We start from the raw sequence: 57,066 nt of genomic DNA, 5'->3' as shown, positions 1-57,066 counted from the left end.
GGTGAGGGCGCGCGGCTTTCCGGTGTTGCGGCACTCCGCGTCCGCGATCTCCTCCGCCCGGGCCTCGACCGCGTCCGCGATCCGCAGCAGCAGCTTCTGCCGGGTGGACGGGGTGGCCTCGCGCCAGATGGGGAAGGCCGCCGCGGCGGCGGCCATCGCGGCGTCGACGTCGGCGGCGCCCGACAGGGGCGAGGACGCGTACACCTCGCCCGTGACGGGGTCGGTGACCTCCAGGCGGCGGCCGTCGGCCGCGTCGGTGTAGGCGCCGTCGATGTGGTTGCGCAGGACGAGAAGCTCGCTCATCGTTCCGTCTCCATGCTCGTGCCGGGTGCTGCGGAGAGATGTTCGTGCACGGCCAGCCAGTGGCCGTGGGTCTGACGGCGGAAGACGATGGTCTCGCGCTCGTGGGTGGTCTCCTCACCGGCCGTGGTCCTCACCGTCGTCTTCACCAGGTGGGTGAAGACCGCTGTGTCACCGAGGAGTTGGACCAGCCGGTCGGTGGAGGCGCAGGCCAGGACGCGGAAGCCGTCCTCCGCGACCCAGCGGTCCCACAGCGCCCGGTACTCCGCGGTGGAGTTGAGCCGTTCGGAGGTCGTGTGGAAGACGAACGTGGCGTCGGGCGCGAACGCCGCGAAGTAGTCGTCGAGGCGGCCTTCGCCGAACGCCGCCACCACGGCGTCGGCGGCCTGCAGAACCTCGTCGTTCATGGGGTGGTGCTCCTTGCGTGGATGGTTCAGCCGACGCGGGCCACGGCCCGCACGGGGGCGCCGTCGGCCGCGGGGAGCCGCAGCGGCAGCAGGGAGACCTCGATGGGCTCTCCCGCCGTCTGCGCGTCGAGCAGGGGGTCGAGGCCGGTGAGGTTCTCGGCGATGACGGCGTGGGCGCCGCACAGGATCCGGTGGGCGGGGAAGTCGTCGGCGGGGGTGGGATCGACGCTCAGCGCGTCGATGCCGACGGTGCGGATCCCGGCGGCCACCAGGAGTTCGGCGGCCTCCGGGGTCAGATACGGATGGGCGAGGTAGTCCTCGCCGCCCCAGTGCCGCGACCAGCCGGTGGCCACGAGCAGGATGTCTCCGGCCCGCGGGCGGCTCTCGGACCAGGACGCCTCGAACAGGGACGGCCCGAGCGGGGCCCGGGGCTCCGCGCCACGGACGTCCACCACCACGGCCCGGCCCCAGAAGCGCTCCAGCGGCAGCTGGTCCAGGGTGGGCAGCGCGTCGTCGATGTGGAACGGGGCGTCGACATGGGTGCCGGACTGCGACCCCATGTCCAGGTGCAGGACGTTGACCCCGTCGGCGGCGACGCTGAGCGCCGGGGCGATGGCCACCCGCGGATCGCCGGGGTAGACCGGCATTCCGGTGGCTACGGGTACGGACAGATCGATCAGGCGCACGGCTGCCTCACACCCCTTCCGCCACCGCGGCCACCGGCGCGCCGCCCTCCGTGGTGATCGGCGGCACGGGCGCGTCCGAGGCGCGGACCAGCCGCGGCCCCTGGGGCCCGTACACCTCGCGCGGCTCGGGGAAGATCCACAGCATGGTCAGGTAGAGCAGCGCGGCGGTGGCGAGGCCGACCGGCAGCGAGATGTCCGCGCCGTCGGCCAGATCGCCGAGCGGGCCGACGTACTGCCCGGGGACGTTGACGAACATCAGGGCGAGCACCGCCGCGGTCAGCCAGGCGCCCATGCCACGCCAGTTCCAGCCGTGGTGGAACCAGTAACGGCCGCCGCGCTGGCGCCGGTTGAACACCTGGAGCGAATCGGGGTCGTACCAGCCGCGCCGGGTCACATAGCCGAGCACCATGATGATCATCCACGGGGCGGTGCAGGTGATGATCAGCGTCGCGAAGGTGGAGATGGACTGGGACAGATTGGCGGCGAACCGGCCGAGGAAGATGAACCCGATCGAGAGCACCCCGACGAACAGCGTGGCCTGCACCCGGCTGAACCGGGTGAACACGCTGGAGAAGTCCAGGCCGGTGCCGTAGAGCGAGGTGGTGCCGGTGGACAGGCCGCCGATGAGCGCGAGCAGGCACACCGGCAGGAAGTACCAGCCGGGCGAGATGGCCAGCAGTCCGCCGACGTAGTTCGGTGCGCTCGCGTCCATGTACGGCGCGGCCTTCTTGGCGATGATCGAGGCGGTGGCCAGGCCGAAGAAGAACGGCAGGAGGGTGGCGATCTGCGAGGCGAACGCCGCCGTGACGACCTTCCGGCGGGGGGTGTCGGCGGGGATGTAGCGCGCCCAGTCGCCGAGGAAGGCCCCGAAGGACACCGGGTTGGACAGCACGATCAGCGCCGAGCCGATGAAGGCGGGCCAGAATCCGGCCGTGGACGCCGAGGGGAACGAGCCCTGGTAGCCGGGGTCGAAGTCCCCCACGAAGGCGAAGAAGCCGAGGACGAACAGCGTCGAGGCCGCCACCACCGCGATCTTGTTGACGAAGAGCATGAACCGGAAGCCGTACACGCACACCGTCAGCACCAGCAGCCCGAAGACGCCGTACGCGAGGGCGAACACGCCGTCGTTCTGTTCCACGCCCATCAGCCGGTGGGCGCCGCCGACCAGCGCGTCGCCGGAGGACCACACCGAGATGGAGAAGAACGCGATGGCGGTGAGCAGCGACAGGAAGGAGCCGACGATCCGCCCGTGCACCCCCAGGTGTGCCGAGGAGGAGACCGCGTTGTTGGTGCCGTTGCACGGGCCGAACACGGCGAGCGGGGCGAGGATCAGGGAGCCGCCCACCACGCCGAGCACGGTGGCCGCCAGGCCCTGCCAGAAGGAGAGCCCGAAGAGAATCGGAAAGGCGCCGAGCACACAGGTGGCGAAGGTGTTGGCGCCACCGAACGCCACGCGGAACAGGTCGAAGGGGGTCGCGCTGCGGTCCGCGTCGGGGATGCGCTCGACCCCGTAGCTCTCGACCTCGGTCAGTGCCGGGGAATCACTCATCCGCTGTCTCCCGCTTCCCCTGCAACGCGAGCAGGCTGATCAGGTCGTAGGCCACGTGGGAGGCCGCGACCGAGGTGATCTCGGCGTGGTCGTAGGCGGGCGCCACCTCCACCACATCGGCGCCCACCAGTCGGCATCCGGCCAGTCCGCGCAGGATCTCCAGGAGCTCGCGCGAGGTCAGGCCGCCCGCCTCCGGGGTGCCGGTGCCGGGGGCGTGGGCCGGGTCGAGGCAGTCGATGTCGATGGAGATGTACAGCGGCCGGTCGCCGATGCGCTGGCGCAGCTGGTCGGCCACCTCGTCGGCGCCGCGCCGGTAGACATCGGCGGAGGTGACGATGCCGAAGCCCAGCTTCTCGTCCTCGGTGAGGTCCTGCTTGCCGTACAGCGGGCCGCGGGTGCCGACGTGCGAGAGGGCGGAGGTGTCGACGACGCCCTCCTCCACGGCCCGGCGGAACGGGGTGCCGTGGGTGTGCTCGGCGCCGAAGTAGGTGTCCCAGGTGTCCAGGTGGGCGTCGAAGTGGAGCACCGCCACCGGGCCGTGCCGCCGTGCGGCGGCGCGCAGCAGCGGGAGCGCGATGGTGTGGTCGCCGCCGATGGTGACCAGGCGGGTGCCGTCGGCCTGCAGGCCGTTCGCGGCGTCCTGGATGGTCTCGATGGCCTCGCCGATGTCGAAGGGGTTGACGGCGATGTCACCGGCGTCGGCCACCTGCTGGGTGGCGAACGGCGACACGTCGAGGCCCGGGTGGTAGGGGCGCAGCAGCCGGCTGGCCTCGCGCACCGCGGCGGGCCCGAAGCGGGCGCCGGGGCGGTAGGAGACACCGCCGTCGAACGGGACACCCACCACGGCCACATCGGCGCCGGACACCTCGTCGAGGCGGGGCAGCCTGGCGAAGGTGGCCGGGCCGGCGAAGCGCGGGACCCGGGAGGAGTCGACGGGTCCTCGGGGTTCGGTCATGGTTCTCGCAGTCCCTTCTTCATGTGCGCCGGTGGGGTCCGGTCGGGCGAGTCTGCACAGCGGAGGAACCGCGCGACAATCGTTGCTGAGACAAAGAGTTAGGCTCAATTTGTGGTGAACGACAAAGAGCAGGGTGTGACGGTCGACGATCTGCTGTCGTATCCGGCCCTCCAGCTACGTCTGATCGCGGGTGGCGCCGGGCTGCACCGCTCGGTGTCCTGGGCCCATGTGAGCGAGCTGGACGACCCCACGCCCTGGCTGCTCGGCTCCGAAATGATCATGACGACGGGGATAGCGATGCCCCGCTCGGCGGCCGGACAGCGCGGCTATCTGGAGCGGCTGGACGACGCCGGGGTGGCCGCCCTGGCCGTCTCCGCCCAGCTGCGGATGCCCCCGCTGCGCCGGGCGTTCTTCGACGCCGCCGAGGAGCGGGGGATGCCGGTCCTGGAGATCCCGCTGGCCGTGCCGTTCATGGCGGTGGCGCAGGAAGTGGCCGCCGCCGTCCAGGAGGACGCCCGCCACCGGCTGGGCGCCCAGCTCCAGGTGTTCGGCGCGCTGCGCTGGCTGACCTCGGAGAATCTGGACACCGCGACGCTCTTCGGCCGGCTGGAGAAGCTGTCCGGCTACGACATCTACCTGTGCACCCCGCAGGGCCGGCCGCTGCTGCCCGGTGTGCCCGCGCCCGACACCTCGGTGATCCCCGGCTCGGCGGACGCCCCGCCCACCATCCCCGGCGGCTTCGCCCTCCCGGTCCCCTCCCCCGGTGGCCCGGCGGGTTTCCTCATCGCCTTCGAACGGGAGGGCGCCCGCCCGGCGGGGCTCGCCGTGGTGCAGCACATCGCCACGGTGGCCGCCCTCCAGGTGGCCATGGTCCGCACCGAACGGGAGACGCTGCGCCGCGAGGGGGCGGAGATCCTCGCCGAGCTGCTGCAGGGCGCGCTCGAACCCGCGGTGGCGCGGCGCCATCTGCTGCGCCACTCCATCGAGGGCGAGACCGTGCTGGCGGTGGTCCGGGGGGTCACCGAGGACGCCGTGCTGCGCGCGCTGGAGGATCAGCCGTGTCTGCTGCTCAAGCGCGGCGAGGACCGCTATCTGCTCGGCTCGCCCGGCCTGGGTGAGGCGGTCGAGTCGCTGTCCGGCGTGGCCGCCGGGATGAGCCGCCCGTTCAGCCCGGGCACCCCGCTGCGGATCGCCCAGCGCGAGGCGCTGTGGGCGGCCTCCCACGCCGTCGCGTCCGGCCGGGCGCTCGTACGGTACGGCGACGATGTCACCGGTCGCTGGCTGCCCGACGATCCGGCAGCCCTCACCGACCTGGTCGAGCATGTGCTGGGCGAGGCGCAGCGCTACGACGCGGGGCATGGCTCACGGCTGCTGCCGTCGGTGCGCACCTGGATGGAGCGTGACCGCCGTACGGACGAGGCGGCCGCGGCGCTCCATGTGCACCCCAATACCCTCGCCTACCGGCTGCGCCGCTTCAGCGAGCTGACCGGCCGGGATCTGTCCAGCACCGGTGCGTTCGCCGAGGTCTGGCTGGCGATCCGGGCCGCGGGCCAGCTCGGTCTGCTCGACTGAGCCTCGGCTGAGGACCCCGGCGCTGCCATCCGTGCAGTGGGGGTGAGCACCCCGGCCCCGCCGCCCGCTCAGTGCGGGCGCCGGCCCCAGCAGGTGATGAGCGGGGCGGTGGTGACGTCCATCCCCTCGCCGCGCAGATGGTCCAGGTGGCGCTCGATCTCCTCCTCGGTGGCCAGATCGCCCGCCACCAGCCGCCCGCGCAGCTGACGCACGGTGGCCGCCTCCAGCTCCCGGCACGCCGGGGAGGTCAGCGGGAAGCAGCCCTCGGCGCGTACGTCGTGCAGCCCGGCGCCGCGCAGCAGGGCGGGCAGGGTGCGGCCGAAGGCGAGGTCCACACCGCGCTCGGCGAGCAGCGCGCGGAATCCGCGGCGGATCCGGTTGGCCAGCTCCTCGGCCGGGCCGCGCTCATCGGGGCAGGCGAGCGGCTGGAGCGCCGGGTCGGCGTCCTCCACCACCAGCCATCCGCCCGGCCGGACCGCCTCGGCCATCCGCCGCAGCGCCTCGGCCCGGTCGGGCAGATGCACCAGCACCAGCCGGGCGTGGACGAGGTCGAAGCCGTCGCCCGGTGGCTCATCGCTCGCCACGTCGTGGCGGCGCACCTCGATCGGGGCGGCGGCCGGGCCGGACAGCTCCGTCAGCCAGGAGGTGTCGATGTCGGTCACCAGCACCTGTCCGGTGGGCCCGGTCCGCTCCGCGAGGGCGGTGGGCACCGAGGGGCCGCCCGCGCCCACCTCCCAGCAGCGCCAGCCGGGGGCCAGACCGAGCCGGTCGAGGTGGTCGAGGGTCCACGGGTCGAAGAGCTCGGCCAGCGCGTCGAAGCGCCGCCCGGCCTCGCGCTGCCGGTTGTCCAGCAGATAGCCGGTCTCGGATGTCATGCGTCCCATCCTCCCGCGCCGGCCGCCGTCAGCGTGTCCAGGGCGGTGACGGCGACGTGGAGCTGGGTGCGCTGCACACCGGACTCCAGATCGCGGCCGAGGAGCCGTTCGATGGTGTGCAGCCGCTGGTAGAACGCCTGGCGGGAGAGGCCGATCTGTTTGGCGGCGATGGACTTGTTGCCCGCGGCGAGGTAGTGGCGCAGCGTGCTCAGCAGATCGCCCGCATGCCGCTCGTCGTACTCGATCAGCCTGCCCAGCTGGTGCTCGACGTACTTCTGCACACGGATGTCGTCGCGGAGCGCGTACAGCAGCTCGGGCAGTCCGACGTCGGAGGGCACATGGAACGGCCGGTGCGGGGTGCCGGGGCCGATGGCGTCGACGACCTCCTCGGCCTCCCGGAACGCCCGTGCCACCTGGTCTATCTCCGTCACTCCCGGACCGACCGCCACCACCCCCGGCTCGCCGAGTGTCTCCTCGGTGAGCCGGCTGACCCGCTCCACCACCGGCTGCCATGCGCTGGCCCGGGCCAGGGCGAGCAGCACCCCGGTACGGTCCGGGGAGAGCCGCCCCACCAGGGCCCGGATGCCGGAGTCCCGCAGCGTGTCGGCGAGCCGGTCGTCCAGGCCCGTCTCGTCGGCGGTGGCGCCGTGGTGGCCGATGGCGAGGGCGATGAGGCGGTGGCCGACGACGGGTATGCCCAGGGCCTCGATGCGGATACGCGCCTCGGTGCGGCCGCGGTAGCTCCAGCGCAGCAGTTCCAGCAGCGCGCACGTGTGGGCCTGGCGGTCCCACTGGGTGTGGCCGGTCAGCCGGGCCAGGGTGAGGGCGGTGGCGGCGCGCCTGAGGATCATGGTGTGTTCCGGGTCGGCCGTGGGGGCGGACGCGTCCGGCACTGCCACCAGCCGCCCCCAGCGCCTGCCGTTGTGTTCGACGGGGGCCACCAGCCAGTCCTCGGGTCCGCTGGCCCCCGCGGTGTCGGGGGTCGGCGTGGCACGGGAGCGGCGCGGCCACGCCTCCAGGACTTTGCCGGCCGTGCCACCGGCCGTACAGGAGACGACCGCGTGGTGCAGCAGGTTCTCCAGGACCACCGGGCGGCCCATCAGCTCGGCGGCGGCGCGGACCAGCTCCTTCGGCTCCGCGTTGCGCAGCGTCAGCGCGGTGAAGATCTCGTGGACCTGCTGGGAGCGGCGCAGCAGCTCGCCCTGCGCGTCCAGGATCAGCGCGTGGACGGTCTGGGTCACCTCGATGAAGCGGATGCCGCGGGACAGGACGATCAGCGGCAGGTCCCGGGCGCGGCAGGCGGCCACCAGGTCCGGTGGCACCTGCTGGTAGCGGCGGCCGAGCTCCACCACGAGCCCCGCGGCGCCGATGTCGGCCAGCTGGTCCACATAGCCGCGCAGCCGGCTGGGGTCGTTGGGCTGGGGCATGCCGGTGGTCAGTACGAGCTCTCCGCCCTCGAGGAACGAGGCGGGGTCGAGCAGCTCGGTGACATGCACCCAGCGGACCGCACGGGCCAGCTGCCCCTCGCCGGCCATGACACGGGGAAGTCCCCCGACGATGACGGGAAGACGCAGGACGTCGGCAACCGTGAGCAACGGCATCTGGACGGACTCCCTCCGGATACCGCTCATCATCGCAGAGCCGGGCCACCGCGCCCAGGGCCGTCGAACGGGCCCGGACGCGGCGGCGTGCGGTCTCACGGACGGCGTGCGATGAGGTCGGCGATGGTGGCGATGGGTGAGGTACGGACACGTCCGCCCGCCTCATGGCGGTCGGCGAGGCGGTAGGCGACATACAGGCCGCGCACCCCCAGCCAGCGGAACGGCTCGGGCTCCCAGGTGCCCGGGGCGTGGCCGGTCCACGGCAGCCGGGTGAGCCGGGTGTCGCGCTCCAGGACCAGATCGGTGAGGGTGCGGGCGGCCAGGTTGGTGGAGGTGACGCCGTGGCCGACGTATCCGCCGGCCCAGCCGAGCCCGGTGGCCCGGTCCAGGCCGACCGTGGCGGACCAGTCGCGGGGCACGGCCAGCACCCCGCACCAGGCGTGGTCCACCCGGGCCCCGGCCGTCTGCGGCAGCATCCGCTCCAGGGTCCGGACGAGCTCGCCGATCGTGCGCTCGCCGACCCGCCCCTGGTGGTCGGTGCGCGAGCCGAAGCGGTACGGCACCCCGCGGCCGCCGATCGCGATCCGGTCGTCCGCGGTGCGCTGGGCGTACATATGGCCGTGGGCGGTGTCCCCGAGGGTCTCCCGGCCCTCCCAGCCGATCTCCCGCCAGATCCGGACGGGCAGCGGCTCGGTGACGATCATGGAGCTGTTCATGGGCAGCCAGGCCCGCCGCAGCCCCTTGAGGGACGCGGTGAACCCCTCGGTGGCCCGGAGGACGACGGGGGCCCGGACGGTGCCGTGCGCGGTGATCGCACGGCCCGGTTCGATGGCGGTGACCGGGGACTTCTCATGGATGGTGACCCCGAGCCGTTCGACGGTGTCGGCGAGGCCGCGGACCAGGGCGGCGGGCTGCAGCCGGGCGCAGTGCGGGGTGAAGGCGGCGGCGGTGACCCCGTCGACGCGGATGCGCCCCGCGGATTCGGCGGGGGTGAGCAGCACCGAGTCGGCCACCCCCCACTCATGGTCCTGTTCGACCTTGTGGCGCAGCCGGGTGGCCTGGGCGGGGGTGCGGGCGACGCGCAGGGTGCCGCCCTTGACGATGCCGGCGTCGATGCCCTCGCGGGCGGCAACGTCGATCACCTCGTCCACCGCCTCGTTCATGGCCCGCTGCCAGTCCAGGACCGCGGGCCTGCCGTAGGCCCTGGCCATCCGGTCGCGGGCGCCGGGGATCAGCCCGGAGGCCCAGCCGCCGTTGCGGCCGGAGGCGCCGAATCCGGCGAACTCGGCCTCCAGGACGGTGATCCGGAGCCCGGGGTCGGCGTGTTTGAGGTAGTACGCGGTCCACAGCCCGGTCAGTCCGGCGCCGACGACGCACACATCCGCGTCGCGGTCGCCGGGCAACGCCGGGCGCGGGGTGGGGAGTTCGGCGAACCAGTGGGCGACGCGGCCGTTGACCGGCGCCGGGCGGCCGGCCGTGGTGGCGGTCATGGATTCCCTTCGCGGGGTGGGCGGTGGCGGAAGTGGCCGGGGCGAGGGTCAGACCCCGAGCAGTCCGGGCAGCTCGGACAGGTCCTTGATCTCCTCGTACGGCTGGAAGGCGGGCGAGCCGGGGAAGCCGTAGCGGTTCACCCAGATCCGCCGCATGCCCGGGTAGCGCTTGGTCGGCATGATGTCGTATTCCCACCCCTGGGCGGTGTGGATGATGTCCCCGGGGCCGCGGCCGGTGGCCTTCATGAGGTACTCGAACGCCTGCGGGAGTGGCTTGTAGGCACCGGCCTGCTCGGCGGTGAGCACATGGTCGAAGTCCACGCCGAGCGCCTCGACGGCGTAGGCGATCAGGTCGTCCTCGCTGTTGGAGAGGATGGCGATGTCGTATTCGCCCTTGAGGCGGCGCAGCGCGTCGGGGACCTCGCGGAAGGGGGTGAACTTCTTGATGGCCTCGATCAGCGCCTCGCCGTCCTCGTCCCGGTACTCCAGGCCGTGCAGCGTCATGACGTTGCGCAGGGTGCGGCGGACGATCTCCCGGTAGGGCAGGTATTCGTCCAGGACGCCCTGGAAGCGCATCACATACGCGTCGTGGTGGAACTGCTCGGGGTCGACGCCGAGCTCGGCGAGCCGGTCCTTGACGATCTCGTGGGTGGCGGTGCGGGTGTCGAAGTTGATGAGTGTGCGGTAGCAGTCGAAGGAGACCAGCTTGCGCATGGGCGCGTCCTTTCCAGGGGGGCGATGTCAGATTTTTGACGGTGCGTCAGGCCGCGGTGTGCTGGTGTGTCAGGCGCGGCTGCTGGCTTCGGCCAGGCCGAGGTTCTTGGTCTCGGGGGCGAGGAGGACGGAGACCACCAGGCCGATGAGGGTGATCGCCACCCCGATGGCGAGGGTGCCGCGCACTCCGAAGTCGGCGGTGGCCATCGGGAGCAGGAAGGTGCTGGAGGCGGAGCCCACCCGGCTCATGGCGGTGGCGACCCCGACGCCGGTGGCCCGCAGATCGGTGGGGAACAGCTCGCTGGGATAGACGAACTGCAGTCCGCTGCCCGCGGCCTCGAAGAACTGGAAGGCGGCGAAGAGCGCCACCACCAGGGCCGCGTAGTGCAGGGGCAGCACGGTGAGCGCGATCAGGGAGATGTTGATGCACAGGAAGCTGCCGATGAGCAGCGGACGCCGGCCGATGCGGTTGACCACCAGCAGTCCGAGGCCCGTTCCGGCGACCGCGATCGTGGTGATCAGCGCGCTGGCGCCGAAGGTGCCGGTCACCCCGAAGGACTCCAGCATCTGCGGCTGGAAGGACCGCACCGCGAAGGCCGGCGCCACCTGGCAGATCCAGAACAGCGAGCAGAACAGCGCGGGGATCCCGTAGCCGCGGCGGAACATCTCCGCGAGATTGCCCAGGCCGGAGCCGCCGCGCCGGTCCGGACGCGATTCGACGAGCAGTTCCTCGGCGCTGACCTCCTGGCCGAGGTGGCGGCGTACGACCTCCCTGGCCTCCTCCACCCGCCCCCGCGAGGCCAGCCAGCGCGGCGACTCGGGGACGCCCGCCCGCAGCAGGAGGAAGAGCACGGCGGGGACCGCGCCGGAGGCGAGCATCCAGCGCCATGCGTCGTCGCCGGTGCCCAGCAGCAGCCATCCGGCCCAGTAGCTGACCCCGTAGCCGACCCACCAGGCCAGGACCAGCCCGGACAGGGCGGGGCCACGCATCCGGCGCGGCACCAGCTCGGTGGTGAGGGCCGAGGCGATGGGGTAGTCGGCGCCGATCGCGATGCCGATGAACAGCCGCAGCACCAGCAGCTGCCACGCCTCGGTGACGAAGAACTGCAGCGCGGAGCCGATCACGAACGCGGCCAGGTTGAGCACATACATCAGATGGCGGCCCGCCCGGTCGGTGATCGGGCCGAACACCGCGCCACCGAGGAAGACGCCCACGAGGACGGACGCCGCCACGAGCCCGGTCCACAGCGTGTCCAGGTCCAGGGCCGGGGTGATCAGGCTGAGCGCCACCCCCATGATGCCGAGCAGATAGCCGTCGCAGAACGGACCGCCCATGGCGACGAGGACCATCCTGCGGTGGAAGGCGGTGACGGGGGCGTTGTCCAGGGTGGGCGAGGAGTTCTGGAGGGGCTCTCGGGAGGTTCTGGGCAGGGACATGCTTGCTTCTCCTGGGGACGAGGAGGGGCGCTGCGGCGCGGGCCGATGCCGGGGTGCCGGGGCGGTGGCGGGCATCGTCTGTCAAGCATTCGGTGGGCACGCACGGTGGTGTGCGCGGTCGGGACGCATGCGGTGGGGGAACCGCGCGGTGGGCGGGTGTGGCCCGGGGACGGGGATGGGCTCCGGAGCGGCCGGTGACGCGTTCCGGCTGGCCATCACCCTGGTTCAGCCGACGGCCACCGTCAACGTCCACCGTGTTCCGTCCCTCGTCATCGGGTGGACACTCTGTCCGTTGTCCAGCGGCGTGGCAGCGGTCACGCTTGAGGCGTCCGCCCGTACCCGTCACGCCCGTGGGAGACCCGTCATGACCGATGCCACCGCCGCGGTCGCCACCGCGGTCGCCGCTGTCGGAGCCGGACGTGGCTGACCGGCTGGTCGTTCTGTACCGGGACCATCTGCCGCCCAACCGGGCGCGGATCGAGTCCCTCGCCGAGACGGTGTACGCCACCGAGGAGGAGCTGCCGCTGTTCCTCCCCGGGGCGGACGCCCTGCTCGCGTGGTGGCCGCTGTCCGCCGCGGTGGCCGCCGCCTGGCCCGGCGATCCGGCGAAGGCGCCGCGCTGGGTGCATGTGGCGGCGGCGGGGGTGGACCCGTTTCTCTTCCCCGCGCTGACCGGCAATCCCGAGGTGGTGCTCACCAACGCGCGGGGCGTCTACGACCGGCCCATCGCCGAGTACGTCCTGGGGCTGATCCTCTCCCTGGCCAAGGACTTCCCCGGCACCTGGGAGCATCAGCGCCGCCGGGAGTGGCGGCCCTCGGACAGCGAGCGCATCGGCGACCGTACGGTCCTGATCTGGGGCACCGGCTCCATCGGGCGTGCCACAGCCCGTCTGCTGCGCGCGGTGGGCATGCGGGTCAGCGGCGCCGGCCGCACACCGCGGACCGGCGACCCGGACTTCGGGGTGGTGCACGGCCCGGCGGCCCTGCGCGAGGCGCTGGGCGAGGCGGACTATGTGGTCCTGGCCGCCCCGCTCACCCCCGCCACCCGTGGCATGGTCGACGCACCCGTACTGGCGGCGATGAAGCGGGGTGCGCGGCTGGTCAACGTCGGGCGTGGCCCGCTGGTCGACGAGCAGGCCCTCGTCGACGCCCTGGCCCAGGGCAGGCTGGCGGGGGCGGCGCTGGATGTCTTCACCCACGAGCCACTGCCGGTGGAATCGCCCCTGTGGGAGATGCCGGGCGTCATCGTCTCCCCGCACACCGCGGGCGAGGTGACGGACTGGCGCGGTGACCTGGGCGAGCTGTTCCTCGACAATCTGATCCGGCGGAGCGAGGGCCGTCCGCTGCGCAATGTGGTCGACAAGGCCCTCGGCTATGTGGTGGACGATCCGGCCCGGCCACGGTAGGAGGCCCGCCGTGGCGGGGCTCCCGACCGCGGCCGGGTGTCCGCCCGGCGCCGGGCGAAAGTGTGCACCGACGGCCGGCGCGCCCCCCGCGCGCGCCGGTCGCCGGCTCACCGCTCGGCGCGGACCACCGGGAGGTCCAGCACCGAGGCTCCGTGCACGGTGATGCGCACGGGCGTGAGGGTGGCCGCGTCGAGCGCCGGCTCGCCGCTTCCGGTGTTGCGGGCGGAACGGGGGTGGGCGCCGCCGCTGATCTGCAGGCGGACCCGGTGGCCGGGCAGGAAGCGGTGGGCGGTGGAACTCATCGGCACGGTGAGCTGCACGGGCTGCTCCGGCCCGGTCGGCAGTCGTACCAGCCCGTCGCACACATTGACCGAACGGCCCTTTTCGTCGACGTCGCACAGGCGGGCGAAGACATCGGCGTACCCGGTGTCGGTGGAGATCCGCAGCCGCGCCCTGACCGGGCCGAGGACGTCCATGGGCTCGTCCATCGGCTCGCCGGTGAACGTCAGCACATCCGGGCGCTTCTCGAGATCGCCGTTGTCACGGTTTCCGGCGGTGGGCGAGAGCAGCGGCCCGCCGATGGAGGGGGTGGGGTCGGCCGGGTCGTAGCGGAAGGAGGCCAGTGAGGCGGACGCCTCGGGCGACCGCCGGGTGAGCCGCCCGCCCTCCGCGGGGTACCACGGGGCGGTGTCCGGGGACGGCGGCCAGTCGTCCAGCTCCCGCCAGCGCTCCTGGCCGCCGATGTGCACCCGCACCCGGGCCGGGCGCAGCCCCGAGGGGTCGTCGCACAGATGCGCACGCAGCCAGGCGAGACTTTCGGCGAAGACCTCCGGCCAGCCCCGCTGCAGCGCGGAGGTGTGCGTCCACGGTCCGATGAGCAGGGAGGTGCCGCAGCCGGACCGCCGCAGCCTGCCGTACTGCTCGAAGGTCTGGTCCACCAGCGCGTCCTGCCAGCCGCCGATCAGACAGGTGGGGACGTTCAGGCCGTCGGCGGCGCCACCGGTGGACGCGCCGTCCCAGAACGGGTCGTCGGCGTCCGGATGGGACATCGCGGCGTCCAGCCAGGGCAGTTCACCTCCGAGGCCACGCACATACGATCCGCGCAGCGGCAGCGCCCGCGTGATGTGCCGCAGATGGCGCTTGAGGCGCAGCGTGGCCCGTACGAAGGGGCCGAACCCCCGGTGCTGGAAGGTCATGCCGGAGCCGACGAGCAGGGCGTTCTCCAGCTGGAGCGCGCCGCCGCGGTGGAACAGGGCATGGGGGTCGTGCAGCCCGACCTGCACCACCATCGCCCGCAGCTCCGGCGGCGGGTCCAGGGCGAGCGCCCACTGCACATAGCCGAGGTAGCTGGGGCCGATGGTGCCCAGCGCGCCGTTGAACCAGGGCCGGTCCCGCAGCCACGCCACGGCGGCCCGGCCATCGGCCGCCTCATTGCGCCACAGGTCGAATGCGCCGCCCGAGCCACCGGTGCCGCGGCAGCTCTGCAGGACGACGTGGAAGCCCTGCTCGGCGAAGAGCATCCCGAACATGGGCGACCAGGGCACTCCCCTGCCGTAGGGCGAGCGCACCAGCAGGGTGGGGAAGTCGCCCTCGGCGCGGGGGAAGTAGTGGTCCGCGCGGAGGGTGCTGCCGTCGGCGGCCGGCACCTCGAGGTCCGGCTCCCATCCGGCCTCGTACCGCCTGGCCGGCAGGCCGCGCCAGGTCGCCCGCATCATCCGCGCCGCCGGCGGCGGCTTGCCCGAGGGCGCGACCCAGGTGGCCGCGGCCACTCCGTCGGTGACCCCGGACCCGGCGTCCCGTGTAGGTGACGTCATTCCGCATTCCCCTCCCTGCATTTCCGTACCACGTACGAGAATAGTAGATGCTTGGATGGATTCCGCAAGTCGCCATGGCGGGAAGGAGCGATCAGGTCGTGGTTCGCGGTGATGGATCCGGCGCCGGAGGCGTCGATCCCCAGCAGCTGTGGCAGAGTCCCCAGCAGCCCCGCAAGGGGCGTAAACCCGCCTTCAGCCGTGAGGCGATCACCGCCGCGGCCGTCACCCTGGCGGACGCCGAGGGCATCGACGCGGTCACCATGCGGCGGGTGGCGTCGCAGGTCGGCGCCGGGGTCATGTCGCTCTACAGCTACGCTCCCGACAAGGAGACGCTGCTGCTGCTGATGGTCGACCACGTCAACGGCGAGCTGTCACCGCCGGCCCCGCTGACCGGCGACTGGCGCGCCGATCTGAAGGCCATCGCCCATGCCCAGCGGGCACTGATGCTGCGCCACCCCTGGCTTCCCGCCGCGCTGTTCAACCGCCGCTGGTCCTTCGGGCCGCACACCCTGGACTTCGTGGAATACGCGCTCGCCGCCCTGCGGCCCACCGCGCTGGACGGCGGTGCGAAGCTGGAGGTGTTCAGCCTGATCACGGGTTTCGTCGCCGGACTCGTCGCCGATGAGATCGCTCAGGCCGCGCTCGCCGACTCACCCGACCGGGCCGCCGCCGATGCCCGGTACCTCGCCGCGGTGGCCGCCGACGGACACCACCCCGAGCTCGCCGAGGCGCTCTCCGCCCCCACCCGCCCGCTCACCCCCGACGCCACGTTCACCCGGCTGCTCGACCGCATGGTCGACGGCCTGGACGCGGGGTCGTAGGACGGCGGCCGCGAGCCCGGCCTGTCCACCCGACAGACCCTAGGGATTGGTCCATGCCTCGGGGTCCTCGGCGAGGCCCAGGACGTCGCCGGGCAGCCGGGCCGCGGCCACCTCCGCGAGGGTCACCTCGCCGAGGATCTTGCGCACATTGGCCCGCACCGCGATCCACAGCGGCAGCAGCGACTCCGCAGGTCCGCAGTACGACAGCTCGGGCGGGCGCACTCCGCGCACCGACACCAGAGGCCCGTCGACCACCCGGATCACCTCGGCGATGCTGATGGTGTCCGCCGGGCGGGCCAGCCGGTAGCCGCCATTGCCCCCGCGCTGGCTGGCCACCAGCCCGCCCCGGCGCAGGTCGCCCAGGATCCCTTCGAGGAACTTGTGCGGAATGCCCTGCGCACCGGCGATCGCCTCGGCCTTGACGGAGGTGTCCTCTTCCGCCGCGGCCAGTTCCAACGCCGCCCGCACCGCATAGTCCGCCTTCGCCGAGATCCGCATACCGTGATTATCCGCCACCGGCGCGGCGGGCCGTCAGAAGGGCAGGATGAACGGGGGGTGCTCGCCGTTGAGGAAGTAGTCCCCGACCTCGTGGAGCCGGTGGGCGACGGGGTCGTAGAGCGTATGGGTGCGCGCGTTGCGCCAGAAGCGGTCGAAGCCGTAGGCGGAGGAGGCGGAGCGCGCCCCGACGACGTCCAGGGCGCGGGCGGTGGCGTCGTGGGCGGCCCGGGAGGCGGCGGCCTCGGCCGCGGCGGCGAGCACGGTGATCTCGGCGCATTCGTCGTCGGTCAGGTCCTCGCCCCGCGCCAACCCGCCGTCCAGGGCCTCCAGCGCCTGATCGGCGAGGGCGGCGGCGGAGAACGTGGCGACGGTGAGCTCCCCGTAGGTGGTCAGCGCGTACGGATCGCGCGGGGAGGTGTGCGGCCAGGGCGCGTGCACGGCCCTGGTGTACTCGCGGGCCTCGGCGAGCACCCCCTGCGCGATCCCGAGACAGATCTGCGCCGAGACCAGACGTCCGGTCGGCGCGGCCAGACCGCTGAAGGGCGACGGGGTGTCCTCGTCCCAGGAGAGCGGGCCGAGCACCGCGTCGTCCCCGACCGGCACCGCGTCGAACTCCACGCTTCCGCCGGCCGCCAGCCGCTGCCCGAAGGTGTCCCCGTCGTCGCTGCCGCACACCACACCGGGATCGGCGGTGTCGACGAGCACGGCGACTGGCTCGCCGGTGTCGGCGTGGGTGGCGCGGACGGCCAGCCGGTCGGCGACCAGGACGCCGGTGGCGTACCCCTGGCGTCCGTTCACCACCAGGCCGTCTCTCCCGGTGGTGAGCGTCAGCCGTGGCTCGCCGGTGGTCAGCCCGCCGCCCCAGCACCACTGCCCCGCCGCCGACTCGCGCTCCAGCCGGGCGGCCGGCTCGGCCCCGCCGAAGAAGCGGGCGCTGAAGGACAGCAGGTAGTGGCAGCCGAGCACCTGGCCGATCGCGCCATCGGCCGAAGCGATCTTCCGGACGACGGCGCAGGCCGTGGACCAGTCCGCTCCCCCGCCCCCGTGCTCGGCGGGGATCAGCAGCGCCAGCAGCCCCGCCTCGCGCAACCGGGCGACCTCGTCGTACGGCGTCTTGCCGGCCTGGTCGCGGATGACCGCGTCCGTGGCGAGGTCGTCCGCCGCCTCGCCGGCGATCTGCAGCCACCACGCGCGGTCGGGCGCTTCGGCCACCGCATCCATCACCGTCACGCCCGCTCCCCTCCATCCGGCCGGACTTCATCATTCCCTATTTTTCCAGTAGGGAAAATAGGGAACTCGGCCATGAACGCCCGGTGAGTGATGTCGGGCATATGCCAGTGCTACGTTTGTCCGAGAATGCTCTATTCCATGAGGTGAGGTCCGGGGATGGAGGAGCGGCGCGGAACAGACGCGGTGGGGCGCTCCCGCTCATGGGGCGACGAACGGCTTTCCCTGCTCTCGACGGTGGGCGTTGCGCTGGGCGACCGTGAGGCGCTGCAGCACGCCCTGGACCAGGCGGTCTCCGAGCTGGGCGGACTCGCGGGGCTGATGCACTGGTCCTGCGGCCCGGCCGGCAGCCGTACGCTGCGCCTGGTCCTGGCCAGCGGGCTGCCGCTGCCCGCCCTCGTGGGCTGGGAGGAGATCCGCCAGGACGAGGCCCCGCTCGCCCCCGCCCGGGCCGTGCGGGACGGCCACTTCGTCTGGCTGCCGGCGGCCGCCGACGAGACCCCCGGGCCCGGCGAGACCCCCGGGCCCGAGGAGACTCTCGGAACCGGGGAGACTCTCGGAACCGGGGAGACCGGCCGTCCCTCCTCCGGGGCCCTGCCGGCGGAAACCACGGTGGCATCGGTTCCGCTGACCGGGCCGGACGGGCCGGTGGGCGCGCTGTCCGTCCTCACCGGCCCGCGGGAGCCGACCCCGGAACAGGCCGCCTTCCTCGAAGCGGTGGGCCGCTGGGCCGAGCGGCGCCTCTCGCGCTCGGCGGGCGGCATCGGCGACTGCGACGAACACCCGTGGTGGCATCAGCGGCCGGGTGGCTCGGTGCTGCAGCAGCCCCTGGAAGTGGTCAACGTCGGCTCCTGGGAATGGGGCATCCGCACCGGTGAGATGTGGTGGGACCGGGCGGGCCAGACGCTCCTGGGCATCCCCCGCGGCTACGAGCGGCGGATCAAGAGCTGGATCGACCTGATCCACCCCGAGGACATGCCACGGGTGATGGCCGCCACCGAGAAGTCGCTCCGTGAGCGCAGCGGGTACGAGGCCGAGTACCGGGTCCGCCGCCCCGACGGGACCAGCGGGTGGGTGCAGAGCCGCGCCCATCTCGAACTCGACGAGGACGGCGAGCCCGTCCGCATGATCGGGAAGGTCTGGGACACCACCGAGAGCCGGATGGCCCGGGAGTCGGTGGGGCAGGCGCTGCGGTACATGAGCGACGCGTTCTTCGCGGTGGACCGGGACTGGCGGATCACCTTCCTCAATGTCGAGGCCGAGCGCCTGGTCGGCCCGGCCGCGGAGGTGCTCGGCAGGCCCCTCTGGGAGGGTCCCGCGGGCACGGTCCCCGAGCTGGAGGAGCGCTGCCGGCACGCCGCCGACGACGGCAGGCCGACCGGGTTCGACATCCGGTGGCCCACCGATGACCGCTGGTACCACATCCGGCTGGTCTCCGTACCCGATGGACTGACGGCCTATCTCACCGATGCGACCGAGCGCCGCACCCAGGCCGCGCGGCGCGCGGCGGCCGAGCGTGCCGGGGCCGAACAGGCCGCCAGGATCAGCGCGTTGGCCAGCGCGCTCGCCGACGCGGTGACCACCCAGGACGTCATCCAGGTCGTCGCCGCGCAGGTACTGCCGCCGTTCGGCGCCTCGGGTCTGCTGGTGCTGTCCCTGGAGGGCGGCCGGCTGAACGTGGTGGGCTCCGTGGGCTATCCCCGCGCCTTCCTCCGCAGGGTCGACGGGGTCCCGGCCTTCGGGGGCTACCGGCTGCTCAACGAAGTGCTCAGCTCACGGCGGCCGCTCTTCATCTCCTCGACCGAGGAGTACCAGCGGCTCTTCCCCGATCTGTCCGGCAGTCCCGCCCTGGCCCGGAAGAACGCCTGGGCCGTGCTGCCCCTGATCGCCTCGGGCAACGCCATCGGCACCTGCAGCGTCTCCTTCGACGAGCCCCGCCTCCTCACCGCCGATGAGCGCAGCCTGCTCACCGCCCTCAGCGGAATGGTCGCCCAGGCGCTGGCCCGGGCCCGTCTCTATGACACCGAGCACGCCCGCGCCCAGGCGCTCCAGCGCGGGCTGCTGCCCCGGATCCTGCCCTCGCCGGCCGCCCTCACCCCCGCCGTCCGCTATCTGCCCGCCAGCAGCGGTACGGACATCGGCGGCGACTGGTACGACGTCATTCCGCTGTCCGCGGAGCGGGTGGCCGTCGTCATCGGCGATGTGATGGGCCACGGTCTGGCCGAGGCCGCCACCATGGGGCGGCTGCGCACCGCCGTGCACACGCTCGCCAACCTGGAACTGCCTCCCGAGGAGGTCCTGGCCCATCTGAACGAGGTCGTCAGCGATCTGGGCGACGACTCCTTCGCCACCTGTCTGTACGCGGTGTACGACCCCGTCTCGGGCGGCTGCTCCCTCGCCCGCGCCGGTCACCCCCCGCCCCTGATCGTGCACCCCGACGGAGGCGTGGAGTGCCTGGACCCGACGCCCGATCCGCCGCTGGGGGCCGCCGAGCCCCCGTTCTCCACCGTGGATCTCCAGGTGCCCGACGGCACTTTGCTGGTGCTGTTCACCGACGGTCTGGTGGAGTCCGCGGCGCGCGACATCGACACCGGCATCGCCGAGTGCACCCAGGTGCTCACCAGTGAGTACGGCCGGCTCCTCACCTGTCCTCCGCGCCGTCCGCGCACCAACGGCCGGGGGGCGGGCGGCGAGCACGGCGAGGACCACGACCGGCTCGACCGGCTCTGTGACCTCCTGGTCGGGACCATGCTGCCCGCCCAGCGGCTGACCGCCGACGACACCGCGCTGCTGATCGCCCGGCTCCACGGACTGCCCTCCGGGAACACCGCCGGGTGGCCGCTGCCGGAGGACCCGGTGGCCGCCGGTCTCGCCCGCACTCATGTCCGCGAACAGCTGGAGGCATGGGATCTCGGCGATCTCGTCATGACCACCGAACTGCTGGTGAGCGAGCTCGTGGCCAATGTCGTACGGCACGCCAAGGGGCCGACCCGGCTCCGGCTGATCCGTGGCAGCTCGCTGATCTGCGAGGTCTCGGACGCCAGCTCCACCACTCCCCGGATCCGCCGGGCCGCCGAGACGGACGAGGGCGGGCGGGGGCTGCAGCTGGTCTCCGCGCTCTCGCAGCGCTGGGGGACCCGCTACACCGCCGAGGGCAAGTGCATCTGGACGGAACAGCCCCTCGCGTACAGCGGCGCGATCTAGGAACGCGGCGGTGCGCGTCAGCCGATGGCGAGTTCGCCGCCCCGGGCCTCGAGGATGGCGCCGGTGATGTAGCTCGCGCGCGAGGAGACCAGGAACAGCACGGCTTCGGCGATCTCCTCGGGCGCCGCGGGCCGGTCCAGGACCGTGGCCCGCGCCACGGTCCGTAGCGCCTCCTCTCCCATCTCGGAGGTGCCCGGCGTACGGACCGGGCCCGAACGGACGGCGTTGACCCGGACTCCCCGGCCGCCGAACTCATCGGCCCACACCCGGGTCAGCAGCTCCAGCGCGGCCTTCGAGGCGCCGTACGCCCCGGCGTTGCGGGCGGGGGCACCGGCGGCGATGGTGCTGAGATTGACGATGGCCCCGTGGCCCCGAGCGGCCATGCCCGGTGCGAGCCGCCCGACCAGCAGCAGCGGTGCGCGGGCGTTGATGGCCATATGGACGTCGAACATCTCGGGCGAGGTCCCGGCGGTGTCCGCGAACCGGTAGACGCCGGCGTTGTTGACCAGGACGTCCACCTCCCCCGCCTCGTCGGCCAGCCGCCGCACATCGTCGGCCTCGGCGAGATCCGCCGCCACGAACCTGGCCGTGGCCCCCGCCGCGGACACCTCCTCGACCACCTCCGCACCCCGCCGCGCGTCCCGGCCGTGGACGACCACCTCGGCCCCCAGGGCCGCCAGACGCAGCGCCACGGCGCGGCCGATCCCCGCCGTGGCGCCCGTGACCAGGGCCGTGGCTCCGGACAGCTCACCACTCATGCGGACACTCCTCACCGTGTGCCGGACACCGATCCACACCGCATGCACCGGATGCTTACCGCACCCGCCCACCCCGGGCCGGACGGCTCGCCGCCCCTGAGGCTGAACGGGCGCTGCCGCCCGGTGACGGGACGCCATATCCGCCGATCCGCCCGGAACCGGACGACGACGGCCCCGGCTCCGCGGCTGACACGATCTTCCGCGTGACGCTGGTCTTTGCTGTACTGCGGGGGTGCGGGAAACATCGTCAACCAGCCATGTCGCCCTGGTGACGGGGGCGAACCAGGGAATCGGCGCCGCGACGGCACGAGCGCTGGCGGCCCGCGGGGTCGCGGTGCTCTGCACCTATCTGCGTCCGCCCGCCCCCGGCGAGGGGGACGCCGCGGATCCGTACCACGCCGCGCGATCCATCGACGGCGAGGAGGTCGCGGCGCGGATCCGCCGGGCCGGCGGGCGGGCCGAGGCGTTCGAGGCGGACCTCGGCGACCCCGCGGTTCCGGGGCGGCTCTTCGACCTCGCGGAGGACCGCCTGGGCCCGGTCGACATCCTGGTCAACAACGCCTCGGGATGGATCCAGGACACCTTCACCCCCGATCCGGCCGACCGGTTCGACCGGCCGCTGCGGCCCGTCACCGCCCAGACCTGGTCCCGGCAGTTCGCGGTGGACGCGATGGCGCCGGCGCTGCTGATCGGTGAGCTGGCCCGCCGCCACCGGGCACGCGGTGCCGACTGGGGGCGGATCGTGGGCCTGACCTCGGGAGGGGAACTCGGTTTCCCCGGAGAGGTGTCCTACGGCGCGGCGAAGGCGGCGCAGACCGACTACACCCTGTCGGCGGCCGCGGAGCTGGCCTCCCTCGGCATCACGGCCAATGTGGTGCAGCCGCCCGTGACCGACACCGGGTGGGTCACGGACGAGGTCCGGCGGTTCGTCGCCTCGAGCGCCACCCATTTCCATGTCGCCGATCCGGACGAGGTCGCGAAGACCATCGTCTTCCTCGCCTCGGACGAGGCCGCACTCATCACCGGAAACGTCATCACCCTTCGCTGAGAAGGCTCTTCGCCCAGACTCCAGCACCGTTCGCCAGAGGGAGTGCAGAAGTGACTGACACGGGAACACACGGCCGGCGGCGCAGCGCGGCCTGGTTCGGCGCGGAGGGCCGGTCCGGCATGGTCTACCGGTCCTGGATGCGCAACCAGGGCTATTCAGGGGAGGTGTTCGACGGCCGTCCGGTGATCGGCATCGCCACGACCTGGTCGGAGCTGGCGCCCTGCAACAGCCATCTGCAGCGGGTGGCGGAGTCGGTGAAACGCGGGGTCTGGCAGGCCGGTGGCTTTCCGCTGGAGTTCCCGGCGATGGCACTGGGCGAGACGTTGATGCGGCCCACCGCGATGCTGTACCGCAATCTGCTGGCCATGGAGGCCGAGGAGCTGATACGGGCCAATCCGCTGGACGGTGTGGTGCTGCTGTCCGGCTGTGACAAGACCACCCCCGGTCTGCTGATGGCCGCCTCCAGCGTCGATCTGCCGGCCATCATGGTCACCGGTGGCCCGATGCTCAACGGCAAGTACCGGGGCGGGGATGTGGGCTCGGGCACGCAGGTGTGGCGGTTCGAGGCCGAGCTCGCGGCCGGGCGGATGACCGAGGAGGAGTGCTTCTTCGCCGAGGGCTGCATGGCGCGGTCCAACGGGCACTGCATGACCATGGGGACCGCGTCCACCATGGCGTCGATGGCCGAGGCGCTCGGTATGCAACTGCCCTATTCGGCGAGCTGGCCGGCGGTGGACTCGCGGCGGTACGAGACGGCGCAGCGCGCCGGACAGCGGATCGTGGCCATGGTGGAGGAGGATCTGCGGCCGTCGCAGATCATGACCCGGGCGGCGTTCGAGAACGCGATACGGGTCAACGCGGCCATCGGCGGCTCCACCAACGCGGTGATCCATCTGCTGGCCATCGCGGGGCGGTTGGGGGTGCCGCTGACGCTCGACGACTTCGACGCGCTGGCCCGGGAGGTGCCCACACTGGTCGATCTGCAGCCCTCCGGACGGTTCCTGATGGAGGACTTCTGCTATGCCGGGGGCCTTCCGGTGGTGATGCGCGAGCTGGGCGCGCTGCTGCACACGGATGCGGCCACGGTGAACGGGCGCACGGTGGCGGAGAACGTCGGCGACGCCGAGTGCTGGAACCGCGAGGTGATCCGGACCCTGGACGACCCGTTCCAGGAGGCGGGCACCGGCACCGCGGTGCTGCGCGGCAATCTCGCACCCAACGGCGCGGTGATCAAACAGTCCGCCGCATCGCGCCATCTGCTCCAACACCGGGGCCGGGCCCTGGTGTTCGACACACCGGAGGACTACATCGCCGTTCACGCCGACGAGGACCTGCCGGTGGACGAGGACACCGTGCTGGTGATCCGGGGCAGCGGCCCCCGTGGCTACCCGGGCATGCCGGAGGTCTCCAATGTGGTGCTGCCGCCCAAGTTGCTGCGCCAGGGCGTCGAGGACATGGTGCGGATCTGCGACGGCCGGATGTCCGGCACCGGCTTCGGCACCGTCGTGCTCCATGTGGCCCCCGAATCCGCCGTCGGCGGCCCGCTGGCGCTGGTGCGCGACGGCGACTGGATCACCCTGGACGTCCCGGCGCGTGCGCTGACGCTGGAGGTGGCCGAGGAGGAGCTGGAGCGCCGGCGGGCCGCCTGGGAGCCCCCGCCACCGGTCGCCGCCCGGGGCTGGAGCAGGCTCTACACCGAGCATGTGCTCCAGGCGGACCAGGGGCTGGACCTGGACTTCCTGGTCGGTTCCAGCGGACACGAGGTGCCCCGCGAGTCCCACTGACCCTCTGCTACGACCACCGCCGACGGGCGGTCAGTTCGCTCCCGCGGCGGACGTGAGCGGGCCGTGCGTACGGCCCGCGCACCGCCGCCGTCAGTGGGCCAGGAGCCTGCGCAGCCACCGCCGCCGCGCCTCCCGTGCGTCCCGCGAGACGGCGGCCTCCGGTGCCATGCCGCTGAAGCCGTGGAAGGCACCGGACCAGACGTGCAGTTCGGCCGTTCCCCCGGCTCGCCAGATGCGGCGGGCGTAGTCCACGTCCTCGTCGCGGAAGGTCTCCGCCGAGCCGACGTCGATGAACGCGGGCGGCAGTCCGGACAGATCCGTGGCACGGGCGGGTGCGGCGTACGGCGAGACGTCGTCGCCCCCGCGTGCGTCGCCGAGCAGCGCGGTCCATCCGGCCTCGTTGGCGGCGCGGTCCCACACCCCGATCCCGGTCATCTGCAGGGCGGACGGCGTGTCGTTGCGGTCGTCGAGCATGGGACACATCAGCAGCTGCCCGAACAGGGCCGGGCCGCCGCGGTCCCGGGCCTGCAGCGCGACGGCCGCGCCGAGGCCGCCACCGGCGCTGCCGCCCACGACCACGATGCGCGCCGGGTCGATGCCCAGCTCTTCGGCGTGTTCGGCGGTCCAGCGCAGCCCGGCGTAACAGTCCTCGACCGGTCCCGGATGCCGGGTCCCCGGCGCGAGGCGGTATTCGACGGACACCACGGAGAGCCGCAGTTCCTGCGCGAGGTCGAGCAACTCGGGCATGCCCAGGCGGTTGTGGCCGACCGTCATGCCACCGCCGTGGATGTGATACAGCGCCGGTACGGGAGTGGCCGCGTCGGCCAACCGGCAGATCAGCAGCGAGACCTCCGGCGCGTCCGCCGGGCCGGGGACGGACCGCTCCTCGACCAGGAAAGCCCCGTCGCGCTCCAGATCCTCGTTCGTCAGCGTCTCCATACCGGGCACGCCCTGACCGTCCCCCGCCTCCGGATCCGCCCCGGATCCACCGGGCCGCAGTATCCCGTTGATGGCCGCGAGTGGCGCGATGAGCTCCGGGTCGAACGGCGGCGGCCCGAGCGGCGCCGTGGCCGCCGGGTCGGGGGTGGTGTTCGCCATGGTCGGCTCCCAGGGTCGTGGTGACGGACATCCCCCGTCGCCGACCACCCACTGCCCGAATTGGCGGCCGCCGCGCGGACGATCTTACCGGCCGGGTGGCGGGACGACGGCCGGGTGGCGGGACGACGGCCGGTTCGTACCCGGGCACCGGGCGGTCAGCCGTTCCAGCTCTCGTCGTACGGATCGCGCGGGGCCGGGACCGGCCGGGAGCCGCTGACCTCGAGGTACGGGATGGCGCCACCGCCCACGGGGTCCTTGGTCCGTTTGCGGGTGTAGGTGCCGATGACCCGGAGCCAGGTGTCGGGTTGCAGCACCGGGGGGATCCGCCCGGTCAGCCCGATCTTGACGGGCTGGGCATCGGCGGCACAGCAGTTGAGGGCCATGCGGACGAGGTAGGGGGCGCCGTGGCCGTCGAGGGCGACGAAACCGGTGACCTCGATCCTGCGGTGCTCCAGCGAGCGCCCGTGGTCGTACACCGCACGGCCCGCGTAGTCGGCCACGTTGAGCCGGAGCGGGTCACCGGCGGGGAGCGCGGGGAAGCCCCAGGGGCGTTGCAGCGCCGTGCCGGTGTGCATGGCGGTGTACGAGCCCAGCGCGGGCGGCGCCACCAGGATGAGGGCGAACAGCGGGAGCACGAGGAGCCAGGAGACCCGTGGTTCCCGGTGGGCATGGCCGCCGTCGCCCTCCTCCGGGTGCGGGTCGCCGTCGGCCGTGCGCGGCCGCTCGTACCAGAGGGTGGCGACGGCGGCCGCGATCAGGACGACACCGGCCGCGAGGAGCAACGGGCGCAGCCCCGCCTTCACATAGCGCAGGTACAGGCCGGTGAAACCGGCCCGCAGCACCGCCCCGCCGATGAGGAACAGCACGATCGCCTGGGCCTTCCGGTTCACAGCAGCACCGCCCCGACCAGGACCGACATCAGCACGGCGAGGACGAAGGTGGCGGGCGCGAACCGCAGCGCGAACCCGCGGCCGAAGGTACCCGTCTGCATGGCGAACAGCTTCAGGTCGATCATCGGCCCGACGACCAGGAACGCCAGCCGGGCGGTGAGCGAGAACTGAGACAGGGACGCGGCCACGAAGGCGTCGGCCTCCGAGCAGATCGACAGCAGCACCGCGAGGACCGCCAGGGCGAGGATCGACACGACCGGGTCATCCGCCGCGCCACGCAGCCAGCTCGCCGGCACCACGGCCTTGAGGGTGGCCGCGGCCATCGCGCCGACGACGAGGAAACCACCGGCGTGCATCACATCGTGGCGTACGGACGCCCAGAACGCGGCGCCCCTGCCCTGGCCGTGGAAGGAGGGACGGGCCGGTGGGCGCAGCCAGTCGGCCCGCCCCAGCCGCTGCCACAGCCAGCCCATCGCACACGCCACGAGCAGACTGGCCACGAACCGGGCGAGCACCATCTCCGGGTCGCGGGGGAACGCGACGGCGGTGGCGGTCAGCACGATCGGGTTGATCGCCGGCGCGGACAGCAGAAACGCCAGCGCCGCCGCGGGGGTGACACCCCGGCGCACCAGCGCCCCGGCCACCGGCACCGAGGCGCATTCACAGCCGGGCAGCACCGCCCCGGCCACCCCCGCCACCGGCACCGCGAGGGCGGGCCGCCGCGGCAGCGCGCGGGCGAAGAACGACGGCGGGACGAACACCGCGATGAGCGCCGACAGCACCACCCCGAGCACCAGGAAGGGCAGGGCCTGGAGGACCACCGCGACGAACACGGTCAGCCAGCTCTGCGTCACCGGAGCCGACAGCGCCCGGCGGATCGGCCCCTGCGCCGTGATCACCAGGACCAGCAGCATGATCAGGCCGAGCGACGAATCGAACCGCCCGCCCCGCGGCTCGCCCGCGGCGCGGCGGCCGGCCCCGGGCGGGGCCGCTTTGGTCGTGGTGCTCACGGGTGAGGTACCTCCGGCGTCGAGGGTGCGTGCGCGGTTTCCCGCCCCCTCCAGTACGCCGGTTCAGGCCCGAGTGCTCACCGCGGCCACCCGCGATCCGGACGTTCTGTGCCCACCACGGTCCGGACGTGCCCGAGCCGCGCCGCTCAGCCGGGACTCACCCAGGTGCCCCGCTCGGCGGAGCGGGCCATGGCGTCCAGCACGGTGGCGCTGTGCACGGCGTCGTCCAACGTGGCGCCGTGGGCGGTGCCCTCGGCGATGGAGCGCACGAACTGGTACGCCTCGATCACCTTCAGATCGTCATAGCCCATGCTGTTGGCCGCGCCGGGCTGGAAGGCGGCGTACTCGCCGTGCCCGGGGCCGATGTACACGGTGGAGACCGGCTGGTCCTGGTAGGCGGTGCCGTGGCTGACGCCGAGTTCGCCCATGCGCCGGAAGTCCCAGAAGACCGCGCCCTTGGTGCCGTGGATCTCGAAGCCATAGGTGTTCTGCTCGCCGACCGAGACCCGGCACGCCTCCAGCACCCCCCGGGCGCCGGAGGCGAAGCGCAGCAGACAGGAGACGTAGTCCTCGTTCTCCACCGGTCCCAGCTCGCCGCCGGTGGCCCGGGTGTGGCCGGCGGTGGCGCCGGTGGGGCGGGCCCGCTCGGGCACGAACACGGCGGTGTCGGCGGTCAGGGCGTCGATCTCGCCGAGCAGGAAACGGGCCAGGTCCACCCCGTGTGAGGCGAGGTCGCCCAGCACTCCGCTGCCGCCACGCGCACGTTCGTACCGCCAGGTCAGGGCACCCTCGGGGTGGGCGGCGTAGTCGCTGAAGAGGCGGACGCGGGCATGGGTGACGGTGCCGATCTCCCCGGCGGCGATCATGGCGCGTGCGGTCTGGACGGCGGGCGCGTTGCGGTAGTTGAAGCCGACCGCGCCCTGGACCCCGGCCTCGGCCACGGCGGCGGCGACCGCGCGGGCGTCGTCGGCCGTGAGTCCGACCGGCTTCTCGATCCAGATGTGCTTGCCCGCCCGGGCCATGGCGATGCCGATCTCGCGGTGCAGAAAGTTCGGCGCGGCGATGCTCACGGCCTGGATCCGGGGGTCGGCGGCGACCTCCTGCCAGTCGCGGACGGCGGTGGTGAAGCCGTACCGTCCGGCGGCCTCCTCGGCCCGTCCGGGCACCTCGTCGGCGACGGCGACCAGTTCGGGCCGTACGGACAGCTGCGGGAAGTGGTGCGGCAGCCGGACGTACGCCTGGGTGTGCACCCGTCCCATCCAGCCGAATCCCACGACGGCGACCCCGAGCGTACTCACCATGACTGCCCTTCTTTGGACCGTTCCAGAAATCTCCCGGCCCACACTGGAAGCCGTGTCCGCAGGGTGTCAACCCCTTTGACAACCACGTCCACCCTGTGGAACGGTCCAGACCATGAGACCACCGACGATCCGCGATGTCGCCGAACGGGCCGGAGTGTCGAAGTCGCTGGTCTCCCTGGTGCTGCGCGGCTCCGAGCAGGTGCGCCCCGAGAAGCGGCAGGCCGTCCTGGCCGCCGTCGAGGAGCTCGGCTACCGGCCCAACGCCGCCGCGCGCAGCCTCAGCGAGCGGCGCACCCGGACCGTCGGGGTGCTCCTCAACGACCTGCGCAACCCCTGGTTCGTGGAGCTGCTCGACGGCCTCAACTCCCAGCTGTACGCGAGCGGTCTGCGGACGCTGCTGGCCGACGGCCGGCTCAACCGGCGGCTCGGCGACGACCTCACCCACACCTTCACCGAGCTGCGGGTCGACGGCCTGATCGCGGTCGGCACGCTCCCGGATCCGGCGGCGGTGCGCACGGCGGCCGCGCGGGTGCCCACGGTGGTCGCGGGCAGCCGCGAGCCCGTGCTGCCCCACGTGGACATCGTCGCGGGCGACGACGAGCTGGGCGCCCGCCTCGCCACCGAGCACCTCATCGGCCTGGGCCACCGGCGCATCGCCCATATCACCGGCCAGGGAGTGGTGGGCGAACTGCGCCGCCGCGGCTTCGAGGCGGTCATGCGCGAGCACGGCCTGTCCGGGTCGGCGGCCGTGGAGCAGGGCGATCTGACCGAGGAGGGCGGCTACCGGGCCACGGTCCGGCTGCTGGGCGCGCCGCACCGGCCCACCGCCGTCTTCGCGTTCAACGACATGGCGGGGGTCGGCGCCCTGTCGGCCGCCGAGGAGCTCGGCCTGCGGGTGCCGGACGACCTCTCCCTCGTCGGCTACGACAACACCTATCTCGCGCGGCTGCGCCATCTGTGGCTCACCACCGTGGACAACGCGAACCACGACATCGGCCGTCGCGCCGCACGCCGCCTGCTCGACCGGATCGCCGACCCCACCCGCCCCGGCGAGGTCGCCCTCACCGCTCCGGCCCTGGAGGTCCGCGGTACGACCGCGCCGCCGCGATCGACCGACTGACCGTCACACACCGCCCATTGACGCCCCGCCGGTCCCTTGCCTATCGTCCGTCCGAAGTACTGAGCAATGTCCGATATCTCGAACATTCTGCGGTACAGGAGTCGCCATGCGATCAATGGGACGCATCAGACCGGGCCTCGGCCTCACCCTGAGCGCTCTGCTCACCACCTCGCTCGCCGCCGCGTCGCTCACCGGTCCCCCGGCCGCCGGGGCCTCCTCCGCGGCCGTGACCGACTACTCGATCACCGTCGATCCGGACCGCGCGGGCCCGGAGATCGACGACGCGATGTACGGCATCTTCTACGAGGACATCAACCGCGCCGCGGACGGCGGGCTCTACGCCGAGCTGGTCCAGAACCGGTCCTTCGAGTACGACACCGCCGACCACGCCTCGTACACACCGCTCACCTCGTGGACCGAAACCACGACCGGCGGCGCCACCGGCACGGCCCGGGTGGTGAACGACGAGGCGCGGCTGGGCGAGAAGAACCGCAACTACCTGCGGCTGGATCTGCGCGGGGACGGCGGTGGCGCCGGTGCGGGATACGGCGTCACCAACGCCGGATACAACACCGGCATCGCGGTCCGGGCCGGAAAGACGTACGACTTCTCGGTGTGGGCCCGCACCGAGAATCCCTCGGGTACCCCGCTGACGATCGGTCTGCACACCGCCTCGGGCGCCGCCCCGCTCGCCACGGCGCTGCGCGCCACCGTGCGCGGGGACCGCTGGACGAAGTACACCGGAACGCTCACCGCGCGCGCCACGGACCCCACCGGACGGCTCGCGGTGACCGCCGGCGGTGGCGGCACCCTCCGGCTCGACATGGTCTCCCTCTTCCCCCGGGACACCTACAAGGGCCGCCCGAACGGGCTGCGCAAGGACCTCGCGGAGAAGATCGCCGCACTGAAGCCGGGCTTTCTGCGCTTCCCCGGCGGCTGTCTGGTGAACACCGGCAGCCACCGGGCGTACGAGGCACCGGGCTGGGAGCGCAAGCGGTCCTACCAGTGGAAGGACACCGTCGGCCCGGTCGAGGAGCGGCCCACCAACGCCAACTTCTGGGGCTACAACCAGTCCTACGGCCTCGGCTACTACGAGTACTTCCAGTTCGCCGAGGACATCGGCGCGACACCGCTGCCCGTGGTGCCCGCCCTGGTCACCGGCTGCGGCCAGAACAAGGCCACCGACGACCCCGAGCTGCTGAAGCGGCACATCCAGGACACCCTCGATCTGATCGAGTTCGCGAACGGCCCGGTGACCTCCACCTGGGGCAAGAAGCGCGCGGAGATGGGGCATCCGAAGCCCTTCGGGCTGAACCGTCTGGAGGTCGGCAACGAGGAGAACCTCCCCGACGCCTTCTTCGAGCGCTTCACCGCATTCCGCACGGCCATCGAGGCCAAGCACCCGGAGATCACCGTGATCAGCAACTCCGGGCCCGACGACAGCGGTGTCACCTTCGACCGCGCGTGGGAGCTGAACCGCGCGGCCGAGGTGAAGATGGTCGACGAGCACTACTACAACAGCCCCCAGTGGTTCCTGGAGAACAACAAGCGCTACGACTCCTACGACCGCCAGGGCCCGAAGGTGTTCCTCGGTGAATACGCCTCGCAGGACAACCGCTTCGGCAACTCCCTCGCCGAGGCCGCGTACATGACCGGCCTGGAGCGCAACGCCGATGTGGTGAAGATGGCCTCCTACGCCCCGCTGCTGGCCAACAAGGACTACGTCCAGTGGCGGCCGGATCTGATCTGGTACGACAACGCCGCCGCCTGGGGCTCGACCAGCTACGAGACCCAGAAGCTGTTCATGAACAACGTCGGCGACCAGCTCGTGCCGAGCCAGGCGTCCGCCACCCCGTCCCTCCCCTCCGGCCCGATCACCGGCGCCGTCGGCCTGTCCACCTGGGCCACCAGCGCCGCCTACGACGACGTCCAGGTCACCTCGGCGGACGGGGCCACGCTGCTGAGCGACGACTTCTCCGGAGGCGACGGCAAGTGGACGAAGGCCACCGGGACCGGCTCCTGGCAGGTGCGGGACGGCGCGTATGTGCAGTCCGACACCGGTGCCGAGAACACCATGGTCACCGCGGGCGACCGCGGCTGGCAGAACTACGACCTGAAGCTGAAGGCCACCAAGCGCGCGGGCGGCGAGGGCTTCCTCATCGCCTTCGGGGTCAAGGACACCGGCAACTACTACTGGTGGAACCTGGGTGGCTGGGGCAACACCCGATCCGCCGTGGAGAAGGCCACCGACGGCGCCAAGCAGACGATGGCCGAGGACGGCACCACGATCGAGACGGGCCGGGCGTACGACGTGCGGATCGAGGTCCGCGGCCGGCAGGTGACGCTGTACCTGGACGGGAAGAAGTGGGGCGCGTTCACCGATGACAAGGTCGCCGAGCCGTTCCGCCAGGTGGTGACGCGCGACAAGGCCACCGGTGAGCTCATCGTCAAGGTCGTCAACGCCCAGGACGCGGCCGCCCGCACCCGCATCGATCTCGGCCAGGGGGTCAAGGTCCGGCGCACCGCTCGGCTGACCACGCTCCAGGGCGACCCGGACGCGGTGAACACCGCCACGGATCAGCCCATCAGACCGAGCAGTTCCACACTCGACGGTGTGGACACCACCTTCAGCCACACCTTCCCGGCGAACTCCATCACGTGTCTGCGGATCGCCACGCGGAAGTGAGACGGGCGCGGCCGGTGACCCGAGCGGTCACCGGCCGCGGTCTCCTCCGCGGCTTCGATCGCCGATCGCACCGCCCGCCGCGCCCACCGCCAGGCCGAGGACGACCATCACCACGTAGCCGTAGACCTCATAGCCGTCGGGGACGACGAAGCGGACGAATCCCATGAAGTGGAGCCAGCCCCACCATTCGTGCAGCAGACCGCTTCCGCCGCCGACGACGAGGGTGAAGGAGAGCAGATGCGACACCGCGGCGAGCGGGGAAGTGTCCTTGGTGGATGTCATGGCCCGAACCTAGGCGGGCCGCCCCGGACCGCGGATCGGGCACACGGCGGCGAGGCGATGACCAAAGAACACCGACCGCCGCCGGGGAGTCGTACTTAAGTATCCGCTCGCGGCGCCCGTCCCCGCTCGCCCGCCGGGTCCGCGTAGATTGCCGGGACATGCGCCGCATCCACCGCACCCGCCGGGACTGGGCAGCCGATCTGGGGCTGATGCTCTTCGCCGCCTGCTTCGCCGCCGCCAGCTCGGATTCCCTGCCGATCGAGGACGGCCTCGATCCGCTGTGGCGGACCGTCGACCAGGTGATCGGCGGGCTGGGGTGTGCGACGGTTCTGCTGCGGCGGCGGTGGCCGGTGCCGCTGGCGGTGGCGCTGCTGCTGGCGGGCAGCGAGCTGTCGCACTATCTGACCGGTCCGGCGATGGTGGCGGTGTTCACGGTGGCCGCGGCCCGGCCGTGGCGCGCCACGGCATGGGTGGCGGCGGTGGCCTTCGTACCGCTTCCCGTCTTCCTGTGGCAGCTGCCGGAGGTGTCCGGGGACCGGAAGAGCTCGGCGCTGATGTACTTCGCGCTGATCGCCGGGGCCATCGGCTGGGGGTTGTTCCGGCGGTCCCGGCAGCAGCTGATCGCCTCACTGCGGGAGCGCGCCGAACTGGCCGAGGCGGACGCCGAGTTGCGGGCGGAGCGGGTCCGCCGGGAGGCGCGGGAGGAGATCGCGCGGGAGATGCATGATGTGCTGGGGCACCGGCTGACGCTGCTGAGCGTGCACGCGGGGGCGCTGGAGTTCCATACGGGCGCGCCCCGGGAGGAGATCGCAAAGGCCGCCGGGGTGATCCGGGAGAGCGCCCGTCTGGCGCTGCGCGATCTGCGCGAGGTGATCGGGGTGCTGCGCGCGGGACCGGCGGAGGACGAGCGGCCCCAGCCCGAACTGGCCGACCTGGCCCGGCTGGTGGCGGAGGCACGGGCGGCGGGCGGCCGGATCGAGCTGACCGGGCCGCCCGAGGGACCGGCCCCGCCGCCCATGGTGGGGCGGACGGCGTACCGCATCGTCCAGGAGGCGCTGACCAACGCGCGCAAACACGCGCCCGGCGCCGCGGTCACCGTACGGGTGGCCGGGGGCCCGGCCGACCGGCTGACGGTGGAGGTCCGCACCGCGCCACCGCGCGGAGCGGCCGCGGACGCCGGCGGTGGCGAAGACGGCGGGCAGGGGCTGATCGGGCTGGCCGAACGGGCCCGGCTGGCCGGTGGCGAGCTGAGCGCGGGTCCGGGGCCCGACGGTTTCCGGGTCCGCGCCTGGCTACCCTGGCCTGCGGCGGACCCGGTGTCCGCCGCAGGCCAGGGGTGAGGGAGGACGGCGCGGGTGATCCATCTCCTGCTGGTGGACGACGACGCGATCGTACGGGCCGGGCTGCGCCTGATGCTCGGCGGCGCCCCGGACATCGAGGTCGTGGCGGAGGCCGCCGACGGGGCGGAGGTGCCGGCCCTGGTCGCGGCGCACCGGCCCGATGTGGTGCTGATGGACATCCGGATGCCGGGCGTGGACGGGCTGACCGCCACCACCGAGCTCCGGGCCCGGCCCGGCGCCCCGGAGGTGCTGGTGCTGACCACCTTCCACACCGACGCGCATGTGCTGCGCGCGCTGCGCGGCGGAGCGGCCGGGTTTCTCCTCAAGGACACCCCGCCACAGGACATCGTCACGGCCATCCGGACGGTGGCCGCCGGGGATCCGGTGCTCTCCCCCGCCGTCACCCGCCGCCTCATCGAGCAGGTGGCGGGCGGCGGGCAGGAGGACCGGGCCACCGCCGCCCGGGCCCGGCTTGCGCTGCTGGGCGAGCGGGAGCGGGAGGTGGCCCGGGCGGTCGGGGGCGGCCGCTCCAACGCGGAGATCGCCCGGGAGCTGCATCTGGCGCTGCCGACCGTGAAGGCCCATGTGTCGCGCATCCTGACCCGGCTGGACCTCAACAACCGCGTCCAGATCGCCCTGCTGGTCCACGACGCCGGGGAGTCGTACGGCGGCTGACCGACGCTCCTCACGCCGTGGGGTCGTGGCGGGTGGTGCACGCGGTTCCGATGGCACCCTGACTTAAATCAGTCGCTTGACTTAAGACTGCCCATGGGGTTGCCTGATCATGTCGATGACCACCCCGGAACCGAGGGAGAGCGTCGTGGATCGAGGCAACGGCGAGCGACCGCTCGTGCCGGCGAGGTGGTGATCGTGGCCGCCAGGACCGTACGGCACGAACGGGCCGATGCCACGCGAGAGGCGATCCTGGCCGCCGCGGAGCGGCTCTTCGCCGAGCGCGGGGTGTACGCGGTCTCCAACCGCCAGGTGAGCGAGGCCGCCGGACAGGGCAACAACGCGGCGGTCGGCTACCACTTCGGCACCAAGGCCGACCTGGTACGGGCGATCGCCCGGCAACACGCCGAGCAGGTCGAGCGGTTGCGCGAGCGGCTGCTGGACGAGATCGGCGACTCCACCGACGTACGGGACTGGGTGGCCTGTCTGGTGCACCCGGTCCTCGAACATCTGGCGGACATGGGCAGCCCCACCTGGTACGCGCGGTTCTGCGCCCAGGTGATGACCGACCCCGCGCTCCACGAGATCATGGCCGAGGAGTCCCTGGCCTCCCCGGCGCTGCGGCACACCCTCGAAGGGTTCAACCGGTGCCTCCCCGAGCTGCCGCTCGAGGTGCACATCGAGCGCGGCGCCATGGCGCGCAATCTGATCCTGCACATGTGCTCCGAGCGGGAACGCGCACTCGCCGAGAACACCGCCACGCCCCGGTCCAGCTGGCACGACGCCGCCACCGGCCTGATCGACGGCATCGTCGGGCTGTGGCTGGCGCCCGTCACCCGCTGAACGCGGCTCCGCACACCGGCGGTCCGTGAGGGCCGTCGGGGGACAACGGGGGTTCCACCACACGCCTCAGACGAATTGAGGAAGCGATGACCAGCACAGTGAACCCGGTGGACGAGCGCGCCGCGCGGGCCCCGGAGTTTCCGATGGCCAGGGCGGCGGGCTGCCCGTTCGACCCGCCCCCGGGGCTGCGGAACATGCAGCGGGAGGGCCCGCTGGCGAAGGTACGCCTGTGGGACGGCAGCACTCCGTGGCTGGTGACCGGGTACGCCGATCAGCGGGCACTGCTGGGCGACCCGAGGGTCAGCGCCGACATCAACCGGTCCGGCTATCCCCGGCAGGCCCCGATGCCGCCCGGTGGCACCGGGGTCAGCTTCATCCTGAAGGACGACCCCGAGCACGCCCGGCTGCGGCGGATGGTGACGGCGCCGTTCGCCATCAAGCGGGTGGAGGCGATGCGGCCCGGTGTGCAGAAGATCGTGGACGATCTGATCGACGAGTTGCTGGCCGGTCCGAACCCGGTGGACCTGGTGGAGGCGTTCGCCCTGCCGGTGCCCTCGCTGGTGATCTGCCAGCTGCTCGGAGTGCCCTACGCCGACCACGACTTCTTCCAGGAGAACAGCAAGGTCATCATCAATCGGAACGTCACCCCCGAGCAGCGCTCGACCGCCCATGGGAATCTGATCGGCTATCTGGACGACCTGATGGGCGAGAAGATCGCCCATCCCGTCGACGATCTGCTGTCCGGTCTGGCCGGGCGGGTCACGGCGGGCGAGCTGGCCCGCGACGAGGCGGCGCAGATGGGTGTGCTGCTGCTGATCGCGGGACACGAGACCACCGCGAACATGATCGCGCTCGGCACCCTCGCCCTCTTCGAGCACCCCGATCAGCTGGCCCTGCTGCGCGAGACCGACGACCCCAAGCGGATCTCCTCGGCGGTGGAGGAGCTGCTGCGCTATCTGCACATCACCCACAGCGGGCGGCGCCGGGTGGCGATGGCGGACATCGAGATCGGCGGGGAGGTGATCCGCGCCGGCGAAGGGCTGATCCTGGCCAATGACATCGCCAACCGGGACCCCGATGTGTTCGCCGAGCCCGACCGGCTGGACCTGCGCCGCGACGCCCGCCGCCATGTGGCCTTCGGCTTCGGGGTGCACCAGTGCCTGGGCCAGCCGCTGGCGCGGATGGAGCTCCAGGTCGTCTACAACACCCTCTACCGCCGCATCCCCACGCTGCGGCCGGCCACCGAGCTGGAGCGGATCCCGTTCAAACACGACGGATCCGTCTACGGCGTCTACGAACTGCCCGTGACCTGGTGACAAAGGAGAAGCTCATGAAGGTGACCGTCGACCAGGACAAGTGCGTCGCTTCCGGCCAGTGTGTGGTCGCCGCGATGGAGGTCTTCGACCAGCGCGACGAGGACGGCATCGTCGTGCTGCTCACCCCCGAGCCCCCGGCCGGGCAGGCCGAGGACGTCCGGCACGCCGCGGCCGTCTGTCCGGCCCTGGCCATCGAGATCCAGGACTGACGACCGCACCCGGGCACCCGTGATGGGTCGGCGGAGGCGGGCCCACCCGCCTCCGCCGACCCATGCGGAAGAACACCACCGTCAGCGCGGCACGGATCGCCGCAAACGGAGAGGAACACGTGAGCAGCACCGGACTCGAGGGTCATGGCGTCATCGTCACCGGGGCGGGATCGGGGATCGGCCGGGCCGCCGCCCTGGCGCTCGCCCGGGAGGGGGCGCGGGTGCTGGTCGCCGATCTCGACCGGGACGGCGCCGAACAGGTCGTCGCGGCCATAGGGACACAAGGGGGCACGGCCCGGGCCGTCGTCGGCGACCTGGGCGACCAGCGGGTGGTGGACGAGGTCGTCGCCACGGCCGTGGAGGAGTTCGGCGGTCTGGACGTCCTGGTCAACAACGCCGGTGTCATGGACCGCTTCTCGGCGGTCGCGGACACCGACGACGCCGAATGGGACCGTGTGCTGCGGGTCAATCTGACGGCCCCGTTCATGCTCACCCGGGCCGCGCTGCCGCACATGCTGGCGGCGGGCCGGGGCGCGATCGTCTTCACCGCCTCGGAGGCATCGCTGCGCGGCAGTACGGCCGGTGCCGCCTACACCGCTTCCAAGCACGGTGTGGTGGGCCTGGTGAAGTCCCTCGCGGTGATGTACCGCGACCAGGGGATCCGGGCCAACGCGATCGCCCCCGGCGGCACGGCCACCGCCATCCGGGTCGACGCCCGGCCGGGAGCGCACGGTCCGGCCGTCATCGGGGCCCATGCCGCGACCGCCGGCAGGATCGCCACGGCCGAGGAGCAGGCCGCCGCCATCGTCTTCCTCGCCTCCGAGGCCGCGAGCAATGTCAACGGTGTCATCCTGCCCGTGGACAACGGCTGGTCGGCCGTCTGACGCGGAGGCGAACCGGTCACGCGGTCATTCGCCACGCCAGACGTTGTCGAAGGCCGCTTCCTCGATGGCCCGCCGCTGCCGTTCGGCTTCCAGCTCCATCACGGCGTCGTTCACGGCGGCGAGCACGGTCACGGCCGCGTCGCCGGCCGCGCCCGCGGCGTCCCCCGCGGGCTGCTCGCGGACCCCGATGGCCGCCGCGAGGGACGCGAGGACGGGCTCGTCCGAGGCCCAGCGGTCCATCGCGTGGCGGCGGGCGGCCGAGTCCACCGGTACCGCCTCACCGGCGCGGAGCGGCAGCCAGCCGTGGCGTCGCCGGGTGATCTGCCCCGCGGCCTCCAGGGCGTCCAGATAGGCCGGGGACAGACCGCGGCCCCTGCGCCACAGCCAATCGCCCACCGGCTCGTACGGCGGCCGGCCGGCGAACGAGGACGCGGCCTCGTCCAGCAGGCGATCCCCGGTCGGCGGGCACAGGCGCGGCACGATGCGGTCCTCCTCGATCGCGAGCGCTTCGGCGTCGAGGAGGTCGATCAGCTCGGCTCCCGCGAGCGCGAGCGACAGATCGCCCCGCTCCAGGGGGCGCATGGGCGCCACGTCCAGGGTGACGATCAACAGGTCCCGCGCTGTGGTCATGAAACGCTCCGCTCGCCGTCCCTCAGCCACGATACGTCGCGAGCGCGGGACTGTCCGCCGACGTGTCCCGCGGTGCCCGTACTGTCACCGGCCGCTCAGGAGCCGGTCGCACCCCACGTGTGGGCCAGCGCGGCCGCCTCGCCACGCGAGGTGACCCCCAGCTTCTCCAGGATGTTCGCCACGTGGAACTTCACCGTCGACTCGCTGATGTGCAGCTCCTGGGCGATCTGCCGGTTGCGCCGCCCGCGGGCCAGCTGCTCCAGCACCTCCAGCTCGCGCGCCCCCAGCACGTACAGCGGATCCTTGCGGGCCGGCTGCGGCGCGCCCAGCGGCACGGTGGCCGTCACCATGGTGCCCCACTCCGGGACCGCGTCCACGTCCAGCCGTCCGCCCAGCACGGACAGCCGCTCCCCGACCCGGCGGGCGTCCAGCGCGGTCCGCCGCAGGACGCCGGGGCCGTCGTCCCGTACGGTGGCGCGCAGCTCACCGTCGCCGACCTTCCAGCCGACGTGGACACGGCGCACCGGATGCGGCGCACCGTCGTGGCCCGGCCCCTGCTGGTCGAGCATCGCGTGCACCACGGCCCGCACCACCGCGCGGGCCGCATTGGCCACATCGGCGGGGAGCAGCCGGTCCGCGCCCTCCTCGGTACCGGGCGGGCCCAGGTCCAGCCGTACGGCCAGGCCGCGCAGTTCCGGGCGGAGCGACTCGGCGAGCCGGGCGAAGGCGTCACCCGCCGGCTCCTCCACCAGCGCCTGGTCCCGGTCGGTCCGGTCACGCAGCTCGGCCAGTGCGGTGACGGCGAGATCCACCGCGCGGGCCCGGGCGGTCGGGTCGTCCAGATCGCGCCGGCGCAACACGCCGAGCAGGGCGGACAGGGCGGCACCGTGGGCGTCCACGAGCTCGGCGATGGCCGTGGCCCGGGCCGCGGCGGCGGCCCGCGACTGGGCCAGCGGCCCGGGGACCGCCTCCGCCGCCATCCGGTCGCGGTGCGCGGTCACCAGGTCCCACAGGGTACGGGCGGCCGCCACGGATCCGGCCGGGACGGGGGTCTCCTCGGTCAGGACGAGGACGAGCAGCGCACCCCGCGCGGTGGCGTCGCTGTGGAGGGCCAGCACGGGCACCTCGGCCCCCGCCATCCGTGCCCGGCCCTGCAGGCTTCCCCCGGCGCGCGCCGTCGGGGCGAGGGCGGCCATCTCGACGGTGGTGATGGCGGATCCGGGGTCGCCGGGCGGGTGCCCATGGGTCTTGAACGGAGAATGCGGGCAGTTGCCGGAGAGCTCGGCCAGCGCCCGGTGCGGAATCGCCTCGGAGAGGGCGTCGGACAGGCGCGGCAGGATCTCGCCCAGGGGCGCCCGGATCACATCGACTGCTGCCGTGAGGTCCATGTCCGTCAGCGTAATGGGCCCTCTTCGCGGCCCCGGCCGTTCCTTCGGCCGGATGGAACCGGCCGAAGGAACGGCCGGGGAGGGGCATGTCCCGGCCGAGGATGGCGTTGTCGCTACAAACGCCCTCTCGAGGGGGCTGACGGGAGTGAGAGAGATGAAGGCGATCGTCTACGAGGAGTACGGCGGCCCCGAAGTGCTGCGGCTGAAGGAGACGGAGGAGCCCCATCCGGGTCCCGGGCAGGTGCGGCTGAAGGTCATGGCCGCCGGTGTGAACCCGATCGACTACAAGATCCGCCGCGGCTGGATGCCGCAGATGGGCCCGGCCGCCTTCCCCGCGATCCCCGGTACGGAGGCGGCCGGGCTCGTCGACGAGGTCGGCGAGGGGGTCACCGCTTGGTCGGTGGGTGACGAGGTGCTGGGCTGGACGGACACCGGCGCCTACGCCCCGTATGCCCTGGCCACCGATATCGCGCCCAAACCGGCCGGGCTCGACTGGGAGACGGCCGCCGCGCTGCCCGTGGCGACCGAGACCTCGGCACGCGTCCTCGACCTCCTGCGGCTCGCGGAGGGCGAGACCCTGCTGCTGCACGGGGCCGCCGGTGCGGTCGGCGGGGTCGGCGTCCAGCTCGCGGTGGACCGGGGCGCCACCGTCATCGGCACCGCCTCCCCCACGAACCACGACTATCTGCGCTCGCTCGGCGCGATCCCCGTGGCGTACGGCGAGGGTCTGGCCGAGCGGGTGCGCGCCGTGGCCCCCAACGGTGTCGACGCCGTCTACGACGCGGCCGGCCAGGGCGCCCTGCCCGTCTCGATCGAGCTGCGGGGCGGCACGACCGACCGCATCGTCACCATCGCCGACCCCGCGGCCGCCGATTTCGGTGTCACCTTCTCCGGAGGCGGCGGCAACCGCCCCCTGGAGGCCATCGCCGGCTACGCCCGGCTCGCCGCGGAGGGCGGGCTGCGGGTGCCCATCGTGCGGAGCTTCCCGCTCGCCGACGCCGCCGAAGCCCATGAGCAGAGCGAGGCCGGCCACAGCCGCGGCAAGCTCGTCCTGCGGCCCTGACGGTCGCCGCCCGGCTAGGGGGCCGCGTTCATCAGGTCCAGTGCGCTGTGCTGTCGCGCCGCGTCGGTCTTGTCCAGCGGTCCTGACCAGCGCAGCCCGTACTGGTCCAGGGCGTTGCGGTCGGCGGCGTAGGCGCGGTCGGCCTGCCGTTTGAGATAGGCCGTGAAGGGGTGGCCGGGCAGGGCCGCGTTCAGCTTGGCCAGCCCCCGCACATGGGCGCCTTTGAAGGACGGGCCGTCGGCACCGCAGTCGCCGGTCTCGCAGGGGTCCTTGAGGATGCCGTCGGCCGTGTTGAGCTGGGACGAGGTGGTGGCGGCGGTGCCGATGCGGCGGGCCGTGTCCAGCACGGCACCGTCCCCGGTGGCCTTGTACAGCTCGGTGAGGCCGCCGAGCAGTACGCCCTGGTTGTAGGACCAGACCGGTTGGCCGTTGTTCTTGCAGCTGCCCAGGTCGATGCCGTCGTTGACCAGGTTCGACCCGTTCACCATGCCGGTGCCCTGGAACCAGCTCCACTCCGCCTTCGCCCGCTGGAGGTAGGCGCTGTCGCCGGGGATCCGGTTGTGCAGGGCGGCGTTCAGCTGGAGGTAGAGGGAGTTGGCGATGGCGTTCTTGTAGGTCTTCGCGGTGCTCCACCACACACCGCCGCCACAGGTGGAGTCCCAGTAGGAGGCCATGTAGTCGGCGTCGGCGCGGGCGGTGGCGAGATAGCGGGAGTCCCCGGTGAGGTCGTAGGCAGCCACCCAGGCCAGGCCCCACCAGCCGGTGTCGTCGATGTAGTCGTTGCGGAACTGCCCGCCCTGCGCACCGAGGTTGAGGTCGTAGGTGCGGGCGATCGCGTATTCATAGCTGTGCATGCCCGAGACGCGGATGTTGTCGATGACGGCCGTGAGGGCGTTGGCCGAGTTCCACCAGCCGGTGGTGGAGAACAGCCCGGTCCCGTAGGAGTAGAACGCCATCTGCGCGGTGGCGGCGGCCGTACGGCGGTCCCACGCGTTCCAGGTCGTACGGGCCCAGGGGGTACAGGCGATGTCGGGGCGGTCACCGGCCTTGCCGCAGGCCCGCAGCGCGCCGACGCCATGGGCGCCCCAGTCGTCCACGTTGTACATGAGGGTGCGCCGGCCCCGCTGTCCGGACGGGATGGCGGTGTTGCCGAGGCGGCTGCCCGAGGACCAGCTACGGCCGCCGTCGAACGAGCGGTCCAGCCACACCTCGTCGCCGGGGCTGCCGTTGTCGATGGAGGCCCAGCCCATCGCGTCGGCGTCGTCGAAGTGCAGGGCGATGGAGCGGGAGAAGAGGGTGGCGGTCACGGGGTTGCGGCCCTGCGGGGCGAGCGCCGGGTCACGGGCGTCGCAGTACTTGTTGCAGATGGTGGCGGACGGCGCCGCCTCGGCCGTGGCCGGGAGGAACTGCGTGGCCAGCAGGGCGATTGCTCCGGTGGCGAGGGCGGCCAGGCGGGTGCGCAGCGGTCTGGTGCGTCTCATGCCATGCCTCCTGCCGGTCTAGTTGAAGGGGTCCAGGGTGATGGACGCCTGCTGCGGATTGCCGTCGTGGACGAGCGACTCGTGCTGGCCGACGTCGTCGAAGGCGAAGGCGTACGCCTTGCCGTCGGCCATCTGGGCGTGGATCGCCCGGGCGTACTGGTTGGTCACGGCGTCGGTGTAGAACCCGGCGTCGCTGGTGTCGGGCTGGTTGGAGTTGGTGAGCAGGGTCGTGCGGTTGTAGCCGGCGCACAGGGTCCGCGAAATCGGGCCGCGCACCTGGTCGTTGGGTGCGTCCAGGCGCTTGTAGCAGCCGAAGACGGAGTCGGAGTCCGGCTTCTGGAAGCTGGTGACCACGGCTCCTGCGCCGTTGGTGAAGTTCATGACGTCGCCGGAGACCCGCCCGAAGTACTTGGTGTTCGGCCGGTCGGCGAAGGGCGTGACCGTCAGGGTGGAGCTGGTGTACTTCTGCCACACCCGGTTGATGTAGTTGTCCATCGTGTTGGCGGGCAGCCCGCCCGCCTCGATGCCGTGCCCGGGCGCGAGGGCCCGCAGGAGGGTGCCGTCCGGGCGGGTCTGGATGAGGCCCGCCCAGCCGCCGGGCTGGGCGCGCAGTGCGTTGAAGACGCCGTTGTAGCCGCCGGGCTTGAGGTGGCCGGCGCTCTTCACGCCGCCGTCGGCACCCTGCACGCCCACCGCGTAGGGCGCGGAGAACATGTCGACCTGGGTGCTGTTGATGTACAGGCCGGAGTCGTCGAGGGTGAACTCGCTCCAGTTGAACAGGATGTTCCGGTTGGGATCGGAGGGGTTCTGCACGGCGGGCTGCACCAGGCCGCCGGTGGTGAGCCGGAAGTCCAGCTTCTGGCCGTAGGAGAAGTAGACCCGGCCGGAAAGCTTCGGGATGCGGATCGTCAAGGCCTGGCCGCCCGCCGGACCGGCGATCGACGCGTCGGGGGCCGGGGTGGGCGGGTTGCCGCCGGCGGGCCAGGGGTGGAAGGTCCCGGAGGCGTCGGCCCAGCCCTGCTGGCCGGTCGAGAGCAGGGTGCCGATCGTATAGACGTAGATCTGGTCGCCGCGCCCGGAGTTGTTGGTGAACTTCAGCGGAATCGTGCTCGGCACGGCCGTCCGGGCGGACGCCTCGGGGGCCAGCGCCGACATGCCCAGGGTGAGCAGCAGGGCTGATACCCAGCAGGGCAGGGTCCGGAATCGGGTGGAGACGCGTCTGGACATACATCACCTCTCGCGCGGCGGGACGGCCGCGTCAGCGGGGGGAATGGGGACTCATGGTGCTGAGGGGTGCGGGGTCATCATGGCAGTGAACATGACACTGGTCTAGACATACTCATGTACATACCGACATCACGATCGACATCAGGGCATGGGAGCCCGCCGGCTCGGCCGCACTGCGCCAACCTGGACATTCAGGCGTAAAATCGGCATCGTCCGCACTAGGAGCGGAGGCATCACATGACCGAGCCAGCCCCCTCCCACACCGAACGCAAACGGGAAACCGGCCACCCGGACGTGCCGTGGACGACCCCCTCGCAGGCCGAGGGCGAGCGCGACGACGAACGGGACACCGGCCACCCCGACGTGCAGAGGACGACTCCTTCACAGGCCGAAGGGGAACGGTGGGATTAGACACCGCCTCTCGGCGCCCGGGCCCGCCCGCCGGTCATGTCCCACCGGTCGGCGGGCCCAGCTGTGCGGGCGGGCGGAGCGGCCCTGGGTCGCGGCTATCCTGATCCTGACCGGGGAGGCGAGATGGCACGCGCGACACAGACCGCCGGGACGAGCGGCACCGACCGACCGGCACCGCGCCACCACGGCAACCGGCACGGGCGCAGTGAGCAGGCCCGGCTGGCGGTGCTGAACGCGGCGGACGATCTGCTGGCCGAGAAGGGGTTCGCGGGCGTCACCATGGAGGGCATCGCCGGCCGGGCCGGGGTCGCCAAGCAGACGATCTACCGCTGGTGGAGCACCAAGACCGACGTCCTGATGGACGCCTTCCTCCAGGACGTGGCCGAGGACCTGCCCGTGCGCGACCGCGGTGCTCTCGCCCTTGACCTGCGCAGCTATCTGTCCGATCTGGCCGGGTTCCTCAGCGCGTCCGACGCCGGCGCGGTCTTCAAGGCCCTGGTGGCCCAGGCGCAGCACGATCCGGCGTTCGCCCGGGACTTCCGGTCCCGGTACCTCGACGACCAGCGCCGCCGCGACCGCCTCCCGCTGGAACGGGCCATGGAGCGCGGGGAGTTGCCACCCGGCCTGGACCTGACCGCCGAGACCGACCAGCTCACCGGCCCCCTCTACTACCGCGTACTGGTGACCGACGAACCCGTGGGCCAGGACTTCACCGACCGTCTCGTGGACGCCTTCCTCCACCGCCACGGCCTGACGACGCCGGCGAACGACTGACCCACCTCAGCCGAGGGGCGGCGCCGCACGGGCGAGGCCATGACCCGCCGGTGCCGGGAGACCGTGCACCGGGAGACCCTCCACCGCGAGACCGTCCAGGAACAGGGCCCCCGCGAGCAGTACGGCGCTTCCGCGCGGTGCGATGCCCAGCTCACGCAGGTCCGCGTCCAGCGCGGCCAGGGCGGCGGCTCCCTCGGGCGTGGCGGCGCCACCCGCCTCGAGCACGGTATGCGCCCCCTCCTTGACCCGTCGCAGGCCTGGCGGGCCCGCCCGGTACAGCGGGCCGGTGTCCTGGAGGGTGCTCATCACGGTGAGCAGCGCGTCCAGGCGCGCCTGGCTCTCGGTGGCCCCCGCCGTGCGCGCCCGGGACAGGGCGTCCAGGGCGCGGCGCACATGGGGAAACGCGGCCCGTGCCTCACCGCGCACCCCCGGCGCCCCGTAGGTGACCGAGACCTGCGAGCCCGGTGAGGGCCGGCGCGGTGCGCCGCGGTCGGGGTGGTCCGCGATCCGCTTGGCGGTGGCGGTCACCTCCCCGGGCCCGGCGCCGGGCCGCAGCGCGGCGGCCGCCACCAGCAGGCCCATCACCCACAGTGCGCCATGGTGAAGGGGTCCGGTGGCCGCGCCGCCACCGGCCCGCGCCATCGTCCACTCGGCGCAGCGGCCGATGGCACCCAGCTCCTCGCGCAGCGCCCGGGACGGCTCCCCGGGACGGCGGGCGGCGGCGGCCATGGCCGCGAATCCGGGCGCCAGCGCCTTGGCCGACCAGCGCAGTGCGAGCAGATCCGTACCGGTGGCGCGGGCCCGCAGATCGCGGGTGTCGGCGAGGCCCGGTTTGGGCGTCAGCTCCGCCTGGGCGATCAGGGCGAGCACGGCGGCCCGTGCCAGTGCCTCGTCCGTGGAGCGCGTCATGGGCATGCCCGGAGACTAGACGGCGAACCTTTCAGTGAGATGGGACGTTCCTGTGGCCCCGCTGTGCGGCGCGGTCAGCCCGTGGTGGACACGGGCCGCGCGGTGCCGCCCCGCGGGGTGCGCCGCACGGTACGCAGGCCGGTGAGACCGATCATGACGGTGGCGAACAGTGCGGTGGCGGCGAACACGGTGAAGCCCCAGTCCTGCGCCTCGTGGGCGACGAGCCGGCCGCCGAGCCAGGGCCCGAAGACCGCGCCGAAGCGGCCCATACCGGAGGTCCAGCCGACGGCGGTGGCGCGGTTCTCGGCGGTGGAGCGTCCCGCGACGGTCGCGTAGACCATGGTCTGGGCGCTGAAGAGCCACAGACCGGTGAGGAAGACCACGAGGTAGGTGAGCGCCAGCGGCATATGGACGCCCAGCAGATAGATGCCGATGGCGGTGCAGCCGAACCAGACGGCCGCGACACGGGCGGCGCCGAAGCGGTCGGCAATGCGTCCGGCCACCAGCATGCCGACGATGCCACCGAGGTTGATGACGATGAGGAAGGCCAGGGCGGAGCCGAGTTCATACCCCTGGCCTCGCATCATGGTCGGCAGCCAGGTGCTGACGCCGTAGACGAGGAGCAACCCGCCGAAGGAGGCGCACCAGAACAGCACGGTCGTCCTCCACTGGCCGTCGCGGAACAACGCGGTGAGGGCGTGGCGGCGGTCGGGACGGGTGGTGGGGGCCGGTGCGGTGGCGGGCAGCTCGACCCGGTAGCGGTCGGCGAGCCGGTGGGCCTCGTCGGTGCGGCCGCGGGCGAGGAGGAAGCCGAGGGATTCGGGGAGGAACATCGCCACCAGCGGTACGGCGATGACCAGCGGGGCCAGCCCGACCCAGAAGGCGGAACGCCAGCCGAACGGCTCCACCAGCCACAGGCCCAGCAGCGCCGCCAGGATGCCGCCCGCCTGATGGGCGGTCATCAACAGCCCGATCATGAGGTTGCCACGGCCGCGCGGGGCGTATTCGGCGACCAGGGTGATGGTGGTGGGCAGCAGACCGCCGAGTCCCAGCCCGGCGACGAACCGGGCGACGCCGAAGACACCGAGGGTGGGGGCCATCGCACACACGGCGGAGGCCAGGGAGAACACCGTGGTACAGCCGATGATCACCTTCTTGCGGCCGATCCAGTCGGTGACGGTGCCCGCCGACAGGGCGCCCACCAGCATGCCGAACGTGGCGTAGCTGCCGAGGTCACCGGCCCGGCCGGGACTCAGCCCGAGGTCGGGGTCGTCGAGCATGCCGGGCAGCACGGCACCGTAGACGAACAGATCGAGGCCGTCGAAGAGAACGACTGTCCAGCACAGCGCGACCACGAGGGCGGCGAGTGCCGTGCCGCGCGAACGGGCGGCGGGGGTGGGCAGGGAGGACATGGCATTCCTCTCGTCCTGGAGGCGTGTCCTGCGGGCGAGTTCGGGGGTGGCCGGTCAGTCGACCGGCGGGGTGCCGTGGGTGTGGAAGGACTCGATGGTCTTCAGACCCCACGCCTGGCCCTTGGCGCGCTCGGCCTGGGTCCAGGTGATCAGCGGCCAGTCAGGGGCCAGGACGAGGCGGGTGAGCGGGTTGCACAGCTCGATGCGGTTGCCGCCCGGCTCGTAGACGTAGAGGAAGAACGTCTGCTGGATGGCGTGCTTGTGGGGGCCGGTCTCGATGTGAACGCCGTTGTCCAGGCACAGATCGGCGGCGCGCAGGATGTCCTCGCGGGTGTCGGTGGCGAACGCGATGTGGTGCAGCCGGCCCCGCGAGCCCGACCAGTCCTCGGTGTAGACGATGTCGTAGGACTTGTTGGTGAACGTCAGCCACTGGGCGGCCGGCCGTCCACTGTCGAGGACGATCTGCTCGGTGGGGCGGGCGCCGAGCACATCGCGGGTGAAGGCGGCGTTGGGCGCGACGTCGGAGGCGAGGAAGTTGACGTGGTCCAGGCGGCGCACCCCCACGCCGTGGGCGGGTTTGGCCTGGGGCTGGTTCTTCAGCCCCGGCTTGAGCTCGGGCGGCGCCTCGTACCACTCGGTCTCGTAGTACAGGGCGAGTTCATGGCCGTCGGGGTCGCTGGTGACATAGAGCGGGCCGATACCGGGTTCGTCCTCGACCCAGCGCCCGGGGAGGCCGGCGGCCTCGGTCTCCTGCACCCGGCGGTGGAGGGCTTCCGCACCGGCCGCGCGCAGGGCGGTGCGGCGGATGCCCGAGGTCGGGTGGGCGGTGAGGGTCAGGCTGTGGTGTTCGTAGTCGTCCCAGGTCCGCAGGTGGACCGAGTCGCCGGAGCGGCCGTTCTCGGTCAGGCCGAGGATGGTGGTGAAGAACCACAGGCTGCGGTCGGGGTCGGGGGTGAGCAGCTCGACATGCCCGAGGTGGGCGATGTCCCCGAGCGGCGGGGTCATCGGCAACTCCTTGAGTGAGGCGGTCGGTTGGGGAATGGGGGCGTGACGGGGGAAGGCATGATGGCGCCGAAGAGGAGAGATGAAGGTGGCCGCGACCGGCCGTCGGATCAGGCGGGCCGGGGAAAGACCGTGCCGTCGAAGATCTTCCGCGCGGTGCGCACGACTGCCGTACCCCGTGCCACGGGAGTCGCTCCGTTGTCCACGGCCGTGTCGATGTCCAGGAAGCCGGTGGGGTGTTCGATGCGCAGCCGCTCCCCCGTCGCCGGGGTCCGGGCCACGTCCTCGCCGACGTTTCCCTCGACGCACAACCCGGCGGCGACACTGGCCGCTCCCAGGACGCCGATCGCCGTGTGGCAGCGGACCGGGATGAAGGTGCGGGTCATCACGGTGCCACCGTGGGCGGGCGGGGCCAGCAGGCTGAGCTTGGGCACGGTCGTGGCACTGACATCGCCCAGGCCCATCAACCGGCCCGCCGCCAACCGGATCTCCTGGAGCCGGGCGCCGAGCGCGGTGTCCGCCTCCAGCTCCCCGGGATCCTCATAGCCGGTGACGTTCAGGGCGGACGCGGCGATCAGTACGGTCGGCATGCCGTTGTCCACGCAGGTCACCGGGGTGCCGTCGATGACGTCACGGGCGTGGCCGGTGGGCAGCAGGGGGCCGCCGCCCTGCTGGAAGCCGATCACCAGCGGGGCGGCGGATCCCGGTACGCCCGAGATCTCGGCCGAGCCGGTGTAGTCGACGCGCCGGTCCGGGGTGGGAACGGTCACGGTGGCGTGGTCACCGCTGTTGAGCATCCTGATCCGCACCGGTGTCCGCCCGTCCCGGGCGGCGACCAGGCCACGTTCCACGGCGAAGGGGCCGACTCCGGCCAGGAGGTTGCCGCAGTTCTGCCGGTCGGAGACCTCGGCCCGGTCCACACCGATCTGCAGAAACAGGTAGTCGACATCGGTGTCCGGATCCCGGGAGGCGGAGACGACGGCCACCTTGCTGGTGAGGGGATGGGCTCCGCCGAGGCCGTCGATCTGCCGTGGATCGGGGCTGCCCATGATCCGCAGCAGCAGATCGTTCCGGGCGCCGGGGTCGGACGGCAGGTCCTCCGCGAGGAAATAGGCGCCCTTGGAGGTGCCGCCGCGCATCAGCATGCAGCGCACCTCCTGCGGCCCGCTCATGAGGCGGCCCCGCCGTGGGCGTGTCCGGCATGCTCGGCGTACGGCTGGTACCGCACCCCGAGGCGGTCGAGGGTATCCCGCAACCCGTAGCGGTCCAGGCCCAGTTGGCCCTCGGCGAAGGCGGCCCGGGTGGCCTCCTCCTTCGCGGTGCGGGCCTTCGCCGCCTCGACGGCCGTGGCGGCCGACTCACGCGGTACGCACATCACCCCGTCGTCGTCGGCGAGGATCACATCGCCGGGGCGTATGCACTGCCCGCCCACCACCACGGGCACATTGACGGATCCGGCCGTGGCCTTGACGGTGCCCTGCGCACACACGGCGGCCGACCACACGGGGAAGCCCATCGCGCGCAGTTCGGCGGTGTCGCGCACCCCGGCGTCGATGACCAGACCGCGGACGCCGCGGTGGTGGAGCGCGGTGGCGAAGAGCTCGCCGAACATGCCGTCCGTGGACGGCGAGGTGGTGGCGACGACGAGGATGTCACCCTCGGCGCACTGTTCGACCGCGGCGTGGATCATCAGGTTGTCGCCGGGCCAGCACAGCGCCGTGACCGCGGTGCCCGCGATGCGCACGTCCTGCTGGACGGGGCGCAGCCCGGGGCCGAGGCATCCGGTGCGGCCCATGGCCTCGTGCACCGTGGCCACGCCGTATCCCCGCAGGGCGTCCACGTGCTCGGTCCCGGCACGTGGCGGATCGGTGACGATCACACCGGCCGGCCGTGCGGCAGCGGGCGCGTCGCCCGCGTTACCGTGCGTCATTGCTGCTCTCTCCTTGCTGGACAGGTCGGTGACCCACCCCGCGGCGCGAGCCCCGCGTCATGTGCTCATGTCGTCTGTGCTCACGGCGTCGACGCCGGTGCTTCGCTCAAGGCGTCGATCACACTGGCGAGGTGGGCACGGACGGCCGCCTCGGCCGCCTGTGGGTCCCTGGCCCTGATCGCTTCGATCACGGCCAGGTGTTCACCCAGGGACCGCTGGGCACGCCCCGGCCGCAGCGCGAGCTGGAACCGATGGCGCACCAGCTGTGCGTTGAGCCGCTCCAGCAGCTCCACCGCCACCTGCTGACCGGAGAACTCCCGGATGCGGGCGTGCAGTTGGTGGTTGAGTTCGGAGTAGGTCAGCGGTTCGCCGTCGGCGACCGCCTTGGACATCGCCGTGCCCAGGTCGGCCAGCTCGGTCAGCTGTTCCTCACTGGCCTCGACGGCCGCCTTGGCGGCGCACAGCCCTTCCAGGACCATGCGGCATTCGGTGATGGCCACGGCCTCCTCCACGCTCACCACCCGCACCCGTGAGCCACGGTTGCGGATCCGCTCGACCAGTCCCTCGGAGGCCAGATCGATCAGCGCCGCGCGGATGCTCGCCCGTGTCACATCGAATTGCTCGGCGAGCTCGTTCTCCACCAGCCGCTGGGCCGGTGCCATCTCTCCGCGCAAAATCGCCTGCCGCAGCTGCTCCATCGCATGCTGCTTGGCCTGCTCTCCGGTGCCTGGACGAGCTTCCTTCGGCATCGTGTGCCCTCCCTGAGTGAGTGCCTGTCGAAGGTAAATCTAGGCCAACAAGATTGTCAACGATTCTGTTGCCCATATTGGCGACATAGACCCGTCCGCGTTCCCCCGATTCCGGTCTCGTGACAGGGGAGGCCGGGGTTGCTTGAATGGTGCGGCGGTTCCCCATCGGACCCCGTCGACCGTTGGAGCGTGCCCGTGCCTCTCTCGCGTCGTGCCCTCGTCTCCACGCTCCCCGCCGCCGCCCTGTCGGCCATGGCCCTGCCGCTGCGCGCACGAGCGGCGGGCCGTCCGGCCACCCACGGCGAAACAGCGGCCGGTGAAGCGTCCGGGGCCGCCCACACCCGGCTGATCGACAACACGGTGGCCGTCTTCGCCGGGACGCGCGAGACCGGCGCCCGCCCCGAGGTGCGCGCCAAACTCGCGGCCATCGCCGCGACCGCCCGCTCCCGGCTCACCGCGATGGACCGTGCCGGGCAGGGCGAGCTCTTCCAGGGCCTCGCACTGGGCACGAGCGATCCCAACCTGATCACCTCGTTCCAGTACCTCTACGAGATCGCCCTCGCCACCCGCACACCGGAAGGCGGCGCACCGTCCCCGCTGTCCGGTGACACCGGTGTACAGCGGCGCGTCATCGACGGCCTGATATGGCTCCATGAGCACTATTACGGCGACCAGTCGAAGGGCTACTACGGCAACTGGTTCACCTGGGAGATCGGCATCTCCACCCACGTCAGCAAGATCCTGGCGCTGCTCGCGGACGAACTCGCCGCGTACCGGCCCGAGCTGGCCGCCACCTACGTCGCCTCGATGGACGCGTATCTGCGCAATGGCAAGGCCGGTGACGTCGACCTCGACTCACGCTTCCACACCGGCGCCAACCTCGCCGACATCACCACCAACCGCATCCTCCAGGGCGCCGTGCTCGGCGACGACGCCCGGATCACCAAGGCCATCGCCGACCAGCTGACGATCCTGGCCACGATCGACCCGTACGAGCCGCGGCACGGTGTCACCGACGGCTTCTACGCCGACGGCTCCTTCATCCAGCACGCGTCCGTGGCCTACACGGGCTCCTACGGCAAGGGGTTGCTCACCCGTGTCGTGCAGACCATCAAGATGCTCGACGGCACCGGCTACACCACCGACGACCGGCTGGTCCGCGTCGTCCAGGGGTGGGTGGTGGACGGCTTCGCCCCGCTGATCTTCGAGGGCTGGCTGATGGAGATCGTCAAGGGGCGCGGGGTGTCCCGCCCGGCGACGGGGTACGCCGACGCGGCCGAGGTGGTGGAGGCCGTCGTGGGCCTGTCCGCGCACGCCACCGGCGCCGACGCCACGGCGCTGAAGGGCTATGTCGCGTATCTGCGGCAGACCTCGAAGGCCACGCTCGATCCCGCGGCGTTCGTGTCCCCGGTGAGCATCGCCCGCTACGCCGACATCCTCGCCGACTCCTCGATCCCGGCGCGGGACCTCGGCCCCGCCGAACGCCATGTCGCCTTCAACGCGATGGACAGAACCGTCCACCGGCGCCCCGGCTATGCCTTCGCCCTGGCCCGCAGCTCCTCCAGGATCAGCCGGTACGAGTACATGAGCGGCGAGAACCTGATGCCCTGGTTCCAGGGGGACGGCGCCCACCATCTGTATCTCTCCGGCCAGGACCAGACCCAGGCGTTCGGCATCGACTACCTCACGGCCGTCCCGCCCCACCGCCTCGCCGGGGTCACCGCCCCCGTGGAGACCCGCCGCACCGTCCCCGAGCTCTACGGCACGCTCTGGTACGACAACCCCGAACGTGGCTTCACCTCCTCGTCGGAGGCACAGAACACCTATGTCTACTTCCCCCGCGGCACCCACCCGTTCTCCGGTGGCGCCGCCCTGGGCGGGTACGGAGTGGTGGGGCTCGTCCAGTCCGACGACGTGGCGTACGCCGCGAAGCAGGCGGGCGACCTCCCCGACGATTTCGTGGTGTACCGCAACGCCGATGCCACCAAGTCGTGGTTCCTGTTCGACGACGAGATCGTGGTGCTGGCCGCGGGGGTCGGCGACGCCGCCGGGCGCGCGGTGACGACGACCCTCGACACCCGGATCGCCGCCACCTCGGACACCCTCGCCCTCACCGGGCGGCTCCGTGGCGGTGCGCCCTGGTCCGGCACCGGCACGGCCCCGCTCGCCTGGCTGCGGTACGGCAATACCACCCGGGCCGCCTCGGTCGGGTATGTCTTCCTCGACGGGCCACCGCCCACGGTCACGCTCGACACCGTCACCCGCAGCCGCCGCGCCGTCCGCCTCGCCAACCCCGATACCCCGGTGACCAAACAGCTCTTCGCCGTCACGGTGGAGCGGCCGGCCGGGGCGCCGCACACCTCGATGGCGTACGCCCTCGTCCCGAACGCCACCGAACGCCAACTGGGCGCCTACGCCCGCAGGCCGCTCGCCGTCCTGGCCAACACCACCCGGCTGCAGGCCGTGGCCCACCGGGGGCTGCGGATCACCGCGCTCAACGCCTTCACCCCCGGCACCCACCGCGCCGGGCGGCTGTCGGTGCGCGGACCGGGCTCGGTGCTCCTGCGGGAGGCACGGGACGGCACCTTGGCGATCGCGGTGTCCGATCCGACCACCGCGCGCGACACGGTCCCGGTCGTCATCCGGGGCCGCGGGATGCGGGCCGTGGCGGCGGACGACGGGGTCCGGGTGGGCCGGGTGCCCGGCGGCACCCGGATCGTCGTCACCACCCGCCACGCCTACGGCCGGAGCTTCACGGCGACGCTGCGCTGACCTGCGAGGCGCGCAGATGCCGGGCGCCCGCGCGGACCGCCCACACGAACACGGCGAGGGCGAGGACACCCACCGCCACGGTGTCGTACGGCGCCGGGAGGCGGGCGGAACCGCCGAAGGTGCCGAGCCACGACAGCACGGTCAGCGCGGCCAGATGGAAGACCAGCCAGGCGCCGCGCCGCAGCTCCTCACCCAGGGACGCGCCGCCGTCCTCACGGCGCTGCAGCACGAACAACACCGCGCCGACCAGCACGAAGGGCAGTGCGAGCCGCAGATCGTGCCAGCCCGACCAGTAGACGAACTCGCTGGCCACCACGAAGCTCACCGGTGCGATCCAGCGCACCCCCGGCACCCGGCCCTCGGCCCGCGTCACTCCCCGCTCGCGGTCGTGTGCCCGGAACGCCGCCACGGCGACCGCCGAGGCCGCGTAGATCAGCAGATACATGTCCCCCATCACGCTCACGATGTCCTGCCAGCCGCCGAACGGCAGCATGAAGACGACGATGACCGCCAGGTTGAGCAGCAGCGCCCGGCGCGCCACCCCGGACCGGGGGTGGATGCGCATGAAGAAGCGGGGCAGCAGCCCGTTCTTGGCCAGGGCGTAGGTGTGGCGGGCGTCGATGGCCACGCCCACATAGGCCGATCCGCCCGGTGAGATCACCGCGTCGGCGTAGAGCAGCGTGGCCAGCCAGTGGAGGTTGAGCACCAGGGCGAGCTGCCCGAAGGGCGACTCGAAGTTGACACCCTTCCAGCCGTGGCCAAGCAGCGACTCGGGCACCGTGAACAGGAAGGCCAGCTGGAGCCCGAGGTAGACCAGTACGGCGAGGCCGATGCCGGTGAGCACCGCGGCCGGTACGGTACGGCGCGGATTGCGGGCCTCACCGGAGAAGTCGAGCGGGGCCTGGAAGCCGTTGACGGAGTACACGATGCCGCCACCGGCCAGCGCGGTCAGGCAGGCCGCGTAGCCGTACGGCGCGAAACCGCCGTGATCCGTGAGGCGTCCGGAATGGGTGCCGGACAGGAACAGCGCGACGATGGTCAGGACCGGGACGACGACCTTGAACACCGAGATGAGGTTGTTCAGCCGGGCGAATATCCGCACGGCGAACCAGTTGCACACCGTCAGCACGACACTGAGCGCGACGGCCACGCCGAGCCCCGAGACGGTGAGTGTGCCGCCGCTGTAGAGCCCCGGCAGATAGTGCGCGGCGTACTGCATGATCGCGCTGATCTCGGCCGCCGTACCGCCCACCGAGAGCAGCACGGACCAGCCGATCATCGTGCCGACCAGCCGTCCGCTGGCGTACAGCGGCCAGCGCACGGTGCCGCCGCCTTCCGGGCGGGTGGCGCCGAGCTCCACCATCACCAGGGCGATCAGGGCGCACAGCACACCTGCCGCGATCCAGGACAGCAGGGCGGCGGGGCCGGCGGTCTGAGCGGCGTACAGGGCCGCGAACAGCCACCCGGATCCCAGGATGTTGGAGAACCCGATCGCGGTCAGGCCCCAGAATCCGAGGTCCTTATGGAGTCGTCGTTCCTCGGCGAGCACCGCCGGGGCGGCGTCGGACTCCGGTGGGTGGTTCTGCGGCACGTGGCTCGTCTCCTCGGTGGTGCACGAACATGCAAAGGCCCAGCGTGCCATGCGTGCCGACGGGCGCCATCGACGCGCCCCGGACCTCTGTGCGAGCTCATGGCCCGGCGCGGCCGAGAGCTCATGGCCATGCGCGGCCGAGAGCTCATGGCCATGCCCGGCGATCGACGGAAAAACACACCTCACCAGCAAGAAATCGCCGCATATCGACCGGAGGCGTGTTCTCATGCTTCAGGTGTCCTCTCCCTCCCGCCGCGATGTCCTGCGGTCCGCGAGCGGTGCCGTGGCGGCCACGACGTGCGGCGTCGGCTGCGGGCACCACTCCGTGTCCTCGTCGTCCAGACCTGCCGGTGCCACCGAGACGCCCTCCTCCGGTGCGGCCACGCCCGCCGGACACGCGCCGCGCGGACCGGTGCGCTTCCCCGGACTGCCACCCCAGATCGACCACGGGCCACGCGACGGAAACGCGGTGGCCCTCACCTTCCACGGCCAGGGCGACGGGGAACTGGCCCGCTCGCTGCTGTCCGAGGCCGAGCGGGCCGGGGCCCGGATCACCGTCCTCGCCGTCGGCACCTGGCTCGGCGAGCACCCGGAGCTGGCCCGCCGGGTCCTGGACGGCGGCCATGAACTGGGCAACCACACCATGCGGCACCGCGCCGTCTGCGCACTGCCCGCCGACGAGGCGTACGCGGAGATCACCGAATGCGCCGACCGCCTGCGCCGCCTCACCGGGACCATCGGAAGCTGGTTCCGGCCGTCGCGGGCCCGCACCGCCACGGACCTCGTGACCGGCCTGGCGGCTCGCGCCGGGTACCCGCACGTCCTCTCCTACGACGTGGATTCCCAGGACTTCCAGGACCCGGGGCCGGACGCGGTACGGGAGACGATCCTCGGCCGGGTCCGCGCCGGTTCCGTGGTCAGTCTGCACTTCGGCCACCCCGGGACGCTGACCGCGCTGCCCGCGGTCCTCGACGGTCTGCGCGGCCGCGGTCTGCGCGCGGTCACCGCGACGGAGCTGATGCACTCCGATGGCGTACCAGCGACAGCGGGCCCCGGGAGGCGTACCGACACTGGGTGAGACACCGGGCGGCCGCCCGTGGTGTGCCCGTACGGGAGCGGAGGAGACCCCATGCACCACCGCAAGGATCTCGGACTGCTCGCACTGCGCCTCGGTGTGGGCGGGGTCCTGGCCGCGCACGGCGCACAGAAGCTCTTCGGCTGGTGCGGCGGCGACGGCCTGGACCGTACCGGCCAGGCCATGGAGGCGATGGGTTTCCGTCCGGGGTGGGCCAATGCCCTGGCGGCCGGGCTGGGCGAGGCGGGCGGCGGGCTGCTGCTCGCGCTCGGCTTCGCCACTCCCGTGGCCGGGGCGGCGGCCGCGGGGACGATGGCGGGTGCGGTGTCGGTGAACGCGCCGGCCGGCTTCTTCGCCCAGTCCGGTGGCTATGAGTTCCCCGCCCTGCTGGGATGTTCGGCGGCGGCACTCGGGATCGCGGGGCCCGGCCGTTACTCGGTCGACCACCTCACCCGCCATGCACTGGACCAGCCGTGGCTGATCGCGACGGCGTTCACCATGAGCGCGCTCACGGCGGCCGCGGTGATCAGACGCCGGATCGCGGTGACCTCGGAGCGGGAGCTCGCCGAGGAACGTGGGGGCATCGACGAGCAGGAGCTCGCCGAGTAGGGCGTGCCCCTCCCCCATCGCGCGTCACCGCTTCGGCAGGTGGCGCACGGCGTGCGAGCGTCGCACCCGTGCGCCATGGTGGATGCCAGGGCCCGGGAGCGGTCGCACGGGTGGAGGGTGCGGATGTTCAACAGGCGCGGCTTCGGGAAGATCGTGGGCGCGAGTGCGGTCGGGGCGCCGTTCGCCCTCCGGGCCACCGGCTCGGCGGAGGCGGCCAACGGCGCCGACTTCGCCGTCGACGCGCCG

At 72.4% G+C, this 57,066-nt stretch carries 51 protein-coding genes (2 of these 51 only partly in view); 21 read left to right on the top strand and 30 right to left on the bottom strand.

Going from position 1 to position 57,066, the window contains the following annotated elements:
- The 5 genes in view from J8403_RS40180 to speB are tightly spaced (at most 26 nt apart) and all read right to left on the bottom strand, a layout consistent with a single transcriptional unit that may run on beyond the window.
- On the bottom strand, nt 1-303 hold the 5' portion of the coding sequence (locus J8403_RS40180) for a gamma-aminobutyraldehyde dehydrogenase (RefSeq protein WP_211127479.1). It extends 1,146 nt beyond the left edge of the window; only the first 303 of its 1,449 coding nucleotides appear in the window; it begins with the start codon at nt 301-303; the stop codon falls past the left edge of the window.
- Nucleotides 300-707 carry a YybH family protein gene (locus tag J8403_RS40175; protein WP_211127478.1) on the bottom strand — a complete coding sequence of 136 codons (408 nt, stop codon included), beginning with the start codon at nt 705-707 and terminating at the stop codon, nt 300-302. The genes J8403_RS40180 and J8403_RS40175 overlap by 4 nt, the downstream gene beginning before the upstream one ends.
- 26 nt (nt 708-733) lie before the next feature.
- Nucleotides 734-1,393, bottom strand: coding sequence for a cyclase family protein (locus J8403_RS40170; RefSeq protein ID WP_211127477.1), 660 nt, complete (start codon nt 1,391-1,393; stop codon nt 734-736).
- 7 nt (nt 1,394-1,400) lie between these two features.
- Nucleotides 1,401-2,942 (bottom strand): purine-cytosine permease family protein, encoded by a 1,542-nt coding sequence (locus J8403_RS40165; RefSeq protein WP_211127476.1) that lies wholly within the window; start codon nt 2,940-2,942, stop codon nt 1,401-1,403.
- The gene (gene speB / locus J8403_RS40160; protein WP_211127475.1) at nt 2,935-3,897 is read right to left on the bottom strand and encodes an agmatinase; all 963 of its coding nucleotides are present in this window, start codon (nt 3,895-3,897) and stop codon (nt 2,935-2,937) included. The genes J8403_RS40165 and speB overlap by 8 nt, the downstream gene beginning before the upstream one ends.
- Before the next feature lie 111 nt (nt 3,898-4,008).
- Between speB and J8403_RS40155 the strand changes: the two genes are divergently transcribed.
- Nucleotides 4,009-5,469 (top strand): PucR family transcriptional regulator, encoded by a 1,461-nt coding sequence (locus J8403_RS40155; protein WP_246586220.1) that lies wholly within the window; start codon nt 4,009-4,011, stop codon nt 5,467-5,469.
- A 68-nt stretch (nt 5,470-5,537) separates the two neighbouring features.
- Here J8403_RS40155 and J8403_RS40150 read toward each other — a convergent pair whose 3' ends face one another.
- The 5 genes from J8403_RS40150 to J8403_RS40130 all read right to left on the bottom strand — a co-directional run bounded on the left by J8403_RS40150 (nt 5,538) and on the right by J8403_RS40130 (nt 11,586).
- Complete coding sequence (locus J8403_RS40150) at nt 5,538-6,344, bottom strand: class I SAM-dependent methyltransferase (RefSeq protein WP_425519868.1); 807 nt, start codon at nt 6,342-6,344, stop codon at nt 5,538-5,540.
- Nucleotides 6,341-7,945, bottom strand: a complete 1,605-nt coding sequence (locus tag J8403_RS40145; protein ID WP_211127473.1) for a PucR family transcriptional regulator — start codon at nt 7,943-7,945, stop codon at nt 6,341-6,343. The genes J8403_RS40150 and J8403_RS40145 overlap by 4 nt, the downstream gene beginning before the upstream one ends.
- A gap of 95 nt (nt 7,946-8,040) precedes the next feature.
- A complete protein-coding gene (locus tag J8403_RS40140; protein WP_211127472.1) occupies nt 8,041-9,435 on the bottom strand; it encodes an NAD(P)/FAD-dependent oxidoreductase in 1,395 nt (464 codons plus the stop codon).
- Nucleotides 9,436-9,483: 48 nt separating this feature from the next.
- The gene (locus J8403_RS40135) at nt 9,484-10,149 is read right to left on the bottom strand and encodes an HAD-IA family hydrolase (protein ID WP_211127471.1); all 666 of its coding nucleotides are present in this window, start codon (nt 10,147-10,149) and stop codon (nt 9,484-9,486) included.
- A 69-nt stretch (nt 10,150-10,218) separates the two neighbouring features.
- On the bottom strand, nt 10,219-11,586 hold the full coding sequence (locus J8403_RS40130; RefSeq protein WP_211127470.1) for an MFS transporter: 1,368 nt from the start codon (nt 11,584-11,586) through the stop codon (nt 10,219-10,221).
- Between the two features lie 419 nt (nt 11,587-12,005).
- On the opposite strand from J8403_RS40130, the gene J8403_RS40125 reads away from it, so the two are divergent.
- Nucleotides 12,006-12,992 carry a D-2-hydroxyacid dehydrogenase gene (locus J8403_RS40125; protein WP_211127469.1) on the top strand — a complete coding sequence of 329 codons (987 nt, stop codon included), beginning with the start codon at nt 12,006-12,008 and terminating at the stop codon, nt 12,990-12,992.
- Between the two features lie 107 nt (nt 12,993-13,099).
- Here J8403_RS40125 and J8403_RS40120 read toward each other — a convergent pair whose 3' ends face one another.
- Nucleotides 13,100-14,806, bottom strand: a complete 1,707-nt coding sequence (locus J8403_RS40120) for a CocE/NonD family hydrolase (RefSeq protein ID WP_425519867.1) — start codon at nt 14,804-14,806, stop codon at nt 13,100-13,102.
- Nucleotides 14,807-14,904: 98 nt separating this feature from the next.
- On the opposite strand from J8403_RS40120, the gene J8403_RS40115 reads away from it, so the two are divergent.
- A complete protein-coding gene (locus tag J8403_RS40115) occupies nt 14,905-15,627 on the top strand; it encodes a TetR/AcrR family transcriptional regulator (RefSeq protein WP_246586219.1) in 723 nt (240 codons plus the stop codon).
- A 39-nt stretch (nt 15,628-15,666) separates the two neighbouring features.
- Here J8403_RS40115 and J8403_RS40110 read toward each other — a convergent pair whose 3' ends face one another.
- Complete coding sequence (locus tag J8403_RS40110; protein WP_211127467.1) at nt 15,667-16,125, bottom strand: RrF2 family transcriptional regulator; 459 nt, start codon at nt 16,123-16,125, stop codon at nt 15,667-15,669.
- Nucleotides 16,126-16,158: 33 nt separating this feature from the next.
- Nucleotides 16,159-17,346 carry an acyl-CoA dehydrogenase family protein gene (locus tag J8403_RS40105; protein ID WP_211128671.1) on the bottom strand — a complete coding sequence of 396 codons (1,188 nt, stop codon included), beginning with the start codon at nt 17,344-17,346 and terminating at the stop codon, nt 16,159-16,161.
- Nucleotides 17,347-17,511: 165 nt separating this feature from the next.
- Between J8403_RS40105 and J8403_RS40100 the strand changes: the two genes are divergently transcribed.
- The gene (locus tag J8403_RS40100; RefSeq protein ID WP_246586218.1) at nt 17,512-20,556 is read left to right on the top strand and encodes a SpoIIE family protein phosphatase; all 3,045 of its coding nucleotides are present in this window, start codon (nt 17,512-17,514) and stop codon (nt 20,554-20,556) included.
- A gap of 17 nt (nt 20,557-20,573) precedes the next feature.
- Here the strand turns inward: J8403_RS40100 and J8403_RS40095 are convergent, their stop codons facing one another.
- Nucleotides 20,574-21,314 carry an SDR family NAD(P)-dependent oxidoreductase gene (locus tag J8403_RS40095; RefSeq protein WP_211127466.1) on the bottom strand — a complete coding sequence of 247 codons (741 nt, stop codon included), beginning with the start codon at nt 21,312-21,314 and terminating at the stop codon, nt 20,574-20,576.
- 232 nt (nt 21,315-21,546) lie between these two features.
- Between J8403_RS40095 and J8403_RS40090 the strand changes: the two genes are divergently transcribed.
- Nucleotides 21,547-22,362: an SDR family oxidoreductase gene (locus tag J8403_RS40090; protein WP_246586217.1), complete on the top strand. Its 816-nt coding sequence runs from the start codon at nt 21,547-21,549 to the stop codon at nt 22,360-22,362.
- Nucleotides 22,363-22,412: 50 nt separating this feature from the next.
- Nucleotides 22,413-24,146, top strand: coding sequence for an IlvD/Edd family dehydratase (locus tag J8403_RS40085; RefSeq protein ID WP_211127465.1), 1,734 nt, complete (start codon nt 22,413-22,415; stop codon nt 24,144-24,146).
- Nucleotides 24,147-24,236: 90 nt separating this feature from the next.
- Here J8403_RS40085 and J8403_RS40080 read toward each other — a convergent pair whose 3' ends face one another.
- From J8403_RS40080 to J8403_RS40065, 4 genes are all read right to left on the bottom strand, one after another.
- Entirely contained in the window at nt 24,237-25,244 is a 1,008-nt protein-coding gene (locus J8403_RS40080; RefSeq protein WP_211127464.1) for an alpha/beta hydrolase fold domain-containing protein, read from the bottom strand.
- A 155-nt stretch (nt 25,245-25,399) separates the two neighbouring features.
- Nucleotides 25,400-26,134, bottom strand: coding sequence for a TIGR03943 family putative permease subunit (locus J8403_RS40075; protein WP_211127463.1), 735 nt, complete (start codon nt 26,132-26,134; stop codon nt 25,400-25,402).
- Nucleotides 26,131-27,144, bottom strand: a complete 1,014-nt coding sequence (locus J8403_RS40070) for a permease (RefSeq protein WP_211127462.1) — start codon at nt 27,142-27,144, stop codon at nt 26,131-26,133. The genes J8403_RS40075 and J8403_RS40070 overlap by 4 nt, the downstream gene beginning before the upstream one ends.
- Nucleotides 27,145-27,290: 146 nt before the next feature.
- Nucleotides 27,291-28,445 (bottom strand): Gfo/Idh/MocA family protein, encoded by a 1,155-nt coding sequence (locus J8403_RS40065; protein ID WP_211127461.1) that lies wholly within the window; start codon nt 28,443-28,445, stop codon nt 27,291-27,293.
- Nucleotides 28,446-28,557: 112 nt separating this feature from the next.
- On the opposite strand from J8403_RS40065, the gene J8403_RS40060 reads away from it, so the two are divergent.
- Both J8403_RS40060 and J8403_RS40055 read left to right on the top strand, forming a co-directional pair.
- Nucleotides 28,558-29,565 (top strand): LacI family DNA-binding transcriptional regulator, encoded by a 1,008-nt coding sequence (locus J8403_RS40060; RefSeq protein WP_211127460.1) that lies wholly within the window; start codon nt 28,558-28,560, stop codon nt 29,563-29,565.
- Between the two features lie 106 nt (nt 29,566-29,671).
- The gene (locus J8403_RS40055) at nt 29,672-32,251 is read left to right on the top strand and encodes an alpha-L-arabinofuranosidase C-terminal domain-containing protein (protein WP_425519866.1); all 2,580 of its coding nucleotides are present in this window, start codon (nt 29,672-29,674) and stop codon (nt 32,249-32,251) included.
- Nucleotides 32,252-32,278: 27 nt separating this feature from the next.
- Here the strand turns inward: J8403_RS40055 and J8403_RS40050 are convergent, their stop codons facing one another.
- Nucleotides 32,279-32,533, bottom strand: a complete 255-nt coding sequence (locus J8403_RS40050) for a hypothetical protein (RefSeq protein ID WP_211127458.1) — start codon at nt 32,531-32,533, stop codon at nt 32,279-32,281.
- Nucleotides 32,534-32,691: 158 nt separating this feature from the next.
- Here J8403_RS40050 and J8403_RS40045 point away from each other — a divergent pair, with 158 nt between their 5' ends.
- The 6 genes from J8403_RS40045 to J8403_RS40020 all read left to right on the top strand — a co-directional run bounded on the left by J8403_RS40045 (nt 32,692) and on the right by J8403_RS40020 (nt 37,797).
- Nucleotides 32,692-33,873: a sensor histidine kinase gene (locus J8403_RS40045; protein WP_211127457.1), complete on the top strand. Its 1,182-nt coding sequence runs from the start codon at nt 32,692-32,694 to the stop codon at nt 33,871-33,873.
- A gap of 15 nt (nt 33,874-33,888) precedes the next feature.
- Nucleotides 33,889-34,548 (top strand): response regulator transcription factor, encoded by a 660-nt coding sequence (locus tag J8403_RS40040; protein ID WP_211127456.1) that lies wholly within the window; start codon nt 33,889-33,891, stop codon nt 34,546-34,548.
- 195 nt (nt 34,549-34,743) lie between these two features.
- Entirely contained in the window at nt 34,744-35,388 is a 645-nt protein-coding gene (locus tag J8403_RS40035; RefSeq protein WP_211127455.1) for a TetR/AcrR family transcriptional regulator, read from the top strand.
- 86 nt (nt 35,389-35,474) lie between these two features.
- Nucleotides 35,475-36,704, top strand: a complete 1,230-nt coding sequence (locus J8403_RS40030; RefSeq protein WP_211127454.1) for a cytochrome P450 — start codon at nt 35,475-35,477, stop codon at nt 36,702-36,704.
- A 14-nt stretch (nt 36,705-36,718) separates the two neighbouring features.
- On the top strand, nt 36,719-36,913 hold the full coding sequence (locus J8403_RS40025; RefSeq protein WP_093469428.1) for a ferredoxin: 195 nt from the start codon (nt 36,719-36,721) through the stop codon (nt 36,911-36,913).
- A gap of 119 nt (nt 36,914-37,032) precedes the next feature.
- Nucleotides 37,033-37,797, top strand: a complete 765-nt coding sequence (locus J8403_RS40020) for an SDR family NAD(P)-dependent oxidoreductase (RefSeq protein ID WP_211127453.1) — start codon at nt 37,033-37,035, stop codon at nt 37,795-37,797.
- Nucleotides 37,798-37,821: 24 nt separating this feature from the next.
- On the opposite strand, the gene J8403_RS40015 is transcribed toward J8403_RS40020, so the two are convergent.
- Nucleotides 37,822-38,427: a GOLPH3/VPS74 family protein gene (locus J8403_RS40015; protein WP_211127452.1), complete on the bottom strand. Its 606-nt coding sequence runs from the start codon at nt 38,425-38,427 to the stop codon at nt 37,822-37,824.
- A gap of 95 nt (nt 38,428-38,522) precedes the next feature.
- Nucleotides 38,523-39,815, bottom strand: coding sequence for a helix-turn-helix transcriptional regulator (locus J8403_RS44495; protein WP_211127451.1), 1,293 nt, complete (start codon nt 39,813-39,815; stop codon nt 38,523-38,525).
- 154 nt (nt 39,816-39,969) lie between these two features.
- Here J8403_RS44495 and J8403_RS40005 point away from each other — a divergent pair, with 154 nt between their 5' ends.
- The gene (locus J8403_RS40005) at nt 39,970-40,878 is read left to right on the top strand and encodes an NADP-dependent oxidoreductase (RefSeq protein ID WP_211128668.1); all 909 of its coding nucleotides are present in this window, start codon (nt 39,970-39,972) and stop codon (nt 40,876-40,878) included.
- A 14-nt stretch (nt 40,879-40,892) separates the two neighbouring features.
- Here J8403_RS40005 and J8403_RS40000 read toward each other — a convergent pair whose 3' ends face one another.
- Both J8403_RS40000 and J8403_RS39995 read right to left on the bottom strand, forming a co-directional pair.
- On the bottom strand, nt 40,893-42,359 hold the full coding sequence (locus tag J8403_RS40000; protein ID WP_211127450.1) for a glycoside hydrolase family 76 protein: 1,467 nt from the start codon (nt 42,357-42,359) through the stop codon (nt 40,893-40,895).
- Between the two features lie 18 nt (nt 42,360-42,377).
- Complete coding sequence (locus tag J8403_RS39995; protein WP_211127449.1) at nt 42,378-43,586, bottom strand: glycoside hydrolase family 64 protein; 1,209 nt, start codon at nt 43,584-43,586, stop codon at nt 42,378-42,380.
- Between the two features lie 237 nt (nt 43,587-43,823).
- Here J8403_RS39995 and J8403_RS39990 point away from each other — a divergent pair, with 237 nt between their 5' ends.
- Both J8403_RS39990 and J8403_RS39985 read left to right on the top strand, forming a co-directional pair.
- Entirely contained in the window at nt 43,824-43,997 is a 174-nt protein-coding gene (locus J8403_RS39990; RefSeq protein WP_211128735.1) for a hypothetical protein, read from the top strand.
- 123 nt (nt 43,998-44,120) lie between these two features.
- Entirely contained in the window at nt 44,121-44,771 is a 651-nt protein-coding gene (locus J8403_RS39985) for a TetR/AcrR family transcriptional regulator (RefSeq protein WP_211127448.1), read from the top strand.
- Nucleotides 44,772-44,777: 6 nt separating this feature from the next.
- Here J8403_RS39985 and J8403_RS39980 read toward each other — a convergent pair whose 3' ends face one another.
- The 6 genes from J8403_RS39980 to J8403_RS39955 all read right to left on the bottom strand — a co-directional run bounded on the left by J8403_RS39980 (nt 44,778) and on the right by J8403_RS39955 (nt 50,773).
- Nucleotides 44,778-45,680, bottom strand: a complete 903-nt coding sequence (locus tag J8403_RS39980; protein WP_211128667.1) for a triphosphoribosyl-dephospho-CoA synthase — start codon at nt 45,678-45,680, stop codon at nt 44,778-44,780.
- A 74-nt stretch (nt 45,681-45,754) separates the two neighbouring features.
- Nucleotides 45,755-47,092: an MFS transporter gene (locus tag J8403_RS39975; RefSeq protein ID WP_211127447.1), complete on the bottom strand. Its 1,338-nt coding sequence runs from the start codon at nt 47,090-47,092 to the stop codon at nt 45,755-45,757.
- 54 nt (nt 47,093-47,146) lie between these two features.
- Nucleotides 47,147-48,097, bottom strand: coding sequence for a catechol 2,3-dioxygenase (locus J8403_RS39970; protein WP_211127446.1), 951 nt, complete (start codon nt 48,095-48,097; stop codon nt 47,147-47,149).
- A gap of 107 nt (nt 48,098-48,204) precedes the next feature.
- Entirely contained in the window at nt 48,205-49,266 is a 1,062-nt protein-coding gene (locus J8403_RS39965; protein WP_211127445.1) for a 4-oxalomesaconate tautomerase, read from the bottom strand.
- Nucleotides 49,263-50,024 (bottom strand): 4-carboxy-4-hydroxy-2-oxoadipate aldolase/oxaloacetate decarboxylase, encoded by a 762-nt coding sequence (locus tag J8403_RS39960; protein WP_211127444.1) that lies wholly within the window; start codon nt 50,022-50,024, stop codon nt 49,263-49,265. The genes J8403_RS39965 and J8403_RS39960 overlap by 4 nt, the downstream gene beginning before the upstream one ends.
- 80 nt (nt 50,025-50,104) lie before the next feature.
- Nucleotides 50,105-50,773, bottom strand: a complete 669-nt coding sequence (locus J8403_RS39955; protein ID WP_211127443.1) for a GntR family transcriptional regulator — start codon at nt 50,771-50,773, stop codon at nt 50,105-50,107.
- 195 nt (nt 50,774-50,968) lie between these two features.
- Here J8403_RS39955 and J8403_RS39950 point away from each other — a divergent pair, with 195 nt between their 5' ends.
- Nucleotides 50,969-53,545 carry a polysaccharide lyase family 8 super-sandwich domain-containing protein gene (locus tag J8403_RS39950; RefSeq protein WP_211128666.1) on the top strand — a complete coding sequence of 859 codons (2,577 nt, stop codon included), beginning with the start codon at nt 50,969-50,971 and terminating at the stop codon, nt 53,543-53,545.
- Here J8403_RS39950 and J8403_RS39945 read toward each other — a convergent pair.
- Nucleotides 53,526-55,187: an APC family permease gene (locus J8403_RS39945; RefSeq protein ID WP_246586216.1), complete on the bottom strand. Its 1,662-nt coding sequence runs from the start codon at nt 55,185-55,187 to the stop codon at nt 53,526-53,528. The two genes, J8403_RS39950 and J8403_RS39945, sit on opposite strands and share 20 nt — an antisense overlap.
- Nucleotides 55,188-55,362: 175 nt before the next feature.
- Between J8403_RS39945 and J8403_RS39940 the strand changes: the two genes are divergently transcribed.
- The 3 genes from J8403_RS39940 to J8403_RS39930 form a co-directional block, all read left to right on the top strand.
- Entirely contained in the window at nt 55,363-56,214 is an 852-nt protein-coding gene (locus J8403_RS39940; RefSeq protein WP_425519865.1) for a polysaccharide deacetylase family protein, read from the top strand.
- 51 nt (nt 56,215-56,265) lie between these two features.
- Entirely contained in the window at nt 56,266-56,820 is a 555-nt protein-coding gene (locus J8403_RS39935) for a DoxX family protein (RefSeq protein ID WP_211127441.1), read from the top strand.
- 123 nt (nt 56,821-56,943) lie between these two features.
- Nucleotides 56,944-57,066 carry the 5' end (the start) of an alpha/beta fold hydrolase gene (locus tag J8403_RS39930; protein WP_211127440.1) on the top strand. 918 nt of this gene lie beyond the right edge of the window, so the window shows 123 of its 1,041 coding nt (coding positions 1-123); its start codon is at nt 56,944-56,946; the stop codon falls past the right edge of the window.

The sequence above is a fragment of the Streptomyces yatensis genome (assembly GCF_018069625.1).
In the GTDB taxonomy this organism is placed as follows: domain Bacteria; phylum Actinomycetota; class Actinomycetes; order Streptomycetales; family Streptomycetaceae; genus Streptomyces; species Streptomyces yatensis.
This window is presented reverse-complemented; position numbering and strand designations above follow the sequence as displayed.

Coding starts and splice junctions, on each gene's coding strand:
- J8403_RS40175 (WP_211127478.1), bottom strand. CDS start 707: ATGAACGACGAGGTTCTGCAGGCCGCCGACGCCGTGGTGGCGGCGTTC.
- J8403_RS40165 (WP_211127476.1), bottom strand. CDS start 2,942: ATGAGTGATTCCCCGGCACTGACCGAGGTCGAGAGCTACGGGGTCGAG.
- speB (WP_211127475.1), bottom strand. CDS start 3,897: ATGACCGAACCCCGAGGACCCGTCGACTCCTCCCGGGTCCCGCGCTTC.
- J8403_RS40150 (WP_425519868.1), bottom strand. CDS start 6,344: ATGACATCCGAGACCGGCTATCTGCTGGACAACCGGCAGCGCGAGGCC.
- J8403_RS40145 (WP_211127473.1), bottom strand. CDS start 7,945: ATGCCGTTGCTCACGGTTGCCGACGTCCTGCGTCTTCCCGTCATCGTC.
- J8403_RS40140 (WP_211127472.1), bottom strand. CDS start 9,435: ATGACCGCCACCACGGCCGGCCGCCCGGCGCCGGTCAACGGCCGCGTC.
- J8403_RS40135 (WP_211127471.1), bottom strand. CDS start 10,149: ATGCGCAAGCTGGTCTCCTTCGACTGCTACCGCACACTCATCAACTTC.
- J8403_RS40130 (WP_211127470.1), bottom strand. CDS start 11,586: ATGTCCCTGCCCAGAACCTCCCGAGAGCCCCTCCAGAACTCCTCGCCC.
- J8403_RS40120 (WP_425519867.1), bottom strand. CDS start 14,806: ATGACGTCACCTACACGGGACGCCGGGTCCGGGGTCACCGACGGAGTG.
- J8403_RS40110 (WP_211127467.1), bottom strand. CDS start 16,125: ATGCGGATCTCGGCGAAGGCGGACTATGCGGTGCGGGCGGCGTTGGAA.
- J8403_RS40105 (WP_211128671.1), bottom strand. CDS start 17,346: ATGGATGCGGTGGCCGAAGCGCCCGACCGCGCGTGGTGGCTGCAGATC.
- J8403_RS40100 (WP_246586218.1), top strand. CDS start 17,512: ATGGAGGAGCGGCGCGGAACAGACGCGGTGGGGCGCTCCCGCTCATGG.
- J8403_RS40095 (WP_211127466.1), bottom strand. CDS start 21,314: ATGAGTGGTGAGCTGTCCGGAGCCACGGCCCTGGTCACGGGCGCCACG.
- J8403_RS40080 (WP_211127464.1), bottom strand. CDS start 25,244: ATGGCGAACACCACCCCCGACCCGGCGGCCACGGCGCCGCTCGGGCCG.
- J8403_RS40065 (WP_211127461.1), bottom strand. CDS start 28,445: ATGGTGAGTACGCTCGGGGTCGCCGTCGTGGGATTCGGCTGGATGGGA.
- J8403_RS40060 (WP_211127460.1), top strand. CDS start 28,558: ATGAGACCACCGACGATCCGCGATGTCGCCGAACGGGCCGGAGTGTCG.
- J8403_RS40055 (WP_425519866.1), top strand. CDS start 29,672: ATGCGATCAATGGGACGCATCAGACCGGGCCTCGGCCTCACCCTGAGC.
- J8403_RS40050 (WP_211127458.1), bottom strand. CDS start 32,533: ATGACATCCACCAAGGACACTTCCCCGCTCGCCGCGGTGTCGCATCTG.
- J8403_RS40045 (WP_211127457.1), top strand. CDS start 32,692: ATGCGCCGCATCCACCGCACCCGCCGGGACTGGGCAGCCGATCTGGGG.
- J8403_RS40030 (WP_211127454.1), top strand. CDS start 35,475: ATGACCAGCACAGTGAACCCGGTGGACGAGCGCGCCGCGCGGGCCCCG.
- J8403_RS40025 (WP_093469428.1), top strand. CDS start 36,719: ATGAAGGTGACCGTCGACCAGGACAAGTGCGTCGCTTCCGGCCAGTGT.
- J8403_RS40015 (WP_211127452.1), bottom strand. CDS start 38,427: ATGACCACAGCGCGGGACCTGTTGATCGTCACCCTGGACGTGGCGCCC.
- J8403_RS44495 (WP_211127451.1), bottom strand. CDS start 39,815: ATGGACCTCACGGCAGCAGTCGATGTGATCCGGGCGCCCCTGGGCGAG.
- J8403_RS40005 (WP_211128668.1), top strand. CDS start 39,970: ATGAAGGCGATCGTCTACGAGGAGTACGGCGGCCCCGAAGTGCTGCGG.
- J8403_RS40000 (WP_211127450.1), bottom strand. CDS start 42,359: ATGAGACGCACCAGACCGCTGCGCACCCGCCTGGCCGCCCTCGCCACC.
- J8403_RS39995 (WP_211127449.1), bottom strand. CDS start 43,586: ATGTCCAGACGCGTCTCCACCCGATTCCGGACCCTGCCCTGCTGGGTA.
- J8403_RS39990 (WP_211128735.1), top strand. CDS start 43,824: ATGACCGAGCCAGCCCCCTCCCACACCGAACGCAAACGGGAAACCGGC.
- J8403_RS39985 (WP_211127448.1), top strand. CDS start 44,121: ATGGCACGCGCGACACAGACCGCCGGGACGAGCGGCACCGACCGACCG.
- J8403_RS39980 (WP_211128667.1), bottom strand. CDS start 45,680: ATGACGCGCTCCACGGACGAGGCACTGGCACGGGCCGCCGTGCTCGCC.
- J8403_RS39975 (WP_211127447.1), bottom strand. CDS start 47,092: ATGTCCTCCCTGCCCACCCCCGCCGCCCGTTCGCGCGGCACGGCACTC.
- J8403_RS39970 (WP_211127446.1), bottom strand. CDS start 48,097: ATGACCCCGCCGCTCGGGGACATCGCCCACCTCGGGCATGTCGAGCTG.
- J8403_RS39965 (WP_211127445.1), bottom strand. CDS start 49,266: ATGAGCGGGCCGCAGGAGGTGCGCTGCATGCTGATGCGCGGCGGCACC.
- J8403_RS39960 (WP_211127444.1), bottom strand. CDS start 50,024: ATGACGCACGGTAACGCGGGCGACGCGCCCGCTGCCGCACGGCCGGCC.
- J8403_RS39955 (WP_211127443.1), bottom strand. CDS start 50,773: ATGCCGAAGGAAGCTCGTCCAGGCACCGGAGAGCAGGCCAAGCAGCAT.
- J8403_RS39945 (WP_246586216.1), bottom strand. CDS start 55,187: ATGGCACGCTGGGCCTTTGCATGTTCGTGCACCACCGAGGAGACGAGC.
- J8403_RS39940 (WP_425519865.1), top strand. CDS start 55,363: ATGCTTCAGGTGTCCTCTCCCTCCCGCCGCGATGTCCTGCGGTCCGCG.
- J8403_RS39935 (WP_211127441.1), top strand. CDS start 56,266: ATGCACCACCGCAAGGATCTCGGACTGCTCGCACTGCGCCTCGGTGTG.